The organism is Limnohabitans sp. MORI2 (genome assembly GCF_027925025.1).
Taxonomy (GTDB): domain Bacteria; phylum Pseudomonadota; class Gammaproteobacteria; order Burkholderiales; family Burkholderiaceae_C; genus Limnohabitans.
The window spans coordinates 2552774-2609775 of sequence record NZ_AP027058.1 but is presented as its reverse complement, the minus strand read 5'-3'; the positions used below and the strand labels follow the sequence as shown (position 1 = coordinate 2609775).

At 56.6% G+C, this 57002-nt stretch carries 52 protein-coding genes (2 of these 52 running past the window's edge); 27 read left to right on the top strand and 25 right to left on the bottom strand.

Features of this window, described 5'->3' with window-relative positions; all coding sequences use genetic code 11:
- The 3 genes from QMG27_RS12500 to QMG27_RS12490 form a co-directional block, all read right to left on the bottom strand.
- Positions 1–1186 carry the 5' portion of a TonB-dependent siderophore receptor gene (locus QMG27_RS12500; RefSeq protein ID WP_281811808.1) on the bottom strand. It extends 1181 nt beyond the left edge of the window, so only the first 1186 of its 2367 coding nucleotides appear in the window; the start codon lies at positions 1184–1186; its stop codon lies off the left edge, out of view.
- A 129-nt stretch (positions 1187–1315) separates the two neighbouring features.
- On the bottom strand, positions 1316–2371 hold the full coding sequence (locus QMG27_RS12495; RefSeq protein WP_281811806.1) for an extracellular solute-binding protein: 1056 nt from the start codon (positions 2369–2371) through the stop codon (positions 1316–1318).
- 113 nt (positions 2372–2484) lie between these two features.
- Positions 2485–4104, bottom strand: coding sequence for an iron ABC transporter permease (locus QMG27_RS12490; protein ID WP_281811804.1), 1620 nt, complete (start codon positions 4102–4104; stop codon positions 2485–2487).
- Between the two features lie 74 nt (positions 4105–4178).
- On the opposite strand from QMG27_RS12490, the gene QMG27_RS12485 reads away from it, so the two are divergent.
- Complete coding sequence (locus QMG27_RS12485) at positions 4179–5339, top strand: ABC transporter ATP-binding protein (RefSeq protein WP_281814672.1); 1161 nt, start codon at positions 4179–4181, stop codon at positions 5337–5339.
- A 6-nt stretch (positions 5340–5345) separates the two neighbouring features.
- On the opposite strand, the gene fur is transcribed toward QMG27_RS12485, so the two are convergent.
- The 4 genes from fur to QMG27_RS12465 are packed head-to-tail and all read right to left on the bottom strand — an operon-like array spanning position 5346 to position 8511.
- Complete coding sequence (fur, locus tag QMG27_RS12480) at positions 5346–5783, bottom strand: ferric iron uptake transcriptional regulator (RefSeq protein ID WP_281811802.1); 438 nt, start codon at positions 5781–5783, stop codon at positions 5346–5348.
- A 49-nt stretch (positions 5784–5832) separates the two neighbouring features.
- Positions 5833–7275, bottom strand: coding sequence for a sensor histidine kinase (locus QMG27_RS12475; RefSeq protein ID WP_281811800.1), 1443 nt, complete (start codon positions 7273–7275; stop codon positions 5833–5835).
- A gap of 18 nt (positions 7276–7293) precedes the next feature.
- Positions 7294–7968 (bottom strand): response regulator transcription factor, encoded by a 675-nt coding sequence (locus QMG27_RS12470; RefSeq protein ID WP_281811797.1) that lies wholly within the window; start codon positions 7966–7968, stop codon positions 7294–7296.
- A gap of 33 nt (positions 7969–8001) precedes the next feature.
- On the bottom strand, positions 8002–8511 hold the full coding sequence (locus QMG27_RS12465; RefSeq protein ID WP_281811795.1) for a MarR family winged helix-turn-helix transcriptional regulator: 510 nt from the start codon (positions 8509–8511) through the stop codon (positions 8002–8004).
- 129 nt (positions 8512–8640) lie between these two features.
- Here QMG27_RS12465 and recA point away from each other — a divergent pair, with 129 nt between their 5' ends.
- Both recA and recX read left to right on the top strand, forming a co-directional pair.
- On the top strand, positions 8641–9765 hold the full coding sequence (gene recA / locus QMG27_RS12460) for a recombinase RecA (RefSeq protein WP_281811793.1): 1125 nt from the start codon (positions 8641–8643) through the stop codon (positions 9763–9765).
- Between the two features lie 47 nt (positions 9766–9812).
- A complete protein-coding gene (gene recX / locus QMG27_RS12455; RefSeq protein ID WP_281814670.1) occupies positions 9813–10292 on the top strand; it encodes a recombination regulator RecX in 480 nt (159 codons plus the stop codon).
- A gap of 19 nt (positions 10293–10311) precedes the next feature.
- Here recX and argC read toward each other — a convergent pair whose 3' ends face one another.
- Positions 10312–11229 (bottom strand): N-acetyl-gamma-glutamyl-phosphate reductase, encoded by a 918-nt coding sequence (gene argC, locus QMG27_RS12450; RefSeq protein WP_281811791.1) that lies wholly within the window; start codon positions 11227–11229, stop codon positions 10312–10314.
- A gap of 171 nt (positions 11230–11400) precedes the next feature.
- Here argC and sucC point away from each other — a divergent pair, with 171 nt between their 5' ends.
- The 4 genes from sucC (at position 11401) to QMG27_RS12430 (ending at position 15880) form a co-directional block, all read left to right on the top strand.
- Complete coding sequence (sucC, locus tag QMG27_RS12445; RefSeq protein ID WP_281811789.1) at positions 11401–12561, top strand: ADP-forming succinate--CoA ligase subunit beta; 1161 nt, start codon at positions 11401–11403, stop codon at positions 12559–12561.
- A gap of 9 nt (positions 12562–12570) precedes the next feature.
- Positions 12571–13467, top strand: coding sequence for a succinate--CoA ligase subunit alpha (gene sucD / locus QMG27_RS12440; RefSeq protein ID WP_281811787.1), 897 nt, complete (start codon positions 12571–12573; stop codon positions 13465–13467).
- 129 nt (positions 13468–13596) lie between these two features.
- The gene (locus QMG27_RS12435; protein ID WP_281811785.1) at positions 13597–14109 is read left to right on the top strand and encodes a pilin; all 513 of its coding nucleotides are present in this window, start codon (positions 13597–13599) and stop codon (positions 14107–14109) included.
- An 85-nt stretch (positions 14110–14194) separates the two neighbouring features.
- Positions 14195–15880, top strand: a complete 1686-nt coding sequence (locus tag QMG27_RS12430) for an O-antigen ligase family protein (RefSeq protein ID WP_281811783.1) — start codon at positions 14195–14197, stop codon at positions 15878–15880.
- Between the two features lie 12 nt (positions 15881–15892).
- On the opposite strand, the gene QMG27_RS12425 is transcribed toward QMG27_RS12430, so the two are convergent.
- Positions 15893–16648, bottom strand: a complete 756-nt coding sequence (locus tag QMG27_RS12425; RefSeq protein ID WP_281811781.1) for a glycosyltransferase family 2 protein — start codon at positions 16646–16648, stop codon at positions 15893–15895.
- A gap of 36 nt (positions 16649–16684) precedes the next feature.
- Positions 16685–17161, bottom strand: coding sequence for a cyclic pyranopterin monophosphate synthase MoaC (gene moaC / locus QMG27_RS12420; protein WP_281811779.1), 477 nt, complete (start codon positions 17159–17161; stop codon positions 16685–16687).
- Between the two features lie 67 nt (positions 17162–17228).
- On the opposite strand from moaC, the gene QMG27_RS12415 reads away from it, so the two are divergent.
- Positions 17229–18803 (top strand): M48 family metalloprotease, encoded by a 1575-nt coding sequence (locus QMG27_RS12415; RefSeq protein ID WP_281811777.1) that lies wholly within the window; start codon positions 17229–17231, stop codon positions 18801–18803.
- On the opposite strand, the gene QMG27_RS12410 is transcribed toward QMG27_RS12415, so the two are convergent.
- Positions 18765–19124: a phage holin family protein gene (locus tag QMG27_RS12410; RefSeq protein ID WP_281811775.1), complete on the bottom strand. Its 360-nt coding sequence runs from the start codon at positions 19122–19124 to the stop codon at positions 18765–18767. The two genes, QMG27_RS12415 and QMG27_RS12410, sit on opposite strands and share 39 nt — an antisense overlap.
- 79 nt (positions 19125–19203) lie before the next feature.
- Here QMG27_RS12410 and QMG27_RS12405 point away from each other — a divergent pair, with 79 nt between their 5' ends.
- A complete protein-coding gene (locus tag QMG27_RS12405) occupies positions 19204–19683 on the top strand; it encodes a DUF3717 domain-containing protein (protein ID WP_281811773.1) in 480 nt (159 codons plus the stop codon).
- Between the two features lie 28 nt (positions 19684–19711).
- Here QMG27_RS12405 and QMG27_RS12400 read toward each other — a convergent pair whose 3' ends face one another.
- A complete protein-coding gene (locus tag QMG27_RS12400) occupies positions 19712–20272 on the bottom strand; it encodes a YaeQ family protein (protein WP_281811771.1) in 561 nt (186 codons plus the stop codon).
- A 14-nt stretch (positions 20273–20286) separates the two neighbouring features.
- Complete coding sequence (gene purB / locus QMG27_RS12395; protein ID WP_281811769.1) at positions 20287–21693, bottom strand: adenylosuccinate lyase; 1407 nt, start codon at positions 21691–21693, stop codon at positions 20287–20289.
- Between the two features lie 83 nt (positions 21694–21776).
- On the opposite strand from purB, the gene QMG27_RS12390 reads away from it, so the two are divergent.
- Positions 21777–22391: a glutathione S-transferase N-terminal domain-containing protein gene (locus QMG27_RS12390; protein ID WP_281811767.1), complete on the top strand. Its 615-nt coding sequence runs from the start codon at positions 21777–21779 to the stop codon at positions 22389–22391.
- A 45-nt stretch (positions 22392–22436) separates the two neighbouring features.
- Here QMG27_RS12390 and QMG27_RS12385 read toward each other — a convergent pair whose 3' ends face one another.
- From QMG27_RS12385 to QMG27_RS12360, 6 genes are read right to left on the bottom strand one after another with little or no spacing between them, the layout of a single operon-like run.
- The gene (locus QMG27_RS12385; RefSeq protein ID WP_281814668.1) at positions 22437–22895 is read right to left on the bottom strand and encodes a nuclear transport factor 2 family protein; all 459 of its coding nucleotides are present in this window, start codon (positions 22893–22895) and stop codon (positions 22437–22439) included.
- 12 nt (positions 22896–22907) lie between these two features.
- A complete protein-coding gene (locus tag QMG27_RS12380; RefSeq protein ID WP_281811766.1) occupies positions 22908–23693 on the bottom strand; it encodes an SDR family NAD(P)-dependent oxidoreductase in 786 nt (261 codons plus the stop codon).
- Between the two features lie 18 nt (positions 23694–23711).
- Positions 23712–24947, bottom strand: coding sequence for a cyclopropane-fatty-acyl-phospholipid synthase family protein (locus QMG27_RS12375; protein WP_281811764.1), 1236 nt, complete (start codon positions 24945–24947; stop codon positions 23712–23714).
- A 17-nt stretch (positions 24948–24964) separates the two neighbouring features.
- Positions 24965–25744, bottom strand: a complete 780-nt coding sequence (locus QMG27_RS12370; protein WP_281811761.1) for a DUF1365 domain-containing protein — start codon at positions 25742–25744, stop codon at positions 24965–24967.
- Positions 25741–27033 carry an FAD-dependent oxidoreductase gene (locus QMG27_RS12365; protein ID WP_281811760.1) on the bottom strand — a complete coding sequence of 431 codons (1293 nt, stop codon included), beginning with the start codon at positions 27031–27033 and terminating at the stop codon, positions 25741–25743. The genes QMG27_RS12370 and QMG27_RS12365 overlap by 4 nt, the downstream gene beginning before the upstream one ends.
- Positions 27033–27617: a glutathione peroxidase gene (locus QMG27_RS12360; protein ID WP_281811758.1), complete on the bottom strand. Its 585-nt coding sequence runs from the start codon at positions 27615–27617 to the stop codon at positions 27033–27035. Before QMG27_RS12360 ends, QMG27_RS12365 begins: the two co-directional genes overlap by 1 nt.
- Positions 27618–27716: 99 nt before the next feature.
- On the opposite strand from QMG27_RS12360, the gene QMG27_RS12355 reads away from it, so the two are divergent.
- Both QMG27_RS12355 and rfaE2 read left to right on the top strand, forming a co-directional pair.
- Positions 27717–28688, top strand: coding sequence for a cobalamin-dependent protein (locus tag QMG27_RS12355; protein WP_281811756.1), 972 nt, complete (start codon positions 27717–27719; stop codon positions 28686–28688).
- Positions 28689–28729: 41 nt separating this feature from the next.
- Positions 28730–29233 carry a D-glycero-beta-D-manno-heptose 1-phosphate adenylyltransferase gene (rfaE2, locus tag QMG27_RS12350; RefSeq protein WP_281811754.1) on the top strand — a complete coding sequence of 168 codons (504 nt, stop codon included), beginning with the start codon at positions 28730–28732 and terminating at the stop codon, positions 29231–29233.
- Here the strand turns inward: rfaE2 and glnE are convergent, their stop codons facing one another.
- Positions 29234–31951 (bottom strand): bifunctional [glutamate--ammonia ligase]-adenylyl-L-tyrosine phosphorylase/[glutamate--ammonia-ligase] adenylyltransferase, encoded by a 2718-nt coding sequence (gene glnE / locus QMG27_RS12345; RefSeq protein ID WP_281811752.1) that lies wholly within the window; start codon positions 31949–31951, stop codon positions 29234–29236.
- Positions 31952–31963: 12 nt separating this feature from the next.
- Between glnE and QMG27_RS12340 the strand changes: the two genes are divergently transcribed.
- The 8 genes from QMG27_RS12340 to secF all read left to right on the top strand — a co-directional run bounded on the left by QMG27_RS12340 (position 31964) and on the right by secF (position 46767).
- Positions 31964–36016, top strand: a complete 4053-nt coding sequence (locus tag QMG27_RS12340) for a YhdP family protein (protein WP_281811750.1) — start codon at positions 31964–31966, stop codon at positions 36014–36016.
- A complete protein-coding gene (locus QMG27_RS12335; RefSeq protein WP_281811748.1) occupies positions 36016–38004 on the top strand; it encodes a PAS domain S-box protein in 1989 nt (662 codons plus the stop codon). Before QMG27_RS12340 ends, QMG27_RS12335 begins: the two co-directional genes overlap by 1 nt.
- A gap of 15 nt (positions 38005–38019) precedes the next feature.
- Positions 38020–38655, top strand: coding sequence for a response regulator (locus tag QMG27_RS12330; RefSeq protein ID WP_281811745.1), 636 nt, complete (start codon positions 38020–38022; stop codon positions 38653–38655).
- Positions 38656–38663: 8 nt separating this feature from the next.
- Positions 38664–39845, top strand: a complete 1182-nt coding sequence (locus tag QMG27_RS12325; protein WP_281811743.1) for an MltA domain-containing protein — start codon at positions 38664–38666, stop codon at positions 39843–39845.
- Positions 39846–39960: 115 nt separating this feature from the next.
- Positions 39961–43500 (top strand): indolepyruvate ferredoxin oxidoreductase family protein, encoded by a 3540-nt coding sequence (locus QMG27_RS12320; RefSeq protein ID WP_281811741.1) that lies wholly within the window; start codon positions 39961–39963, stop codon positions 43498–43500.
- A gap of 86 nt (positions 43501–43586) precedes the next feature.
- Positions 43587–43916 (top strand): preprotein translocase subunit YajC, encoded by a 330-nt coding sequence (yajC, locus tag QMG27_RS12315; protein WP_281811739.1) that lies wholly within the window; start codon positions 43587–43589, stop codon positions 43914–43916.
- A 28-nt stretch (positions 43917–43944) separates the two neighbouring features.
- Positions 43945–45798, top strand: coding sequence for a protein translocase subunit SecD (secD, locus tag QMG27_RS12310; protein ID WP_281811736.1), 1854 nt, complete (start codon positions 43945–43947; stop codon positions 45796–45798).
- 12 nt (positions 45799–45810) lie between these two features.
- Entirely contained in the window at positions 45811–46767 is a 957-nt protein-coding gene (secF, locus tag QMG27_RS12305) for a protein translocase subunit SecF (protein ID WP_281811734.1), read from the top strand.
- Between the two features lie 71 nt (positions 46768–46838).
- Here secF and QMG27_RS12300 read toward each other — a convergent pair whose 3' ends face one another.
- Entirely contained in the window at positions 46839–47321 is a 483-nt protein-coding gene (locus QMG27_RS12300; RefSeq protein ID WP_281814666.1) for a DUF494 domain-containing protein, read from the bottom strand.
- A 60-nt stretch (positions 47322–47381) separates the two neighbouring features.
- Positions 47382–48524, bottom strand: coding sequence for a DNA-processing protein DprA (dprA, locus tag QMG27_RS12295; RefSeq protein WP_281811732.1), 1143 nt, complete (start codon positions 48522–48524; stop codon positions 47382–47384).
- 127 nt (positions 48525–48651) lie between these two features.
- Between dprA and QMG27_RS12290 the strand changes: the two genes are divergently transcribed.
- The 5 genes from QMG27_RS12290 to QMG27_RS12270 all read left to right on the top strand — a co-directional run bounded on the left by QMG27_RS12290 (position 48652) and on the right by QMG27_RS12270 (position 53690).
- Complete coding sequence (locus QMG27_RS12290) at positions 48652–51060, top strand: penicillin acylase family protein (protein ID WP_281811730.1); 2409 nt, start codon at positions 48652–48654, stop codon at positions 51058–51060.
- 76 nt (positions 51061–51136) lie between these two features.
- Positions 51137–51643, top strand: a complete 507-nt coding sequence (def, locus tag QMG27_RS12285; protein ID WP_281811728.1) for a peptide deformylase — start codon at positions 51137–51139, stop codon at positions 51641–51643.
- On the top strand, positions 51644–52612 hold the full coding sequence (gene fmt, locus QMG27_RS12280; protein WP_281811725.1) for a methionyl-tRNA formyltransferase: 969 nt from the start codon (positions 51644–51646) through the stop codon (positions 52610–52612).
- Positions 52612–53343, top strand: coding sequence for an AzlC family ABC transporter permease (locus QMG27_RS12275; protein ID WP_281811723.1), 732 nt, complete (start codon positions 52612–52614; stop codon positions 53341–53343). Before fmt ends, QMG27_RS12275 begins: the two co-directional genes overlap by 1 nt.
- Positions 53340–53690 (top strand): AzlD domain-containing protein, encoded by a 351-nt coding sequence (locus QMG27_RS12270; RefSeq protein WP_281811721.1) that lies wholly within the window; start codon positions 53340–53342, stop codon positions 53688–53690. The genes QMG27_RS12275 and QMG27_RS12270 overlap by 4 nt, the downstream gene beginning before the upstream one ends.
- On the opposite strand, the gene QMG27_RS12265 is transcribed toward QMG27_RS12270, so the two are convergent.
- Positions 53691–54077, bottom strand: coding sequence for a hypothetical protein (locus QMG27_RS12265; RefSeq protein WP_281811719.1), 387 nt, complete (start codon positions 54075–54077; stop codon positions 53691–53693).
- Positions 54078–54190: 113 nt separating this feature from the next.
- Between QMG27_RS12265 and QMG27_RS12260 the strand changes: the two genes are divergently transcribed.
- The gene (locus QMG27_RS12260; protein WP_281811717.1) at positions 54191–54940 is read left to right on the top strand and encodes an SDR family oxidoreductase; all 750 of its coding nucleotides are present in this window, start codon (positions 54191–54193) and stop codon (positions 54938–54940) included.
- Between the two features lie 91 nt (positions 54941–55031).
- A complete protein-coding gene (locus QMG27_RS12255; protein WP_281811715.1) occupies positions 55032–56225 on the top strand; it encodes a phosphoglycerate kinase in 1194 nt (397 codons plus the stop codon).
- Here the strand turns inward: QMG27_RS12255 and QMG27_RS12250 are convergent, their stop codons facing one another.
- Together QMG27_RS12250 and QMG27_RS12245 are read right to left on the bottom strand one after the other, a co-directional pair.
- Positions 56226–56597, bottom strand: a complete 372-nt coding sequence (locus tag QMG27_RS12250) for a surface-adhesin E family protein (RefSeq protein ID WP_281811713.1) — start codon at positions 56595–56597, stop codon at positions 56226–56228.
- A 71-nt stretch (positions 56598–56668) separates the two neighbouring features.
- A protein-coding gene (locus QMG27_RS12245) for a fatty acid desaturase (RefSeq protein WP_281811711.1) crosses the window boundary here: on the bottom strand, positions 56669–57002 show its final stretch. The gene runs 752 nt beyond the window's last position; only the last 334 of its 1086 coding nucleotides appear in the window; the start codon falls outside the window, past its right edge — the gene reads right to left on this strand; its stop codon occupies positions 56669–56671.

Here is a 57002-nt window from a genome sequence, read left to right as displayed (position 1 = left end):
TGATGCCTCGACGCGCTTTGGATGTGCGTGTGAGCACGGTGTTGTCTGTGATTTGTGAGGCGCTGGTGATGGTGCCTTGTCCTGCGCATGCTGCGCGTTGAGCCCAGCCTGCGGCGGCATTGTTACCCGTGGTGGACGCGTTGCTGTTGCAAAAACCAATGGCATGCGTCCACAGGTCACGTTCATAGTGACCCTGACGAATCGTGGTCTTGAGTTCACTCTCGGCGTCAAAGCGATGCTTGTGCGTGAAGCTGCCGTAGGAGCTTTGGGTACGTAAATAGTCGCTGGCCAAACCGTAGTAATTTTTGGCAGACAACACAGGAATGATGGTGCCTTTGTTGCCGTTGCTCAACACCCAGGGGTGGTTGTACAACGGTCGACCATCGGTCTCAAGGTGATACAGACCGGCTGTGTACTCGTCACGCTCGCCAATGCCCCAGCGGTACGCACCGGCAACCCCTTTTTTGTCAACTTTGGCGCCCCAGTTGTCGGCTTGGTGCGTCATGGCGTTGAGGCGAAACGCAGCGGATTCGCCTGTTTGTTTGTTCATGTCCAATGTCACGCGGCGCATCTCGCCGCTGCCCAAGGTGACGTTCGCCTCGTTTTGATCCATCAAAAACGGTTGCTTGTTCACTTGGTTCACCACGCCACCGGTAGAGCCTTTGCCGAACAGCATCGACGCCGATCCTTTGAGCACTTCGACGCGGTCGGTGTTGAAGGTGTCGCGCTCAATCAGCGGTGCATCGCGCAGACCGTCCACATAAATGTCACCCGCTTGGCCAAGCGAAAAGCCTCGCATGCGCACGTCTTCTTCGCCCGTTTCGCCTGCTTGAAACGTGACGCCTGCGGTGGTTTTGAGTACTTCACGAAAGTCATCCAAATTCCGGTCTGCCATGAGCTTTTCGGTCATCACCGTCACGGTTTGCGGGATGTCCTTGATCTGCTGGTTGCCTTTGGCAATGCCCGTTTGCTTGATCAGCAGGCTTTCTTTGCTGAGGTTGGGATCTTGCGTGTCAGTGACGGTGACGGTCTTGAGCGTCTTTTCTTCGCTTTGTGCTTGAGCAGGTTGAGAAATTCCCATCGAACCTGCCAGCATCATGGCGGCCAAGGGCAACAGCTTGGGTGTTTCGGTGTTGAGAGGACGAGCGGCGCTTGGACGCAGCGCAGCGCACTTAAGAAGTTTCATTTGAAAATCCAACAATAAAAGGGGCAGGCAAAGCTGCCCGGTCAATCGCTGGCTATCAACAACCCGTAGGCGTGAGTGGCTGGCTGTTTGTGAACGCGTTCAGGGCGAGCGCGTTGTGTGTGGCGTGACTTACTTGAAGCCCACGCGGTCCAACATTTGTTGCACCTTGATTTGGTTCATGCCCACAGCGCTGATGGGCACCAACTCGCTTTTGAAGTTGCCACCGGTCATGGCTTTCAAAGCAGGGTTGTCCAACTTCAAACCTTTGACCACGGGCCACTCGTTGTTGCCGTTGGCGAAGTGGTTTTGCGCTTCGGGGCTGACGAGGTATTCCAAGAACTTCACGGCGTTGGCAGGGTTCTTCGAGTAACGCGCCACCGCACCACCGGCCACGTTTACGTGTGTGCCCCAGCTTTGTTGGTTGGGAAACACCACGCCCACACGCTCGGCCACGGCTTTGTCGGCGGGGTTGGTCGAGCGCATCAAGCGTGCGAGGTAATACGTGTTGGTCACCGCAATGCCGCACTCACCGCTGGCCACCGCTTTGATTTGATCGGTGTCGCCGCCTTTGGGGGAGCGAGCCATGTTGTCGACCATGCCTTTGAGCCAGGCCTCTGTCGCTGCGGGGCCAAGGTGTTCAGTCATCGCGCCAAACAAGCTCAGGTTGTAGGGGTGCGAGCCTGAGCGGATGCACAGCTTGCCTTTGTTTTTGGGGTCGGCCAGTTCTTCGTAGGTGTCCACGTCTTCACGTTTGACCTTGAGCTTGTCATACACCACCACGCGAGCGCGGGTGGACAAACCAAACCAAGCCGTGCCATCGTCGGTGGCTTTAGATCGCAGCTGTGCGGGTATAGCGGTTTCAAGCGTTTTGGACTTGACGGGCAAGAACATGCCATCGACTTCACCTTTCCACAAACGCGCGGCGTCTACCAGCAAGATCACATCGGCAGGAGAAGCGGAGCCCTCTGCTTTGAGGCGGGCGATGATGCCCGCGTCGTCTGAGTCAACGCGGTTGATCTTGATACCCGTGGCTTTGGTGAAATCGTTGTACAACGCCTCGTCGGTAGGGTAGTGACGGGCTGAATACAGGTTGATGACTTGCTCATCAGCCCAAACGGACGAGCTGAACAAAGCAGCGGAGATGGCTGAAGCAGCGATAGATAAAACGGTCAGTGTGCGACGCATGAGTAGCGACTCCAAGTAGAAAGCTTGGAAGAAGTGTACATCAAATGCGAATCATTATCATTTGATTTAAGTCAAATGTCCCTGCTGCGCGTGCAGGCTTTTGCTATCCAGAGTTAGCTGCGGCGCAGGGTGCGGCTGAGCAAGATGACAGGCAGCAAGCCCACCAGCACCAGGGCCAGCGAGGGCAAAGCGGCTTCGCCCAAACGCTCATCACGCGCCAGTTGATACGCCATGACGGCCAAGGTGTCGGTGTTGAAGGGGCGCAGCACCAAGGTGGCGGGCAGCTCTTTCATCACATCCACCAGCACCAGCAGTGTGGCCGCAGCCAGCGGTTTTTTCAGCAAGGGCCAATGCACACGGCGCACCAGCGACAAGCCAGATGTGCCCAACATGCGCGCGCTGTCGTCTAGTGAAGCGGGCACACGCGCGTAGCCGCTTTGCACCGATTGCAAAGCCACGGCCACAAAGCGCACCAAGTAAGCCCACACCAAACCCAGCACGGTGGCTGTTAGCCAAAAGCCCACGCCCGATTGCGGCCACGTGGCTTGTACCCAGCCCACAGGCAGCAGCAAGCCCACCACAATCACCGCGCCAGGTACTGCATAGCCCAAGCTCACGACGCCCATGGCTTGGCGCGTGAGCCAGTTGGGGTGCAGGCGGGCTTGTGCGGCCAACAGCAGCGCAGCCCCGACAGCCAACAACGCCGTCATGCCGCCCAGTGACAGACTGGTGAGTGACCATTGCATGAAACGGTCCCAAGGCAAGTCCACTGCAGCGTCCCCTTGCAACAAGGCGCGGAACATGAATAGCACAGGCAGCACAAAACCACACAAAACGGGTAGCACGCACAAGGTCCAGACGACAGCAGCAGACACACCACGCAATTTCATGGGTTGTGATTCGTTGCCGTGGCGGTCTACCCGAGCGCTAGAAAAGCGCAAACGTGATTGCGCACGTTGCTCTGTTGCCAACAACGCCACCACCACGATGAGCAATACGGTGGCCAGTTGTGCTGCAGCAATGCGGTTGTCCATCACCAACCACGCTTTATAAATGCCCGCTGTGAACGTTTGAATGCCAAAGTAGCTTGACACACCAAAGTCAGCCAAGGTTTCCATCAAGGCCAACGCTGTGCCAGCGGCAATTGCTGGGCGAGCCAGGGGCAACGCGACTTGGAAAATGCGACGTGACAGAGGAGCTCCTAGTAGCCGAGCGGCTTCCATCAAATGGTTAGCGCGTTCAGATAAGGCGGTACGCGCCAACAAATACACATACGGGTACAAAGCTAGCGTGAACACGCATGCCGCCCCCCACACGTTGCGCACCTCTGGAAACACGCGGCCTTCCAGCCCAAACGCCACACGAATGTTGGTTTGCAGCGGACCGCTGAATTGCAAATAGTCGGTGTAGGCATACGCCACCACATAGGCGGGCATGGCCAATGGCAAGAGCAGCGCCCATTCCAAACTGCGTCGCATCGGAAAGTCAAACAGCGTCACAGCTGCCGCAGACACCGTACCCATGCTGATGACGCCCAAGCTCACCAAGGCGCATAACAACAAGGATGTGCCCACGTAGTCTGGCAACACAGTGCTGGCCATTTCCGCCAAGATGCTGGCTGATACCGAGTTCCACTGCCCCCACGAAAACAGCACAGTCAATACTGGCAGCGCCAACCACAAAGCCAGCACGACCAACACACAGCGTAAAAACAAGCGAGCGCTAAAAACCATGCGGCATTGTAGGGAGGCCGCACAAGGCATGGCGTGAAGACGTGGTGTTCATGCGCTCTCTCTACAATGGGCCTATGTTTTTAGATGTCGTCCAGCTCTCGGTCAATTACCCAGAACGCGCCCGTCCTTCGGTGGATCGCGTCACTTTAGGGTTGCGCGCGGGCGAAATGGGCGTGCTCATTGGTCCCTCGGGCTGCGGTAAAACCACTTTGTTACGTGCCGTCGCAGGGCTAGAGCGTGTCAGTGCGGGTGAAATCCGCTTGGCTCAATCGGTGGTCAGCAGTGCTACGGCGCATGTGGCGCCAGAAGCGCGTCGCATCGGTATGGTCTTTCAAGACTACGCCCTTTTTCCTCACCTGAGCGTGCAAGACAACATCAGCTTTGGCCTGCACAAGCAGCCACGCGCCGAGCGCGAGGCGCGTGTGCGTGAGGTGCTGGCGCTGGTGGGCTTGTCTAGCAGTGCGCAGCGTTACCCGCATGAGTTGTCGGGCGGCCAGCAGCAGCGCGTGGCCTTGGCCCGTGCGTTAGCGCCTAGGCCCCAGCTGTTGTTGCTCGATGAGCCTTTTTCCAACCTCGACGTTGAGTTGCGCGAGCGCTTGGCCTTAGAGGTGCGCGGCATTTTGAAAGAAGCACAAACCACCGCTTTATTTGTGACGCACGACCAAATGGAAGCCTTTGCCATTGGTGATGTGATTGGCGTCATGTCTGAAGGTCGTTTGCACCAGTGGGACGACGCCTACACGCTCTATCACCGACCCGCCACACGCTTTGTGGCCGAGTTCATTGGTCACGGCGTGTTTACGCCTGCCACTTTGCGAGAGGTGAACAACCAAGTCGTGGTCAGTACCCCGATGGGTGATTTGGTGGATGTGGCTGAGTGTCCACTGCCTTGTACTTTTGCGGCGGGCGAGTGCGATGTATTGCTGCGTGCCGATGACATCGTGCACGACGACGATGCGCCCGTGAAAGCGGAAATCATTCGCAAATCATTTCGCGGTTCAGAGTTTTTGTACACCCTACGCCTGAAAACAGGTGAGACGGTCATGGCGCATGTGCCTAGTCACCATGACCATGTGGTGGGTGAGTGGATAGGCATTCGCGCTGAGGTTGACCATGTGGTTACCTTTAACCGTGCGTGCCCTGTGAATGGCCACGACTTGTGCAATATGCCGTGCGCAGATCACGAAGCACCGCACGAACAGCCCGTGCACTTTCACGTCAAAGCGGCGGCTTAATTTCTGTCACGGTGCTGATTCAGCACATTCTGGTTTGGAACACAGCCCGTACAGAGACATGGAGTGGTTGATCAATTTGAAGCCGTGTTTTTTGGCGATTTTTTCTTGCTTGGATTCGATGTCTTCATCGTGAAATTCGACCACGGATCCGCAGCTCAGACAGACCAAGTGATCGTGATGCCCGCCTTCGTTCAGCTCGAAGGTGGTTTTGCCAGTTTCAAAATTGGTCGCGACCAAAATGCCTGCATCTGCAAATTGAGTTAACACGCGATAAACCGTGGCGATACCGATGTCGCTTTCGTGTTGCAACACTTTTTTGTAAACATCTTCGGCCGAGAGGTGCCTTGCATCGCTTTGGTGAAAAATATCCAAAACGGTGATGCGCTGGCTGGTGACCTTGAGCCCCTTGCTTTTTAATTGCGAAGAATACTTATCTGTATCCATGGTGTTCTTTCATCGAATACACGAACGATAACAGCTCGGCTCAAACGGATTAAGCCTGCGTGTTAGAAAACCGCACGGTGAATCGGGCGCCTGGCATGGGCTTGCCTGGGAAAGCATCTTCCAGTGTCACCACGGCGGCGTGTTGGTGCGCAATTTCAATCACGATGGGCAAGCCCAAACCAGACCCGTCCGCCTCTGTGCCCAAGGCACGGTAGAAGGGTTGGAACACCAGATCGCGCTCGGCTTCGGGTATGCCGGGGCCTGAATCTTCCACTTGCAACACGACGACTTTGCCAAACTTGTCGGCCAGCAAACGCACCGTGATGACACCCGGCGCATCTTCGCTAGAGGGCGTGTAGTTGATGGCGTTGTCCACCAAATTGCGCACCATTTCTTTGAGCAGCGTGGGGTTGCCCATCACGCGTACGCCGGTGCTGCCCATCTCCGCACCTTCGTAGCCGAGGTCAATGTATTTGTCCATCGCGCGTGGCAGTGAGTCTTGAATCACATCGCTCACCAATTCAACCAAGTCGCATGGGCTGCGCGCGATATTGCTGGTGCTGCTTTCAGCACGAGCGAGCGACAGCAGTTGGTTCACCGTGTGTGTGGCACGAATGCTGGCGCGACCAATGAGCTTGAGCGATTGTTTCAATTCGTCTGCGCTCGAGTCTTCGCGCTGTGCCAAGTCGGCTTGCATGCGCAAGCCCGCAAGTGGTGTTTTGAGCTGATGCGCGGCATCGGCCAAGAAGCGTTTTTGTGTGGCGATGGATTCTTTGAGCCGTGTGAGCAAATCGTTGATGGAGGCCACCAGTGGTGCCACTTCTTGTGGCACGGCTGATTCGTCGAGGGGGCTCAGGTCATCGGGCTTGCGCAGGCGAATGCGCTCTTCCAGTTTGCTCAATGGGCGAATGCCGCGTGCCAACGCCAACCACACCAACAACACGGCCAACGGCAAGATGACGAATTGCGGCAGCATGACGCCTTTGATAATTTCTGTGGCGAGCACCGAGCGCTTTTCGAGCGTCTCGCCCACTTGCACCAACACAGGCTTTGTGCCGGGGATGTCGACGCGAACCCAGGTGTAGGCCACGCGCACATCAGCGCCGCGCATTTCGTCGTCGCGAATGCGGACTTCGCCTGCGAGAGGTTGCTCTTCATCGGGCGGCAGAGGGAAGTCGCGTTCACCACTCACGAACTCACCGCGTGTTCCCAACACTTGGTAGTAAATCAAGTCGGCTTCATCGGCACGCAAAATTTCGCGGGCAGGCAAAGGCAAGTTGAAATACATGTGCGTCTGGTCGCTCTTGACGAGCTGAGCCAGCGCTTGAACGTTGTATTCCAAACCTCGGTCAAACGGGCGTCCTGCAATGTTTTGCGCGACTAGCCAAGTCAGCGCCAAGCTCACGGGCCACAGCAGCAAGAGCGGCGTGAGCATCCAATCCAAAATCTCGCCGAACAGCGAGTGTTGCTCGCGCCTAAACAGCTTGGCCATGCGCGTGCGTGTGGTGGATTAACCCGGAATCTTTTCGAGGCAGTAACCCAAGCCGCGCACAGTGGCGATGCGGATGGGGCCTTTTTCAATCTTCTTGCGCAGGCGGTGGATGTACACCTCGATGGCGTTGTTGCTCACCTCTTCGCCCCACTCGCACAGGCGCTCCACCAACTGGTCCTTGCTCACCAATCGGCCGCTGCGTTGCAACAGCACTTCGAGCAAGCCGAGTTCACGCGCAGAGAGCTCCACCATCTTGCCGTCGATGGTGGCCACGCGGCCGGTTTGGTCGTACACCAGAGGGCCATGTTTGATGGATGACGATGTACCGCCCATGCCTCGACGTGTGAGGGCGCGCACGCGAGCTTCGAGTTCTTGCAAGCTGAAGGGCTTGGCCATGTAGTCGTCAGCGCCGTAGTCCAAACCTTTGACGCGTTCTTCCACGCTGTCGGCAGCGGTGAGGATGAGCACGGGGATGGACGAGCCGCGTGAACGCAAACGTTTGAGCACTTCAAGGCCATGCATTTTGGGAAGACCCAAATCCAAGATGAGCAAGTCAAACTCATCGGTGGTCATCAAAGCCGCATCGGCTTCGGTGCCGCTAGCGACGTGGTCAGCGGCAGCGCCAGAGGCGCGCAAAGTACGCAACAGGCCATCGGCCAAGACCAGGTCGTCTTCTGCAATCAGGATGCGCATGTGTTGTCTCCAGCTTCTTCGCGTGTTTTCGGGTCAAGGGCTAGATTCTAGGCTGGAGTAACCGCCCGCATAGGCCTCTAGACCTAGGCTAACCACGGTGGCCACGTCAGCGCCGACCTCTTGTTTGAACTCAGCCTCGGCTTGCGCCACCGCTTGCTCGAACGCTCGTAGCCAAGCCAAGCCCGTGTCGGTGAACACGATGCGCCGTGCACGCGCATCGCTGGGGTCGGGCGTGCGCTCCACCAAACCCCACGCTTCGCACTGGGTGACCAAATCGCCCATGGCTTGTTTGGTCATGCCGGCACTCTCGGCCAGCTCGCTCAGGCGCGAGCCCTCAAGGCTCAGGTGGCGTGTGATGTGGATGTGCGCGGCGCTCACTTGGGCGCGGGCCGCGAGGTTAGACAAGGCCAGCGGCACCTCGACGTTGTGCGCCATCAGGTGCAGCACGCGGGCATCGAAGCGGCGCATGGCGTGGCCGAGCAAGCGGCCGAGGTGGATTTGTCGCCAGTCTTGATGGGGGGCATTTGTGGGGTTTGTGGCCATGTCTAAATGGTAAGGCAAACTGACCAAAAAAAGTGTTTACAAGTTTTGACTTTGCGGTAAAGTACTGGTCAAGCATCCAGCTGTTGATTCAATCAGTGGTTGGAAATCAAACCCAAACCGGAGAACACCATGAGCACCAAACCCGCCGTCGATAGTGAAAAAGCCAAAGCCCTGCAAGCCGCGCTGGCCCAAATTGAAAAGCAATTTGGCAAAGGCACCATCATGCGTTTGGGCGAGGGTGAGGTGGTGGACGACATCCAAGTCGTGTCCACTGGCTCCTTGGGTCTGGACATCGCCTTGGGCGTTGGCGGCCTGCCCCGTGGCCGCGTGATCGAAATTTACGGCCCTGAATCGTCAGGCAAAACCACCCTCACCTTGCAAGTGATTGCCGAGATGCAAAAGCAAGGCGGCACTTGCGCGTTTGTGGACGCTGAGCATGCACTGGATTCGCAATACGCTCAAAAGCTCGGTGTGAACTTGCAAGACTTGCTCATCAGCCAGCCCGACACCGGCGAACAAGCGCTTGAAGTGGTGGACAGCCTCGTGCGCTCTGGCGCGGTGGACTTGGTGGTGGTCGACTCCGTGGCCGCCCTCACCCCTAAGGCCGAACTCGAAGGCGACATGGGCGATTCATTGCCCGGCCTGCAAGCCCGCTTGATGAGCCAAGCGCTACGGAAATTGACGGCCTCCATCAAGAAGACCAATTGCACGGTGATCTTCATCAACCAAATCCGCATGAAGATTGGCGTGATGTTTGGCTCGCCCGAAACTACAACGGGTGGTAACGCGCTCAAGTTCTATGCCTCGGTGCGTTTGGACATTCGCCGCACCGGCACCATCAAACGTGGCGACGAAGCCGTGGGTAACGAGACCAAAGTCAAGGTGGTGAAGAACAAAGTGTCGCCCCCCTTCAAGACGGCTGAGTTCGACATCTTGTTTGGTGAAGGTATCAGCCGCCAAGGCGAAATCATTGACATGGGTGTGAACGCCAAAGTCATTGAAAAGTCGGGCGCTTGGTATGCCTACAACGGCGAAAAAATTGGCCAAGGTCGGGACAATGCCCGTGAGTTCTTGCGCGAAAACGAAGCGCTCGCGTTTGAGATTGAAAACAAAGTGCGCGAATCTTTGGGCATTCCTTTGTTGGCCGGTGGCCCCGAAGTCCCCGCTGCCAAAGAAGAAAAAGCACCCAAGGCCAGCAAGGCTGCGAAAGAAGCGAAAGCCGCCGAAGTTGACGCTGACGGCGTGGTGCTCTAAGAGGTTTTGCGAGACACGACGTGACATCCAACGCGCACGATCCATCGATGGCGGAGGGCGAACCCAAGGCGAAAAGGGCCAAAGGGTTTCAGCCTTCGCTCAAAGGGCGCGCGCTGAGGTTGTTGTCGCTGCGCGAGCATTCGCGTCAAGAACTCGAACGCAAGCTCAAACCGTTTGAAGAAACGCCGGGCGAGCTGGCCGAGGCCTTGGATTTTTTGCAGGCCAAAGACTTCATCAACGAGCAGCGCGTGGTGGAGTCGGTGGTCAACAGTCGCTCTCGCAAGCTCGGTGCATCCCGGGTGCGTCAAGAATTGCAAGCCAAAGGATTGCCCGCCGAGGCCATCGCCGAGGCCGTGCAAACGATGCGCAGCACCGAGCTAGAGCGAGCCCGCGAAGTCTGGCGAAAGAAGTTCGGAGAGCCGCCCGCCGACCAAGCGGCCCGCGTCAAGCAAGTGCGTTTTTTAGTGAGCCGTGGTTTTGCGCCGGAAGTCGTCAAGCGCGTGGTGGCTGGCTCAGAAGACTTCTAACCTGCATCACTGACGAGCTTTAAACGCCCAGCATCAGTTGCAAGTTCTGCACCGCAGCGCCGCTGGCGCCTTTGCCCAAGTTGTCCAAACGTGCGATGAGCACGGCATGGCGATGGGCTTCGTTCGCGAAGACGCGAATTTCTAATTTGTTGGTGTCGTTCAGCGCGGCGGCGTCGAGCTTGCCGTTGTCGGTGGCGGGGTGCACGCTCACCCAGCCGTCAGGGCTTTGGGCGTAGTGCTTGGCCAAGGCGTCATGCAAGTCAGCGGCTTTGGGTTGACCGGGCAGTTCGTCCAAATGCAAAGGCAGTTGCACCAACATGCCTTGGCGGAAGTTGCCAACCGACGGCACAAACAATGGGCGGCGTTTCAGGCCGGTGTAGGCCATGATTTCGGGGATGTGCTTGTGCTCAAGGCCCAAGGCATAGGCTTCAAACAGCGGGGCCTTGCCCGCTTCGTAGTCTTCGATCATGGTGCGACCGCCACCCGAGTAGCCGCTGACCGAAGGCAGCGCCACAGGGAAATCGGCAGGCACCAAGCCTGCATCCACCAAGGGGCGCAGCAACGCAATGGCACCCGTGGCGTAGCAGCCGGGGTTGGCCACACGTTCGGCCTTGATCACGGCCTCGCGCTGACCAGCGGCCAATTCGGGAAAGCCATAAACCCAACCTGGAGTTACACGGTGCGCGGTGGAGGCGTCGATGATTTTGGGCTTTTTGCCGCTCAGGCTGTCGATCATGGCGACTGACTCGCGGGCGTGGTCGTCGTGCAGGCACAGAATGACCATGTCCACGCCAGCCATGAGCTCGCGTTTGGCTTGTGGGTCTTTGCGTTTGGCGGGGTCGATGCTGACCACTTGCACGGCTGGCATGGTGGCCAAACGTTCGCGAATTTGTAGACCTGTGGTGCCGGCTTCGCCGTCGATGAAGACTTTAGACATGGATGTCGCCAAAAAGTACAAAAAAGTTGGGCGTCTCTGAGCTCTTGTAAGCCAATTAAAAGTTTGACGCGATGCAGCATGATACAGTCATAAGGCTTTGCGCTACGCGGCTTTTCAGAGTTTGCGCTGGCACAAAACGTTACAAATCCACCGATTACTAAGAGAGATCTCATGAAGATTCACGAGTACCAAGGCAAGGAAATCTTGCGTCAATTTGGTGTGCCAGTGCCCCGCGGTATCCCCGCGTTCACGGTGCAAGAAGCGGTGGAAGCCGCGCAAAAGTTGGGCGGCCCAGTGTGGGTTGTGAAAGCCCAAATTCACGCGGGTGGCCGCGGCAAAGGCGGCGGCGTGAAGGTGGCTAAGTCCATCGACGACGTCAAGCGCTTGGCTGGCGACATCTTGGGCATGCAGCTCAAGACTCACCAAACTGGTCCAGAAGGCCAAAAAGTCCGTCGCCTCTACATCGAAGACGGCGCTGACATCAACAAAGAATATTACGTGTCCATCGTGACCGACCGCGCTACACAAAAAGTGGCTGTGATCGCGTCTAGCGAAGGCGGTATGGACATCGAAGAAGTGGCGCACTCCACGCCCGAGAAAATCATCACTGATTTGGTCGATCCATTGACTGGTTTGGGCCAAGCCCAAGCTTTGAAGATCGCTAACGCAGTTGGCTTGAGTGGCGGCTCTGCTGACCAAGCTGCTGACGTGCTGCAAAAGCTCTACAAGTGCTACATGGACACTGACGCATCTTTGGTGGAAATCAACCCACTGAACTGCGACAGCAAAGGCAACATCATGGCTTTGGACGCGAAGTTCAACTTCGACTCCAACGCCTTGTTCCGTCACCCAGAAATCGTGGCTTACCGCGATTTGGACGAAGAAGATCCAGCTGAAGTGGAAGCTTCTAAGTTCGACTTGGCCTATATCTCCTTGGACGGCAACATTGGTTGCTTGGTCAACGGCGCTGGTTTGGCCATGGCGACCATGGACACCATCAAGTTGTTCGGCGGCGAGCCTGCCAACTTCTTGGACGTGGGCGGTGGCGCAACAGCCGAGAAAGTGACAGAAGCTTTCAAGATCATGTTGAAGAACCCACATGTCAAAGGCATTTTGGTCAACATCTTCGGCGGCATCATGAAGTGCGACACCATCGCCAACGGCGTGGTCACTGCTTGTAAAGCTGTGAACTTGTCAGTGCCATTGGTGGTGCGCATGAAGGGCACCAACGAAGAGCTGGGCAAGAAAATCTTGGCCGAATCTGGTCTGCCCATCATCGCTGCTGACACCATGGCTGAAGCCGCTACCAAAATCGTGGCTGCTGTTAAGTAAGGAACCGACATGTCCATCTATATCAATAAAGACACCAAAGTCATCACCCAGGGCATCACTGGTAAAACTGGTCAGTTCCACACTGAAAAGTGCATCGAGTACGCAAACGGCAAAAACTGTTTCGTCGCTGGTGTGAACCCCAAGAAAGCCGGCGAAAAAATCTTCGACGTACCAATCTACGCCAGCGTCAAAGAAGCCGCTCAGCAAACAGGCGCTACTGTGTCTGTGATCTACGTGCCTCCAGCAGGTGCAGCAGCTGCCATCTTGGAAGCTGTGGAAGCTGACCTCGACTTGGCCATCTGTATCACCGAAGGCATTCCAGTTCGCGACATGCTCGAAGTGCGTAACAAGATGAAGGAAAAAGAAGCCAAAGGCGGCAAGAAAACCTTGTTGCTCGGCCCTAACTGCCCTGGCTTGATCACCCCTGACGAAATCAAGATCGGCATCATGCCCGGTCACATCCACCGCAAAGGCCGTATCGGCGTTGTGTCTCGTTCAGGCACATTGACTTACGAAGCTGTGGCGATGTTGACCGAAGTGGGCTTGGGCCAATCCAGCGCCGTCGGTATCGGTGGTGACCCCATCAACGGTTTGAAGCACATCGACGTGATGAAAGCTTTCAACGACGATCCCGACACAGACGCCGTCATCATGATCGGTGAAATCGGTGGTCCAGACGAAGCTGAAGCTGCACAGTGGTGCAAGGCCAACATGAAGAAGCCGATCGTTGGCTTCATCGCTGGTGTGACTGCCCCTCCCGGCAAGCGCATGGGCCATGCAGGCGCGTTGATCTCTGGCGGCGCTGACACAGCCGACGCTAAGCTTGCGATCATGGAAGAGTGTGGTTTCACCATCACACGCAACCCATCTGAATTGGGCAAGTTGCTCAAGGCTCAGTTGAAGTAATCTTCTTCGGAAATTACCAAACCAAAAGCGAGCGGTGTTTCACCGCTCGCTTTTTTTTGAACTCATGCATGGGCTTGTGGTCTGAAACCGCTGCCTAGAATTTGTGCCCAACTCTCAAAGGACCTGGCGATGAAACACACTTTGCAACGCGGCTTTACGCTGATTGAACTCATGATCGTGGTGGCCATCATTGGCGTGCTGGCTTCGGTGGCTTTGCCAGCCTACCAAGACTACATGGTGCGCGCCCGCGTGAGTGAAGGCTTAGGCCTCGCTGCTGCTGCCAAAACCAATGTGCTGGATGTGGCCAACAGCGGCAATGTGGCGACGGCCGCCAATGGTTACAAAACAGGCTACGTTTTTGGTGGTGCGACCAAGAACATCAGCAGCATTGACATTGCGGCCAGCACGGGTGTGATCACCATCACGACCACGGCGGCCGCGGGTGGCGGCAGTTTGCTGTTGGTTCCATTCACGAAGAGTGGCACAACCGATTCAGCGCTGCCAGCGCCAACAGCCACCAGCGTGACGATTGAAGGCACGGTGCAGTGGAAGTGCATGGCCAAAGGCGCAGATACTTTTGTAGGCGTCTCGGTGCCCACTGATGCGCTCGACAAAAAGTATGTGCCGAGTGACTGCAAATAAGTCTCCCGATTCATCTAACAAGGCGCCTTCTGGCGCCTTTGTTTTTGTTCGTCGATCTGGAACGTGAGTGGTGGAAAATCTGGCCATGAATTCTTCCGCTAGCCAAAGCATCTTCATGCGCAATCTCATACTGCTTTTGTGCGTGGCCTTGCCCTGGCTCAATCCGTTTGCCAGCAGTCCATCGACCTCGGTCATCCCGCTGTTGGTGAGTTGGATGATGGCTGCCTGTGCCTTGCTGGCGGTCGTGGAGCTGCCGTTGGCCCAGCCGCGCTGGACACGCTTAGATGTGGCCGTGTGCAGCGTCATGGTGGTTTGCTTGGCTGCATCTTTGGTGTTTGTGCCGCAAGTAGTGGATCACGGTTTGACCATGGGCTTGATGGCTTCGCTGCTGTGTGTGTGGCTCATGGTTGCGGTAGGGCGACGTGCCGCCGCAGATGAGGGCTTGTTGCGTTGGTTGGTCGCCGGTTTATTGGTGGCGGCGGTCATCAGTGCCGTGTTGGGGGCGTTGCAGTATTTGGGCTTGGCGCGTGAGATGTCACCTTGGGTGAACCAGCCGCTCAAGGGCGATGCTTTTGCCAACTTGCGACAGCGTAACCAATTTGCATCGCTCACCAGTTTAGGTCTTGTGGCTGTGCTGGGCTGGATTGCGGCACGTGCAAAAGTCAATGCGATGACGCAGGTTTGCTGGGGTTTGGCCTTGGTGCTGCTCAATGTGCTCGCCGCTGGCGTGGCCTGCTCGGTATCACGCACGGGGGCTGTGCAATGGGCGCTTGTGGGCGCGCTGATGGCGCTGTGGGCTTGGCGCAGCCTCAAGAATGAAGCGGCACAGCTCAAGGGCGTGGTATGGCTGGCTTTGGCCGCGCCTGTGTTGGTGGCTGTTTGGTCAGTCATCATGCCTTGGCTGGCTTTGCAAACCACAGGTGAATGGGGTGCCAGCATGATCTTGCGCGTCACAGGTCAAGCACAAGACTACGCAGCCTGTGGCGGTCGTCGTGTGTTGTGGAGCAATGTGCTCGCGCTGATTGCGCAGCATCCGTGGTTGGGTTGGGGCTGGGGTGAAACCGACTATGCGCACTTCATGACTGCGTACAGCAGCATGCGTTTTTGCGACATGTTGGACAACGCACATGACTTTCCTTTGCATTTGGCGCTGGAGTTTGGTGTGCCGTTTGCATTGGCTGTGATGGCGATCATCGGTGTATGGATTTTGCGTCGCACACCGTGGCGCGAACAGCATCCATGGCGTGTGATGGCGTGGTGCTTGGTGGTGGTGCTCGGTTTGCACAGCCTGCTGGAGTACCCGCTTTGGTACGGCCCGTTCCAAATGACATTGGGGTTAGCCATTGGCTTGTTGTGGGCCCAACACAATGCCCCTACGGTGCAAGCTCGGCAAGAGGGCCCGATGCTGGTGGCCGCCGTCTTATTCATCGGATGTTTGTATGCCGCATGGGATTTCAACCGCGTCGGTCAAATCTATCGACAAGCTGCTTCGCGTGATGCGGCATACAAAGACAACCCTTTGCACCATGCCAAGCAATCGTGGCTCTTTAAAAACCAAGCCGACTTTGCTGAGCTGACCACGCAAACCGTGAATGAAGACAACGCAGCCAGTGTGTATTCGCAAGCGCAACGGTTAATGCATTACTCGCCTGAAGCAAGGGTTGTACAACGGGCTATTGACAGTGGCCAGTTGCTAGGACACGAGACACAAACGCAGCTGTTAGCGCAGCGCTTAGAAGACGCGAAACAGGCGCAGCAATCGATCAAGTAAGAGCGATTGAGCTCAAACCTGATCGCGTTGTTCTTGCAAAGCCAGCAATTTCAGATATTTGTAATACGTGCTTTCGGCGTTGTAGACCGCCAAAATAAAACCGTACCGCCCATCTAAAAAGCCAGCCCGAAACACATAGGTGCGCAAAAATGCCCAGATGCCATGGGTAATGGCTTTGCTGAAAGAGCCTTTAACGCCTTTGTTGTGCAGGTCCTTGGCGTTGCCTGAGGCGTAGCGGTTGAGCTTCTCTAAAACATCGTCTAAGTCACGATAGCTGTAGTGAATCAAGCTTTCTTTGAGGTCAGCCTTTGTCCCATCAACTGTCATGTGCGCATGCAAGAAGTGATGGGTGAACCCGGCTTTTTCGCGCTTGACGAGGCGCAAGGTGTAATCAGGTCGCCAGCCACCATGGTGAATGAATGTGCCGCACAAGCTAGACAGACGGGGCAAGCGATAACCATCGGCACGGTTGCTTTGGATGGCCTCCAGCACTTCTGCTTTTAACGCTGGGCTGATGCGCTCATCAGCGTCCAACGACAAAACCCAATCTGAAGTGGCAAGCCCGATGCCACGCGATTGCTGTGGACCATAACCAGGCCAGTCAGTGGAAACAACTTTCGCGCCGGCTGCTTCGGCCAATTGCGCTGTGCCGTCGGTGCTGCCTGAATCCAAAACAATGACTTCGTCAGCGAACGACGCTGATTGAACGCAGTCAGAAATATTGCGTGCTTCGTTCTTAGCGGCAATGATGATGCTGAGAGTGGCCATGATGTGCTGAGGGTGTGGGTGAGTAGAAGGAAAAATTTATGCCGCGACGTAGCTGCCCGATTTGCCGCCATGCTTTTCCAACAAATGCACATCGGTCATCGTCATGCCACGGTCCACCGCTTTGCACATGTCATAGATCGTGAGCAGCGCTACCTGCACAGCGGTAAGCGCCTCCATCTCGACGCCAGTTTGGCCCACCGTTTCTACCGTGGCGGTGCACTGCACGCTGTGTGTGGCTTCTTCAATTGCAAACTCGACGGCCACGCGCGTCAGCGCAAGTGGGTGGCACAGCGGGATCAAATCGCTGGTTTTTTTGGCCGCTTGAATGCCCGCAATGCGTGCAATGCCCAATACATCGCCTTTCTTGGCTGTGCCGCTTTGAATCAACGCTAAGGTGGCGGGCAACATGACAATGCGGCCCGTGGCCACGCCCACGCGTTTGGTGTGGGCCTTGTCGGCCACATCCACCATGTGGGCTTGGCCTTGTGCGTCAAAGTGGGTCAGTGTGGACATGCGCTTATTTACAACGGGTTAACATCAAAGCCGCATCATACGGCGCATGGCTCATATGTTTTCTTCAATGCTTCTGTCCCATTGGCAGCGCCGTTTAGGCGTGTTGGCAATTTGCTTTGCCATGGTGCTACCTGTAGCGCCATTGCAGGCGCAGTCTCAAGGTAATCGCTTGCCCAATTTGGGGGACGGCGCAGAAGTCCCCTTGGGCGTGGAGCGACGTTTGGGTGAAAGCATTGCGCGCGAAATTTACCGTGATCCTGATTACTTAGACGATCCGGTTTTGGGCGACTACTTGCAATCTATTTGGCAACCGCTACTCGCGTCGGCGCGTCAGCGAGGGGAATTAACGCCAGAGCTAGAGCAGCAATTTGCATGGGATGTGGCTTTGATTCGGGATCGCAGCATCAACGCGTTTGCGCTGCCCGGGGGCTATTTGGGTGTGCATTTGGGGCTGATTTCAGCGGTCAGTAACGGCGATGAGTTGGCCTCGGTGTTGGCGCACGAATTGAGCCACGTCACACAACGCCACATAGCACGCATGATTGCGCAGCAGGGGCGTCAAGGCCCGATGGTGATGGGCGCGATGATTTTGGGCATGCTGGCGGCTAGCCGTACACCCAGTGCCAGTGGCATGAGCGCCGCGAATGCGGTGATGGTGGGTGGACAGGCCGCTGCAATTCAAAGCCAGTTGAATTTTTCACGCGACATGGAGCGTGAGGCGGACCGTGTGGGTTATGGCGTGATGACCGAGGCAGGCTACGAGCCACAAGGCTTTGTCGGTATGTTTGAAAAACTTCAGCAAGCGGCCCGTTTGAATGACAACGGCTCATTCCCCTATTTGCGTAGCCACCCCATGACGACGGAGCGCATTTCTGATGCGCAAGCCCGCCAACAGCTCATGCCCAAGCGTGGGCTCATACCCACAACATCGCTGCATGCCATGATGGCCGCGCGGGCGCAGGTGTTGGTCAAGCCGGGCGTGGATGTTTTGCGTACCCTAGCCGCACAGGCGCATGCCAGTGGCTTGGCAATAAGTCCTAAGGCCAAACAAGCCGGTGTTTTGTATGGTGCGGCTTTGGCCGAGTTGACCCAGCGCAATTTTGGTGAAGCCCGCCAACACCTCGTCCGTTTGCAAGCCTTGACCGGATTAGATGCCAGCGCACAACGCGTCATTCGCTTGTTGTCTGCAGAGATGGCATTGACCAGTGGAGACGCCAACCAAGCCGTAGCTCTTTTAGAAGTCAAGGCAACGGCTCTTGCAAACAACGACCGAGCCACGCGTATTCAGCTGGCGCAAAGTCGGGTTGCCACACATAAACCAGCGCAGGGCAAATTAGCCGCGAGTGATATGTCTTTGTGGCTGAGCCAGCACCCAAGAGATGCCACTGCTTGGTTGGTACAAGCCTCGGCTTTTGAGCTGCAAGGCGATGGTTTACGTGCCATTCGCGCACAAGCAGAGGCACGCGCGATGGAGTTGGACTATGCCGCTGCGGTGGATCGATTCAAGGCGGCACAGTTGCTGGCGCATCAAATGGCCAGCGAAAAACAGTTGGATGCGGCGGGCCACATGGAGGCCTCCATCATTGACGCCCGTTTACGCGAGTTAGAGAAGCTCCGTCGGGAACAAGCGCTCGAGCGCTGAGTCAATCACCACGCCAAAGGCTGAATAAATCAGCGAGCCCAACAAGGCTGAGCCAAAGCTGCGCACCCAAAAACCTTCTAGCAATCCAGCGGCGGCCCAAAACATGACGGCGTTGATGACAAACAAGAACAGACCCAGTGTGAAGAATGTCACAGGCAAGGTCAGCACCACCAAAGCTGGCCGCACAATCAGGTTGAAGATGCCAATGACCAAGGCTGCCGTCATGGCCGATCCAAAGCTCGTGACTTCAACGCCACTGTAAAAATGTGCCAAAGCCATCAAGGCGGTGGCATGCAGTACCCAAGTTAAAAGTAGTTTCATTGCGCGATCAGCATAGCATTGCCGCTATCATCCACACCCCGACTTTCACCTGCATTTTTAGGTAACAGACTCTAACGCGATGGCTGGCATTCACATCACCGACATAGAAGCGGCCATCAACTATTGGCGCGAACAAAAGCCCTCGCCTGATGGCGTGACGCTTGCGCCCGAAATTCGCGCGTTGGCGGAGGTGTATGCCTTGATGATTTACTACCACCACGAAGAGGCGGCGGAAAAGGGCTTTCCTGCAAAAGCGTATGACGCGTGGTTGGCTTGGTATCGCACCACGCCCGATGCACCCTGTATTGCCATTTGTTCAACCAGCCAAGGTGATGAAGAATGCAAAGGCTGTGGCCGTACATTTGAAGAGGTGCAGTATTGGCCGGAGATGTCGCCCGCTGAAAAACGCAGTACTTGGCGGCGTATCACCATGATCGGCACGTCTTGGCGTTTTAATAAATACGCTGAGCGTGCCTTGGCCTGTGCGTCTGTCGATGTTGGCGCGCCTGATCCAGAGAGCGACGTGAAAGCAGACGGGGAAGAAAAAAGCGCACCTTAAGTGCGCTTTGTCTGTGTGTGCGATTGGTTTATTTCCAGCGCTCGCACTCAATCGTGACGGTGTGTGAGCCATTGCTGAGCATCAATGCACCTTCTTGAATCGTGGCTTGCAGTTGCATGCTGCGCTCGGCGAGTTGCGCCAACTCTTGCGAGGCACTGCTTGGAATACGCCAAATTTCTAGAGCCGTGGGCTTGATGAGTTTGTTTTGCATGGTCTTCCACCACACCTCGCCTGAGCTGGCAAACACATACAACACCACTTGGTCGGCCTTGCTGCACGCTTTGAGCAGGGGCTTTTCTTCGGGCTGGCCCACCTCAATCCACAAACGTTTGCGACCGGTGAAGTCGGTCAACATCACATCGGGTTCGTCGGGGTCAGACAAGCCCGCGCCAAAGCTCAGGGTGGCATCGCCACCGCAGAGGTCTTGCAGCTGGTGTGCTTGCAGCGAGAGCGCGACCAAGCGCACCATCATGCGCTCGTCGGTCTCGCTGGGGTGGCGCGCAAGCGTGAGCGCGTGGTCGGCGTAGTAGCCGTGGTCAATGTCGGCGATCTGAACGTTCGCTTTGAAGATGGTGGATTTGAGTGCCATGAGCCAGCCGCCGCTTAGACGCGACGGGCCAGCTCGGCCGCTTTGCCCACGTAGCTCGCAGGCGTCATGGCCAGCAAGCGGTCTTTTTCCGATTGAGGAATGGCCAAACCCTCGATGACCTTGTGCATGTCTTCGGGGCGCACCACTTTGCCACGTGTGGCTTCTTTCAAATGCTCGTACGCGCCTTGCACCGCGTAGCGACGCATGACGGTTTGGATGGGCTCGGCCAACACTTCCCATGCGGCGTCGAGGTCTGCGGCCAAGGCTTCTTCGTTGAGTTCGAGTTTGTTCAGGCCGACCATCATCGATTGGTATGCCAACGCGGCGTAGCCCAGCGCTACGCCGATGTTGCGCAACACGGTGGAGTCGGTCAGGTCACGTTGCCAGCGGCTGATGGGCAGCTTCTCGCTCAGGTGCTTGAGCATTGCATTGGACAAGCCCAGATTGCCTTCGGCATTTTCAAAGTCAATGGGGTTGACTTTGTGCGGCATGGTGGACGAGCCAATCTCACCGTCTTTGAGCTTTTGCTTGAAGTAACCCAGCGACACATAGCCCCACACGTCACGTGCCCAGTCAATCAGAATGGTGTTGGTGCGTGCCACAGCGTCAAACAACTCGGCCATGTAGTCGTGGTGTTCAATTTGAATGCTGTAGGGCTGGAAGGTCAGACCCAAGCCCAAAGGCGCGGGCGTTTCCACCACTTTGCGGCTGAAGGCTTCCCAGTCGAAGTCAGGCCAAGCCGACATGTGTGCGTTGTAGTTGCCCACTGCGCCGTTCATCTTGGCCATGATCTTGACGTTGGCAATGCGCTCGCGTGCTTGGCGCAAACGCATGACGATGTTGGCAATTTCCTTGCCCACGGTGGTGGGGCTGGCGGTTTGGCCGTGGGTGCGGCTGAGCATGGGCACCTCGGCATAGGCGTGGGCCATGTCGCGCAGTTTGGCGATCATCCCGTCGATGGCGGGCAAGATCACTTGGTCACGGCCGGCTTGAATTTGCAAGGCGTGGCTGGTGTTGTTGATGTCTTCGCTGGTGCAAGCAAAGTGCACAAACTCGGCGGCGGCTTCAAGCTCGGCGTGGCCTTTGAATTTTTTCTTAATCCAATACTCCACGGCCTTCACGTCGTGGTTCGTGACCTTCTCTTCGTCCTTGATGGCCAAGGCGTCTTCGGTGCTGAAGTTGGTCACCAAGCTGATCAGATACTCGCGCGAGGCGGCGCTCAAAGGTTTGAACTCGGCAAAGCCGGCATCACTCAAGGCGATGAACCATGCGATTTCAACTTGCACGCGGCGGTGCATATAGCCTTGCTCGCTCATGAGGGGGCGCAAGGCAGAGACTTTGCTGGCGTAGCGACCATCTAAAGGCGATAAGGCGGTCACTTGGGAAACGTTGGGGTGGAGGGGGCTGTGGGTATTGCTCATACTTTGATTTTAGGTGGTCGCCTCCAGTGACATGTATACGCCTAGCCAGATAAAATGAGGCCTTAGAAAACAAGCGAAACCATATGAAACTGATTGGTTCTACCACTAGCCCCTATGTGCGCAAAGTGCGCATCGTCATGGCCGAAAAAAAACTGGATTACCAGTTTGTGAATGAGGACGTGTGGTCGGCTGACACCAACATTTCTGCCTCTAACCCATTGGGCAAAGTGCCGTGCCTCATCATGGAAGGCGGCGAGGCTTTGTTTGATTCACGTGTCATCGTTGAATACGTGGACACGCTCTCGCCAGTGGGCAAGCTCATTCCTGGCGCTGGCCGCGAACGTGCCGAAGTGAAAACTTGGGAAGCTTTGTCAGATGGGTTGTTGGATGCCGCTATCTTGGCTCGCCTAGAGGCTACTTGGCCAGGCCGCAAAGAAGGTGAACGCAGCCAGGCATGGATTGATCGTCAACTGAAAAAAATCGATGACAGTTTGATTGCTATGGACCGAGCATTGGCCGAGCGAAGCAATTGTGTCGGCATTCATTTGAGCTTGGCAGATATTGCCGTAGGCGTTGCAGTTGGCTACTTGGATTTCCGTTTCCCGCAAATTGATTGGCGTGGGCAGCATCCAAATTTGGCTGCGTTGTATGAGCGCTTGTCACAACGTCAAAGCTTCAAAGACACAGTGCCAAGTTAATACAAAAAGCCCTTCACTGAAGGGCTTTTTTGTGAGGTCATGAAGTTAACGGTTGACCCGTTTTTTGAGCCAGCGCATCAGGCTGCCTAAAACAGGCAGCTTTTCGTACAGCTCTTCAGCGGCATCCCAGTAATCGCGGTGCACAGCCACGCGCCACATGCCGTGCTCTTCTCGCAGGACTAAGTGGGTAGCGCCACGTATGGTTTGGGTGGCGCCTTGGTTCATGCGTGGTATCGCAAACAAAAAGTCCCATGTCACGAAGCATTGCGTGTCTTGCTGCACGCATTGCGTGATCACAAAACGAGGTGCGTCAAGTGCATCGAACATGTGGGCGAAGATCTGGTTGATTGCCGCAATTCCTTGCACGTCGTTAAAGGGATCTTTGAAACACGCATCAGCGGTATAAATTGTCTCAAGGCGAGTGAGATCGGAGGGTTGCAAGTTCTCAAAAAATACCACCACACGTTGTGCGGCCGCTTCAACTGTGTCGGGCGTTGCGTGCATGTCCATGGGTTTTTACATGCCCGTACCTTGGCGAACCAAGGCAAAGTATGCGCGGTAGGGCAAGACTCGTAACAGCAACAACAAGCGCGTGAAGCGCTTGGGGAAATGGATGTGGAATTCGCCTTTTCGCCACCCTTTTAGGATTTCTTGGGCTGCTATTTCTGGGGTGATGAGTGCGGGCATGGGAAAGTCATTGCCAGCAACCAGGGGTGTTGCAACAAACCCTGGGTCGATCAAGCTGACGCCGATGCCGTGAACGGACAAGTCGTAATACAAGGCTTCAGCAAGGTTAATGAGTGCGGCCTTGGTGGGGCCGTAGGCCAAGCTCTTGGGCAAGCCGCGAAAACCGGCCACGCTAGAAATGAAACTGATGTGCCCACGCTGTTGCGGCAGCAGTTCGGGAATGACCGCGTCTAGGACGCGTAGGGCGCCGGTGTAGTTGATCTCTTGATGCTTCAGCATCTCGGGCAGTGAATAGGTGGACGCACGTACCGCTTGGTAATAGCCGGCGCAGTACATGACCACATCCAAACCTTGTTGACTTCTAACGTACCGGGCTGCCGCAGTGATGGCCTCTTTGTCGGTGACGTCCAGTACAACCGCTTGTGCACCAGGATGCGCATCCACAAATTGCTGCAACGCTGCGGCGTTACGCGCGGATACCACCACGCGTGCGCCTGCTGCATGCAGCGCTTTGGCTGTCGCTAAGCCGATGCCGCTGGAGGCGCCGATCAGCCACACACTTCTACCTCGCCAATCTTGGATCGGTGGATTCATGGGCTTGAAAAAGAGGGACATCGGCAAGCAGTAGACGGTTTAAGGTTTGATCAAGGTGAATTGAACCACATCGGTGTTGTGTTGTTCAAATGCGGCTTCGCAATACGCCAGATAAAACTCCCAAATGCGAATGAATCGTTCGTCAAATCCAAGCTGTAACACGTGTGCTTTATCGGCCATGAATTGGTGACGCCACCGGCGTAGGGTCTCGGCGTAGTCCAGTCCAAATGCCAACTCGTCGATCACCTTCAGGCCTGCACGTTCGGCTTGCTTGCGGAACTCGCGCGGGCAAGGCAAGCAGCCGCCGGGGAAGATGTATTGCTGGATGAAGTCGGTGCTTTTGACGTAGCGATCAAACAGGGTGTCATCGATCACGATGGTTTGGATGCACGCTTTACCGCCAGATTTCAACAAACGCGCTACGGTGTCGAAATACGTGGGCCAATATTCTTGACCCACGGCCTCTAACATTTCAATTGAGCAAATGGCGTCGTAGGGGCCATCATGGATGTCACGGTAATCTTGCAAACGCAAATCGGTGGTGTTGGATAAGCCCAACCTTTGCATGCGCGCGTTGGCGAAAGCGAGTTGTTCGTGGCTCAAGGTGACGCCGCTCATGCGCGCACCAAATTCTTGACCGCCAAGTTCGGCAAGAGCGCCCCAGCCGCAACCGATTTCCAAAATGCGATCGCCTGCTTTGGCGTCGACCATACGTAAGGCGCGGCGCACTTTGGCGGTTTGTGCTTGAGCCATAGGCTGCGTGCGGTCGTTGTCAAACCATGCAGATGAATAATTCATCGTGGGGTCAAGCCACAGCTCATAAAACGCATTGCCGAGGTCGTAGTGGGCATGGATGTTTTTCTTGCTGTTGCTGCGTGTGTTGCGGTGGAGCAAATGACGCACGCGATAAAACAAGCGGCCCAGCCAGTGTCCGTAAATCAAAGCCTCCATGTCGCGACGGTTGGCTACTAGGAGCTGCAACAAGTCAGCTAAATTGTTCGTGGTCCATTCACCCGCAATGTAGCTTTCGGCAAAACCAATGTCGCCAGATTTCAAGGCTTGAGTCAGTGGTGCCCAGCTGTGCAAATGCAAGGTGGCATTCAGGCCTTTGCCGTCAGGGGACGCGTCACCAAATTGCTCGACACGCCCATCGGGCCACTGCACATGCAGTGTGCCGTGTTTCAAGCGTTGCAGCAGGGCTATGACGCGCTGTACGCTGCGAGGTGGTGTGTGCGTTGTGCTCGAAAGCAAGGCATGGCTGGTGGTGGTGTTCATGGCAGAAGCTCTTTCAATCAACGGGTCACAAAATCTTGGGGAGGGGAGGGTTTGGTGAAAAAAGGCACACGCTTGAGCCACAACTTCAAGGCCTGCCAGTGAATGCGCGCCACCACCATCAGTGTCATCAGGGGGTAGCCCCAAAGGGCATGCCGTAGCTGGGCCGCTGTGATGGGTTCAAGCTGTCCGCTGACGCTGGTTTGAATCAGGGGGCCACGCGCATCGTCGTGGTCAACACAAGCGATGGTGCGATTTTTTGTGCGCATGAATCGGAATCGATAGTCGCCTTCTACTTGGCAAAACGGAGACACATGAAACACTTTGCTGGCGCGCTGTTCATGGCCGTAGCGAGGGGCATCCAACAAGTAGCAATGACGCTCGCCAAAGGTGTTGTTGACTTCGACAACGATCGCACGCAAGCGGTCATCGGCCGTGTGGCAATGCCAAAAGCTCACGGGTTTGAAGGTGTAGCCCAGCACGCGCGGGTAGCAGTGCAACCACGCCTCACCCGTGGCGTCATGAATGCCTTGGCTGTGCAGCAAATCATCGAGCCATGCAAGAGCACCGCCCGCTTGCAGAGGGCGGCCATCGCCGTGATCCACGTCATGGAAACTGATGGCACCTGCACGGTTGATAGGCAGGTGCTCATGCCCCTGTGCGCACAAGGTTCGCATGGGGAGCATCAAAAAAAAGGTCTTATAGGCGAAAGCATGTCGTTTGGGGCGCAAGCGCGTGTGACGCACTTGGCCAAAGCCGATCAAGGCCTGTGGTGATGGCGCGGGTGCTTGGCGGTTCATGCGGCAAGTCGTGCCAGTAGGTCTTGCGCCGCTGCGCGGCCAGCTTTGAATCCGTCCTCATGGAACCCGTAGCCCATCCACGCGCCGGCATACCATGTGTGGTGTTGGCCTTGCAGTTCAGCCATGCGGGTTTGTGCCTCGATGGCAGGCAGATCAAACACGGGGTGTGCGTACTCATACTCACCAAGTACATGGGCTGGATCGATGTCACGCACTGGGTTGAGTGAGACGATCACGTTTTGTGTGAACGGTAACGGTTGCAACAGATTGAGCCAGTAGTGCAAACACACCCGGGTGGACTCTGTGCTGTCTTGTGCTGCTCGCTCGTAGTTCCAGGCCGCCCAGGCCAATTTTTTCTGCGGCATCACCGACGTGTCGGTATGTAGCACCGCACGATTGGGGTGGTAACGAATGGCACTCAGCGTGGCGAGCTCTTGCGCTGTGGGTTCGGCGAGCATGGCTAAAGACTGATCCGCATGGCTGGCCAAAATCACTTGGTCAAATCGCTCTGCCCCGGCGTGGGTTTGCAGCGTCACGCTGTGGGCATCGCGCACGATGCGTTGCACGGGTGTGTTGAGTCGCTTGTTGGTGATTTGGCTGACGATTTTTTCCACGTAGTGGCGGGCCCCGCCTGCAACGGTGTACCACTGTGGTCGGTTGTTTACTTGGATCAAGCCGTGGTTGTGACAAAACCGAATCATGGTGGCCACGGGGAACTTGAGCATTTGATCAGTGGGGCAACTCCAAATGCACCCCAACATGGGCAACAAATACCAGTCGCGAAACGCATCGCTGAATTTGTGCGAAAACAAAAAACCGCTCAGGGGTTGCGCCAACTCATGGTCTTGGTTGCGTTCGGCCAGCTCGGTGGCCAAGGTGTTGAAACGAATCACATCTTGCAGCATGCGCAAAAAGCGAGGTTTGAGCAAATTGCTGCGCTGTGCAAACACGGTGTTGAGATTGGCCCCATTCCACTCTAATGCGCCCTTGCCGTTGGCGTGTGGCACTTGCACTGAAAACGACATGTCTGAGGGCGCGGTTTCAACGCCTAGGGTCTCAAACAAGCCAATCAAACCGGGGTAGGTGCGTTCGTTGTAGACCAAAAATCCGGTATCCACCCCGTGGGTTTGCATGCCCGTAGATGTGGGCAAGGTCACATCGACTGTGTGCGTGTGGCCACCGAAGTAGTCGCCGGCTTCAAACAGGGTCAGTTCGACGTGGCCCTGCAAATGGTGCGCAGCTGACAGACCCGATATGCCTGAGCCTACAATGGCTATACGAGGTTTCATCAAGACGTACCTTTCGCGGCGAGCTGCTTTTCAATTTCTTGAACAAAGCTTTTGTCCTGTGGGCCTGTCATGCTGTTGTAGCTTTTGATGTCTTTGCCGTCTCGGCTGATGATGTATTTGTAAAAGTTCCACTTAGGTGTTGTGCCAGTTTGTTCGGCGAGTTGCTGGTAGAGCGGTAATGCATCTTTGCCCCGTACCGTGGTTTTGACAAACATAGGGAACTTCACCCCAAAGGTGTTTTCGCAAAAGTCGGCAATCTTGGCGTTGCTCTCAGGCTCTTGTGAGAAATCGTTGCTGGGAAAGCCCAACACCACCAAGCCACGGTCTTTGTATTTGGCGTGCAAGGCCTCGAGTCCTTTGTACTGTGAGGTGAACCCGCAAAAACTGGCGGTGTTCACGACAACCACCACGCGCCCGGCGTACTGACACAGGTTCTGAGGCTTTTCGTCTTGCAAACGCGCAACCGTGTGTTGCAACACCCGTGGACAGGCGTCAATCCCAGTTGTGGCGCCATCCGAGGCAGCCTTTGCCCCGCTGAGGCTTGTCAACAAAGAAAAAAAGATCAAAACAAAACGATATTTCATGCCAAGCCCTTCCCGAATAGAGGACAATCATGGCGTAGTATTCCATTTTTGTCTAGGACAGAATTATTCTCCATTTTCACCAACGGGAGATTCCATGTCATGAACTCACGTGATGACCATTCAAATTTGACGTTGTCGATTGCTGCTGTTGAGCGTGATACGGGCATTGGCAAAGACACCTTGCGCGTCTGGGAGCGTCGCTATGGCTTTCCCATGCCAGGTCGTGATGCGAACGATGAGCGTACGTATCCCATGGCGCAGGTTGAGAAGTTACGGGTGATCAAGCGGTTGATGGACCAGGGCCACCGTCCTGGGCGCATCGTGGCGTTGTCGATGGATGTCTTACAACACTTGAGTCGTGGCGAGGCGCATTTGAAAGAAGGTCAGACTAGAGGCACTGGGCAGGTGCGTGAAGATTTGATGCGCTACATTGAGATGCTCAAAACCCAAGACCATGAAGGCCTACGCCGAGAGTTGTTAAAAACTCTCTCGCAGCATGGCCTGCAAAATTTTGTGATCGATGTGGTGGCTCCGCTCACCACACTGGTGGGGGATGGCTGGGCGCGTGGTGATTTGGCGGTGCATGAAGAGCATCTGTACACCGAGTGTGCGGGTAGTTTGATGCGACAAGCGATCGTCGCGATTCCACAAGCGGCCAGCGGTGGGGAGCCCACGGTGCTGCTCACCACATTTCCGCAAGAAGCGCATGGCTTGGGTCTGCTGATGGTCGAGAGTTTGCTCACATTGCAAGGTTGCCGCTGCGTGTCATTGGGAACCCAAACACCTGTGCGTGACATTGCACAAGCAGCCAGAGCGCACGGCGCAGATGTGGTGGCTTTGAGCTTTAGCGTCAATATGAATCCCAACCATGTGGTGGATGGTTTGATGGAGCTCAATTCCTTGTTGCCAGATTCTGTGGAGGTGTGGGCTGGTGGTGCAGCCCCCGCGTTGCGCCGTCGACAAATTGATCGCGTGTGTGTCATGCACGACCTGGCTGCCATCAACGAGGCCGTGAAACAATGGCGTCAACACAAAAGCAAAGCAGAGCGCCAAGCGAACAGTTGGTCATGATCGGCTGAGTCGCGGTGTGGCCCACCTAGAATGGCACCACCATGAGCGACTCTACTTTTTCACCTCCTGCTTTTCTGTCCAAACTGGCTTCGCGTCAAGAGGCGGTGCAACGCATGGCAGCATTGCGAGCCAATGGCCCAGTGGTGTTTACCAATGGCGTATTTGATGTACTCCACCGCGGTCACGCCTCGTACTTGGCACAAGCCCGCAGCTTAGGGGGCAGCTTGGTGGTGGCCCTCAACAGCGATGCTTCCGCGCGCCGTTTGGGCAAAGGCCCAGATCGCCCTTTGAACAATGAGCTTGACCGCGCCGCATTGATGGCGGCTTTGGAGTCGGTCAGCTTGGTCACATGGTTTGACGAAGACACACCCCTGGAACTCATCACCGAGCTGCGGCCCGATGTGTTGGTCAAGGGCGGCGACTACGACATGCACAAACTCGCCGAAACCCAAGTGGTCGAAAGCTATGGCGGGCGTGCCCAAGCGATCCCATTTGTCGATGGCTACTCCACCACGGCGTTGGTGAAGAAAATTCGTCAAGGCTGATCAGCCAAACACCGCATGCCACAGCGCCTGAATGGCGCTTGCTTCTTTCGTTAGATTCACCGCTGGGACTTGTGTAGGTTGCTCGTCCAAGCGTGCGCGGTGTTGAATTCTTCGTAACTCACGGTACGCACTGCCTGCAGCTTCACCTACTCCCGCAGGTAGCAAGCCCGCTTTTTCGGCGCTGAGCAACAAAGCGATATTGCCCACGTTGGCCAACAAACTGGGGTGTTGTTGGGCGTGTGCCAACACCAAGTATTGCACCGCAAACTCCACATCGACCATGCCGCCTGCGCTGTGTTTGACGTCAAACAACTCGGGCTTGACGCTGTGGGCAGCGCGGAGTTTGTCGCGCATAGCCACAATCTCTTGACGCAGAGCCGTTTGGTCGCGCCTGGCGTTGATGACATTTGCACGCACTGCATCAAAGTGGACTTGCAACTCGGCGGAGCCCAAGCAAAAACGGGCGCGTGTCATGGCTTGGTGTTCCCACGTCCACGCGGTGTTCTCGCCACGCTGACATTGGTAGTCAGCATAAGCGTCAAACGTCGACACCAAGAGGCCCGAGTTGCCGTTGGGTCGTAAGGCGGTGTCGATTTCGTACAAATCGCCATCACCGGTTTTCACCGTCAACCAGTTGATGAGTTTGCGCACATAGGCTGCATAAATTTCGCCTGCGCGTTCATGCGAGTCTTCGTAAACAAACACAATGTCCAAGTCGCTGCCGTAGCCCAGCTCTTTGCCGCCTAATTTGCCGTAGGCGAGGATGGCAAACAAGGGCTCATCACGGTGGCGTTGTTTGAAGTTTTGCCACACCCAGCGGCTGGTGACTTTGAGCACGCTGTCAGCCAAGGCGCTCAAGTCATCCGCTACTTGTTCGACGCTGATGCGACCTTCCACGTCTCGCGCCAGGGTACGGAACACTTCGGCGTGGTGTGCACGGCGTAGCAGATTGAGCAACGTTTCTTCATCGGCTTGTCCAGTGGATTGCAGGGATGCCAAACGACGCTCTAGCTCTTCTTCAAACTCCGCTGGCACAAAGCGCTCGGCCAGCAAGGCTTCGCCTGCGAGTTCATCAATCACGCCAGGGTGCTGCTGTAAATATTTAGCGGGCCAGCGTGCCAGCCCAAGCAAACGCATGAGTTGTTCGTGCACACGAGGCCGCTCTATCAGCAAAGCCAAATAGCTTTCGCGGCGAAGCAATGGCTCCATCCAGTCACTCCAACGCACTGCGGCTTCCTCGCTCACGCGGCCGTCATCAATCCACGCATTGGTGCGTTGCAACAACTTGAGCAAGCGTTGCACACCGTCATCACGCAAGGCCCGAATGCGCGGCTGCTCCGACCAATGCGCCACGCGCTCGCGCAAGCGCTCGTTCAAATCAGGCAGCAAGGAAGCCAAATCCACATAGTCGTTCTTGGGTGTGCAGCCTTTGCATTCGCCGTTGGCTTTGGCCTCTGTTTTCTCGCCCAGTCCCAGCAAACGGTCAAACTCTTGTGCCACCAATTCACGATGGGCGTCGAGTTGTGCCAAAAAGTCGCTGGTGTCGCCAAAACCTAGCGTGAGTGCCATCCAATTCAAGTCATCGTCGTTGGTGGGGAGCACATGGGTTTGTTGGTCGTCCAAGTACTGAATGCGGTGTTCGACTTGTCGCAAAAACACATAAGCTTTTGTCAGCGCCTCGGCGGTGGCAGCTGGCATCAAGTTGGCTTGGCTCACCCGTTGCAAAGCGCCTAAGGTAGGGCGCGTGCGCAACTCAGGGAAATGACCACCGCGCACCACTTGCAGCAGTTGCACTGTGAATTCAATCTCACGAATGCCGCCACGCGAGAGCTTCACATCGTTCGCGCGTTCAGGGCGTCCAGCGCTTTGCTTGGCTGAGTGGTTACGAATTTGTTGGTGCAGACCCCGCAGCGACTCAAAGACGCTGTAGTCCAAGTAGCGGCGGAACACAAACGGCAACACCGTGTCACGCAACTCATGCGCATTGGCTTGTGCGCTGAAGGGGGCGACCACACGGCTTTTGAGCCAAGCAAAGCGCTCCCATTCGCGACCTTGTACCAAGAAATATTCTTCCAAGGCTTGCCGTGACACCACGCTTGGGCCTGAATTGCCATTGGGACGCAAGGCTAAGTCCATACGAAACACAAAACCGTGCTCCGTGGTGTCGCCAATCAAGGCATAAATCAGTTTGACGGCGCGAGCAAAGTAATCGTGGTTGCTGATGCGGCCTCGGCCATCTGGCAAACCTGTGGTTTCGCCGTCTTCGTCATACACATAAATCAGGTCGATGTCGCTCGATACATTCAGCTCACGCGCGCCAAATTTGCCCATGCCAATGATCCACAGGGTGGCACGTTCGCCGTTGGGCGTGGTGGGCATGCCATAGCTCGCGTCTAGCTGGGCTTGGGCATCTTTGAAGGCTGCGTCCAGTGTGAACTCACCCAGCTCAGTCACGGCGCGGGTAATGACATCTAAGTCCGTGCGATGGTTGCAGTCCAGCACCACCAAGCGTTCCATCACCAACTGGCGCAAGATGCGCAAGGCGTTGCTGCAGTTGTGGGTTTGACGCAAAGCCTCAAAACAAGCCTGCATCGTGGCCAAAACGGGTGCTCCCTCCGCTAGCAGATGCAGCTCATTCGCGTAGCGGCGACGCAAACGTTGCACGAAGCGCGAATGGGCACTCAAATCTTGCATGGGGGAGGGGATAATTCCAGTCATATTGCTAGCGCTGTGAAACATTTGTCTGATTCAGTGAACCCAAGCTCCTACGACCCATTGCTTGACTTGGCCCACAAGTCGGGTTGGCGACGTGCGCTCGAATGGATGCTGGGCTTGCTGGTCGTGGCATGGTTTGTGGTGCTCATGGCTTGGAGTGCCCTGCACGTTTTCATTGTGCCGCGAATTGGGGACTACCGCGAGACGTTGCAGCAGCAAGCCACACGTGCTCTGGGTTTAAAGGTTGAGCTGGGTGCCGTCAACGTCCAAGGGGGTTGGTGGGTGCCGTGGCTCGAGCTGCAGGACATTCGCTTGTTTGACAAAGAGGGGCGTGAAGCTTTGCGCTTGCCTCGCGTGATGGCTGCGGTATCGCCCTTGTCCGTGTTGCGTGGACGATTTGAGCAATTGGCGGTTGACCAGCCAGAGTTGGAAATTCGTCGCGATGCCAATGGCCATGTGTGGGTGGCGGGCTTAGACACGCAAGTGGGTGGCGAAGGTGGTGGCGCCGACTGGTTCTTCTCTCAGCCGCAATGGGTGGTGCGCGGCGGCGTCTTGCATTGGCGCGATGAGCATCGCAGTGCGGTCATGCAAGCGACTGCAACAGAGTTAACGCTGCAAGGGGTAGATGTCTCGATTCAAAACGAATGGTTCAGGCATGAGTTGCGTGCCGACGTCACGCCTCCCATCGCATTGGGTCAGCGTGTGTCGGTGCAAGGCAAATTTTTTCAACTCCCTTGGCAGGCTGCAGGAGACTTGAGCAAGTGGTCAGGCGAAATGTTTGTCCATCTGCCCTACGTGAGCCTTGCCAGCTTGCGCCAATGGGTGGCGATGGACAAGGGTCTGTCATTGCAAGAAGGTCGGGGTGCTGTGCGCCTGTGGGCGGATGTGCAAAAAGGCGAGTTCAATGGGTTGACGGCTGATGTAGCGCTCGATGCCGTGGATGCACGTCTAGGTGCCAATTTGCAGCCTCTGAGCTTGCGACATGTGCACGGACGCGTTGCCATGCAGTCGGCGGGTGGTGAGATCGAGCTCAGTAGCCACGATTTGGTATTTGATACCCAAGAAGGCGAGCACTGGCCTGGTGGCGTGGTGCGCGTGAGTTGGGCGGCGGACACCTTGGCATCTGGCACCTTTCACGCTGACCGCTTGGACTTAGATGCATTGAATCAAATCAGCCAGCGCTTGCCTTTGCCCGAAGATTGGCGAGCGCTTTTGGTCCGCATGCAACCGCAGGGTCAAGTCAACCAGCTCAAAGCGACTTGGAAAAAAATGGACAACCAGCCCTTGCATTTCACAGCCAAGGGGCAAGTGCGCGGCCTCAGTCTTGAGCGCGATACATCGACAGAAGGTTGGCTGGCGCAGATGCCGGGTGTGCAGTCGGCGCAAGTCGAATTTGATGTGACCCAAAAAGGCGGCAAAGCACATGTGAATATCCACCAAGGCAGTTTGACATTGCCATGGGGCTTGGATGAGCCTCGCATTGCCCTGCATGAGGCTTCTGCGCAATTGGCTTGGCAAACCAAGGGCGACGATGTGGCGGTTCAGTTCAACCAAGGTCGCGTGGTGAATGACGATGTGAGCGGCGAATTCAACGGCAGTTGGAAAACGGGCGAAGGGTCTGCGCGTTTACCCGGCGTGTTGGACTTGACTGCGTCATTGGGACGCGCCAAGTTGGCGCATGTGCATCGCTACCTGCCCAACACATTGCCTGCAGATGTGCGTTTGTATGTACAGCAAGCCGTGAAAGCAGGCGAAGCAAGTCAAGCCAGCTTGCGCTTGCGAGGCCGTTTAGAGGACATGCCGTTTGACAACGCCAAACAAGGAGATTTCCGCGTGGTGGCGCAAGTGGTGGATGGGCACTATGCCTATGTCCCCAGCGAACCCGCTAAAACCAAGACGGCATCTGTTTGGCCAGCACTGACCAAGGTCAATGGTGAGCTGGTGTTTGATCGCCGTTCGATGCATTTCAAGGGCCGCACCCAACTGGTCGGTGCCCCCGATGTGGTTTGGCAAAAAGTGCAAGCGCACATCCCTGATTTGACGCAAACCGTGGTGAGCGTCACAGGCGAAGCACGCGGGCCTTTGCAACAAGTGCTCGACACGGTGACCAAAACTGCCTTGAACGAGTTGACAGGCGCCGTGTTGAACAAAAGCCAAGCCAGCGGAGATGCTGCCTACAAGCTCGCCTTGACATTGCCGATCCAACAATTGAACCAAACACAAGTGCAAGGCTCGGTGGATTTTTCAGACAACGCGTTGCAAGTGATACCCGGCACGCCCGTACTCAATCGCACGCGGGGCACGTTGCAGTTCAGCGAAACAGGGTTCACGCTCAAAGGTGTGCAGGCGCAGTTATTGGGTGGAGAAAGCACCTTGGACGGGGGCTTGTCTTTTGTGGCGCAAGAAGGCCAAACCGCGCTGCAACTCAAAATCAATGGCACGCTCACCGCTGAGGGTTTGCGCCAAGCCCGTGAACTGGGCTTTGCATCGCGCTTGGCACAACGTGCCTCGGGTAAAACTAACTACAACGCGACCTTGGGGTTGCGCCAGGGCCATCCAGAGTTGGTCATCACCAGTGAGCTCAATGGCATGGCACTTGGCTTGCCCGCCCCTTTGAACAAGGCGGCAGCCGCCAAAATGCCGTTACGCATTGCTTCGCAACTGACCAAAGAGTCGTTGGCGCCTAAGTCAAAGGTGTTGCACGATCAAATCACGGTGACGTTGGATCGTTTGCTGTCTGTGATCTATGTCCGCGATCTCAGCGGGGCACGCCCTCGCGTGGTGCGGGGCGGCATTGCGGTGGGGCAGTCCGTCATTGATGCGGTGCCTATGCGCGATAACGCGGTGACGTTGAATTTGCAATTGCCAACAGTGGACATGGACGCATGGAACACGGCATTGACCCAACTCACCGGAACATCACCCATCAAGCGCAAAACCAACGCCAGCCCCTTGGTGGGCGTGCAAGCGCTCGACGACGACGCGCAAGACTACATGCCCACCTTCGCTGCCTTGCAAGCCGGCCAAATCAAAGTGTCAGACCGTTGGATTCACAAAGTGGTGGTCGGGGGCACCCGCCAGGGTGACTTGTGGCGATTGAACATCGGGGCCGATGAACTCAACGGCTCAGCCGAAGTGCGTCCACCCAATGGCAATGTGCCTGCGCAGCTTTTTGTGCGGTTGGCGTACCTCAATATTCCGCCAAGCTCGGTGCCTGATGTGGAGCGCATGCTGAGCGATCAACCCAGCAGCATTCCCACCTTGGATATTGTGGTGACGGATCTGACTTTGCGCGGCAAAAAACTCGGTCGCTTGGAAATTGAAGCGGTCAATCGTGGGGGTAACAACGCCACGCGCGAGTGGCGTTTGAACAAACTCAACCTTCAAATGCCAGAGGCCAATTTCACAGCCAATGGCAGTTGGGTGGCGGATGGCCCTCGCGCACGTCGCACGCAGTTGAGCTTTGTTTTGGCCATTCGTGACAGCGGTGATTTGTTGACTCGTTTGGGAACGCCTGGTGCTATTCGTGATGGCGAAGGGCGCTTAGAAGGCGAAGTGGCGTGGCAAGGTTCGCCCATCACGCTGGATTACGCGAGCATGAGCGGCAAGATGAGCCTGGCCATCGACAAGGGGCAATTTCTTAAAACCGAGCCAGGGGCTGCGCGTCTACTGGGTGTGTTGAATTTGCAGGCGTTGCCACGCCGATTGACACTCGATTTCAGCGACCTGTTCAGCGATGGGTTTGCGTTTGATTTCGTGCGTGGCGATCTGCGCATCGAGCGAGGCATTGCCTCCACCAACAACTTGCAAATGAAAGGTGTTGTGGCGGGAGCCTTGATTGAGGGTCGAGCAGATTTGGTGCGTGAGACCCAAGACCTTAAGGTGGTGGTGGTTCCCGAAATCAATGCCGGCACGGCTTCGCTTTACGTGGCCACGATCAACCCGTTGATCGGTTTGACCAGTTATTTGGCACAAATGGTGTTGAGCAAGCCGTTGATTCGCGCTGGGACCAGTGAGTTCCACGTCGATGGCACTTGGTCAGATCCTCGCGTCACAAAGGTCGACTGATGTGGTTCGCCCCTGCTCCGCAAATTCGCCGTTGGGTCTTGTGGGGCTTGTTGATGGCATTGGTCCTCACCATGCTCAGTACGTTGGTGTGGTTGGCGGGACGCTATGAGGTTGGGCAAGAGCAGAGCCGTTTAGAGCGCGATGCGGCAGACGCTGTCAGCGACATTCGCACAGCCCTCACGCGCAACGTACAAAGTTTGCAGGCCTTGCAATACGCAGACCGCAGTGCCTCGCCGTGGGAGCATGAAGCCCCCACCATGATGCGTGAGCACCGCGAGTGGTTACGCCTAGAGTTGCGCGACATCAATTTACGCGTCATCAAAAGCATCGACACGCCTTTTCGTGCGCCCGTGTTCAGCCGGTATGGACGTGAGGCCAATCAGCCCGAAGTCGTGCAGGCGTGCGGCGTCGCACGGCGACACAGTGGCCCTGGTTATGGCACCAGCACCTACGTGCCTCAGTCCAATGGCTTGGGTTTGGAAATCATGGATTTGTGTTTGCCAGTGATCACCGATGGGGTGCTGACGGGCTACACCATCGCCACGTATTCGTTGAGTGAAATATTGGTCAACATGGTGGGGCCTCAACTCACGCGCAGCCAAGAGGTGTCTTTCACGGAGTCTGATGGCACGCGCTTGGCGATGCATGGCACCGCGCGTCGTGGTTCACGCATGTTCGTGGCCAAGCAGTTGTTGGACTTGCCTGGTCACACCATGGTTCTTCGAATGGACAGCTGGCGGGGTGCGCCCGATTTGTTCCCGAACGTCCTCACGGCCTTGGTGACCGCCATGGCCATTGCCTTGGTGACGGTGTTGCTGATGCTGGCGCGCGACATGCGTCGACGCCAACGTGTCGAATTGGACCTGGCCGATGCCTTGGCTTTTCGCAAGGCCATGGAAGATTCGTTGGTCACAGGATTGCGCGCGCGCGACAAGCAAGGTCGCATCACCTATGTGAACCCCGCGTTTTGTGAGATGGTAGGGTTTGAGGCGAGAGAACTGATTGGCCAAAGCATTCCAGCGCCGTATTGGCCGCCCGAAATGGTGGATGAGTACGGTCAACGCCAAGCGCTTCGTTTGGCTGGCAACGCCCCGCCACGCGAAGGTGCCGAGTCGGTGTTCATGCGCAAAAACGGTGAACGTTTTCCGGTGTTGATTTTCGAGGCGCCACTCATCAATGCCTTGGGTGAGCAAACGGGTTGGATGGGTGCTGTGCTGGACATCAGCGAGCAGCGTCGTGTCGAAGAAGTCTCGCGTGCCAGCCAAGAGCGTTTGCAAGCCACCGCTCGTTTGGCCACCGTTGGCGAAATGGCTTCGTTGCTGAGTCATGAATTGAACCAGCCGCTTGCCGCGATCTCAAGTTACGCCACAGGGAGCATGAATTTGCTCGAGGATGCGGCCAACAAAGACCCGCAGCTCGCAGAAACCTTGGGCACGGCGATTCAACGCATCGCGCAGCAAGCAGAACGCGCAGGCAAAGTCATTAAAAGTGTGCATGACTTTGTGCGCCGCCGAGACCAAGCGCGTGAGGCCGTAACACCGCGTGCACTACTAGACGACGTGATGCCTTTGGTGAGTTTGCAAGCACGCAAACTGGGCGTGCGCGTGGTGGTGAATTGCCCGGCCGATTTGCCACCCGTTTTGTGTGACCGCACCATGGTTGAACAAGTGTTGCTTAATCTGGCGCGCAATGGCATGCAGGCCATGGCGGATGACACCCCCCATAAGGTACTCACCCTCGCGGTGCGCCGTGCCGCGTCCAACGCCAGCAGCCGATGGATTGAGTTTTTGGTGGCCGATTTGGGCCATGGCATCCCAGAGGGTGTGGCCGAAAAACTCTTCACCCCCTTTTTCACCACCAAGCAAGAGGGTATGGGTTTAGGGTTGAGTTTGTGTCGCACGGTGGTCGAACAACACGGCGGCTTTTTAAGCCACCAACCCAATATTCCGCGAGGCACCGTGTTTGGTTTTACCCTGCCACAATCGTGATCAAAGGCTGGACTTATGCAACCTACAGAAGACGCACTGGTATTTATTGTTGATGACGACGCGGGCGTGCGCGAAGCGCTTGCTTGGCTGCTTCGTTCACGTCGCTTGCCCAGTCAATCGTTTGTCAGTGCTGATGCGTTTGCAGACTTCCTTAGCCAAGGTTCAATGCCGTGGCAGCCTATGCAACCTGGGTGTTTGTTGTTGGATGTGCGCATGCCAGGCATGAGTGGTTTGGCTTTGTTTGAACAACTCATCGAGCGTCGCTTGTTGGATGTGTTGCCAGTGATTTTCTTAACTGGACATGCGGATGTCCCCACGGCGGTCGATGCCGTCAAACGCGGCGCGTTTGATTTTTGCGAAAAACCATTTTCAGACAATGCACTGGTCGATCGCATTGAGCAAGCCTTGGTGCGGTCAGCGCAAACATTGAAAAGCATGCGCAGCAAACAAAGCTTGCAACAAAATTTGGCGGACCTCACGGACCGTGAACGCGATGTGATGCATTTGGTGATCGAGGGGTTGCCCAACAAACTCATTGCCGATCAGCTAGACATCAGCGTGCGCACAGTGGAAGTGCATCGGGCCCGTGTGTTTGACAAGATGAATGTCAAATCAGCGGTGGAGCTTGCAAACCTCTTGCGTGGCGAATGAGGCACATCATGGTTCGTTTGTGGTGGGTCTTGATGGTCACGACTTTGGTGGCCTGCAGCACACCACGCCAAGCGCCTGTGGTGGACTACGGACGCCCCAATTCCGCCTCCCGTACCCCCGCAGATGCACCGCGCGCTACGGGTGGCCTGGCGGGTACACCTGGCACGCCTAATCCGCAGCAAAGCTATCGCAGCCGATGGGTGGCGACGTCGTGGAACGAGGTGCCTGGCTGGCAAAACGACAATTTACAAGATGCGTGGAATGCTTGGTTGCAAAACTGCGAACGCCCCGGACCCTTGTTTGCACCGCTGTGCAAAGACGTGCGACAACTCATGCTCGGTAGCGACGACGACCGTCGCTTGTGGATGATGAGTCGCTTGCAACCTTATCGCGTAGAGGCGCTCGACGGTGCAGTCGATGGCTTGCTCACCAGCTACTACGAACCGATGTTTGATGCTTCTGCGCAAATGCGCCCCGGCTTTGAGGTGCCGTTGTACGCCCCTCCTGATGGCTTGGCTGAGTTGCGCCGCGCAGGGCGTGCGTGGTTCAGTCGCCAAGAGATTGACACCCAGTCACAAGCACGCGATGCCTTACGTGGCCGCGAAGTGGCATGGTTGGCGGATCCGATTGATGCGTTGGTGCTGCACATCCAAGGCTCTGGTCGTGTGCGCATGGTCAACCCAGATGGCAGCGTCCGTGTGGTGCGTTTGGCATTTGCTGGCTCGAACGAACAGCCTTACCAGAGCGTGGGCCGTTGGTTGTTGGATCGTGGGTTGATCAAAGATGCCTCATGGCAGGGCATCAAAGCCTGGATTGTCAGCACCCAACAAAGCAACCCGCGTTTGGTGCAAGAGATGTTTTGGAGCAATCCGCGCTATGTGTTTTTCCGCGAAGAAGTGCGTAGCGCTGCCGACGCTGATCTGGGGCCTCGCGGCGCACAAGGTGTGCCCCTCACGGCAGGCCGCTCGATCGCTGTCGACAAAGATTCGATTCCCTACGGCACACCTGTGTGGTTGGCGAGCACCGGACCTAACGGCAATTTGCAACGCATGGTGTTTGCGCAAGATACGGGCAGCGCCATTGTGGGTGCGGTGCGTGCAGATTACTTTGCTGGCACAGGGGCAGAAGCTGGCGAGTATGCCGGTCGTATGAAGCAAAGCTTGCGTTTGTGGGTGTTGTGGCCTAAATAATTCATGCAAAGGGTGTGCCTTGGGATGACTCAGGGTTTTCATGTCACGCAAGTTCCTGCGCGTGCCGTCATTGCGGCCTAAACTCAAAACGCAAACGCTGAATCAGGAGCCAGCCATGAACGCCCCATTGCCCGAGCATATTCGTCGCGCACTCGACACCGTAACGCTGGACGACAAATACAGCCTCGATGTGGGCCGCGCCTTTATGAGCGGTGTGCAGGCTTTGGTCAAGCTGCCCATGCTGCAGCGCCAACGCGATGCCTTGCAAGGTAAAAACACGGCGGGCTTCATCAGCGGTTATCGCGGTTCTCCGCTTGGCACCTATGACCAATCGTTGTGGAAAGCCAAGCCGTATTTAGAAGCGCAAAACATCGTCTTTCAACCAGGCGTCAATGAAGAGCTGGCTGCCACCGCACTGTGGGGCACGCAGCAACTGGGCTTTGCACCTGCGGGCAGCAACAAGTTTGATGGTGTGTTTGGCATTTGGTATGGCAAGGGCCCTGGCGTGGACCGTTGCTCGGATGTGTTCAAGCACGCCAACATGGCGGGCACCACGCCTTGGGGCGGGGTGTTGGCTGTCGCGGGCGACGACCATGTGGCCAAAAGCTCAACCGCAGCCCATCAAAGCGACCACATCTTCAAAGCCTGTGGCACGCCCGTGTTCTTCCCCAGCAACGTGCAAGAAATTTTGGACTTGGGTTTGCACGCCATCGCCATGAGCCGCTTCAGCGGCGTGTGGTCGGGCATGAAGACGATTCAAGAGATTGTGGAATCGAGCTCGACGGCGGTGATTGATCCACACCGCGTGAACATCGTCATTCCAGAGTTTGAAATGCCTTCAGGCGGCTTGCACATCCGCTGGCCCGATACGGCGCTCGAGCAAGAGGCGCGTTTGTTTGACTACAAGTGGTACGCCGCACTCGCCTATGTGCGTGCCAACCGTTTGAACCACAACGTCATCGAAGGGCCGAATGATCGGCTGGGTTTGATGGCCAGTGGCAAGGCCTATAACGACACACGCCAAGCTTTGTTGGATTTGGGGCTGGACGATGCGACCTGTCAACGCCTTGGCATTCGCCTGCACAAGGTCGCGGTGGTGTGGCCGTTGGATGCGCAACTCACGCGCGAATTCGCCACGGGCCTGCAAGAGATTTTGGTGATTGAGGAAAAGCGCCAAGTCATTGAGTACCAACTCAAGGAAGAGCTGTACAACTGGCGCGCCGATGTGCGGCCCAATGTGTTGGGCAAGTTCAACGAGATCGGTGATGATCACAGTGGCGGCGAATGGTCCATGCCCAACCCAAGCGCCAATACTCTGTTGCGTGCCAACGCCGACCTGAACCCTGCGCTCATTGCCAAAGCCATTGCGCAACGTGTGTTGAAGCTCGGCGTGGATGCCGACACCACCGCACGCATCAACGCACAACTGGCCATCATCAGTGCCAAAGAAACGCAGATGCAAACCATCACGCTCAAGGCCGATCGCATGCCTTGGTTTTGCTCGGGTTGCCCGCACAACACCTCCACCAAAGTGCCAGAAGGCTCGCGTGCGATGGCCGGCATTGGTTGCCACTTCATGGTGTTGTGGATGGACCGTGACACGAACGGCTTCACGCAAATGGGCGGCGAGGGCGTGCCATGGGTGGGCCAACAACCGTTTGTGAACGACCAACACATCTTCGCCAACTTGGGCGATGGCACTTACTTTCACAGCGGCATTTTGGCCATTCGCCAAAGCATTGCGGCGGGCGTGAACATCACCTATAAGCTGCTGTACAACGATGCGGTGGCGATGACGGGTGGGCAGCGTGTGGGTGAGCGTCCCGAGGGGCACAGCGTTTTACAAATCGCCCAAAGCATGAAGGCCGAAGGCGCACAACGCATCACGGTGGTGACCGACGAGCCTGAGAAATACGAAGGCGCAGGCTTGGTCGACGGCGTGGCCGTGTTCCACCGCGATGAACTGGACCGCATTCAGCGCGAGATGCGCGAGATCAAAGGTTGCACGGTCATCATCTACGACCAAACCTGTGCCACCGAAAAACGTCGCCGTCGCAAACGCGGCACGATGGCCGATCCTGCCACGCGCGTGTTCATCAATGAACTGGTGTGCGAAGGCTGTGGCGACTGTGGCGTGCAAAGCAACTGCATGAGCGTGGAGCCACTCGAAACCGAGTTTGGCCGCAAGCGCACCATCAACCAAAGTACGTGCAACAAAGACATCAGCTGCGTCAAAGGCTTTTGCCCGAGCTTCGTCACGGTGGAAGGTGGCAGCTTGAAGAAGAAAGCCAAGGGTGTGTCGCGCATTGAATTGCCAGCGCTGGCATTGCCACAGCCCACCTTGCCCGACGCCACGCATGCGTGGGGCATGGTGGTGGCGGGTGTGGGTGGCACAGGTGTCATCACCATTGGCCAGCTGTTGGGCATGGCCGCGCACATTGAAGGCAAAGGCGTTGTCACGCAAGACGCGGCAGGCCTTGCGCAAAAAGGCGGCGCTACATGGAGCCATGTGCTCATTGCCAACCACCAAGACGACATTCGCACCACGCGTGTGGGCACAGCGGCAGCAGACCTTGTCATCGGCTGCGATCCCATCGTGGTGGCGGGCAAAGAAACCTTGCAACGCATGCGCGAAGGTCGCACGCATGTGGCGCTCAATGCACACAGCGCACCCACCGCTGCCTTTGTGCGCAATGGCAATTGGCAAAACCCGGGTGAGGCTTGTGTGGCCACCATCGCACAGGCTGTGGGCGTGGCAGGTGTGAGTGCCTTTGATGCGGATCGCGTTGCCACCCAAGTGTTGGGCGACAGCATCTACGTGAACCCGATGGTCTTGGGCTTTGCGTGGCAAAAAGGCTGGGTACCTCTGGGGCTAGAAGCTTTGATGCGTGCGATGGAACTCAACGACATGGCGGTGGCGCAAAACAAAATCGCTTTTGAATGGGGTCGCCACTGCGCTGTGCATTGGGACGCCGTGCAGGCTTTGCTGGCCCCTGCACAAGTGGTGCAGTTCCACAAGCCCGAAGGCTTGGATGCCGTCATCGCCAAACGTGTGGAATTTCTCACCAGTTACCAAAACGCAGCCTATGCCAAGCGTTACCGTTCAGTGGTCGAGCGCGTGCGCGAGGCAGAGGCGGGGCTGAATAAAACCACGCTCACCGAAGCCGTGGCACGTAACCTCTTCAAGCTCATGGCCTACAAGGATGAGTACGAGGTGGCTCGTCTGCACACCGACGCAGCCTTCTTGAAAAAAATCAATGGCATGTTTGAGGGCGACTACTCACTCAACTACCACTTGGCCCCACCGCTCATGGCCAAGACCAATGCCAAAGGCGAGTTGCAAAAGCAAAAATTTGGGCCGCTCATGCTGACGGGCTTTAAAGTGCTCAAACACTTCAAGTGGTTGCGCGGCACTGCTTTGGATGTGTTTGGTTACAGCGAAGAGCGTCGCACCGAGCGCGCCTTGATCGCGCAGTACAAAAGTAGCGTCGACACCATGCTGGGCCAGCTCAACGCGAGCAACCACGCGTTGGCTGTAGAGATGGCGCGAATACCTGAACAAATCAAAGGCTTTGGCCATGTGAAGGCGCGCAACTTGGCGGCGGCGCGTGAGAAGTGGAACAGCTTGAAAGCGCAGTGGTCGACCCCCAACTGAGTCACTGAGCCAGCCGCATACAATCCGCGGTTGGTCTGCTGGGGCGTTTTTGCACCAGCAGCAGTCCCTCAAATTGGAGTTTGACCGTGTTGATTTCTTCTGCTTTTGCCCAAACCGCACCTGCCGCAGCCGCAGGCGGTGACTTGATGACTTCATTGCAAGGCATGTTGCCTTTGGTGTTGATGTTTGTGGTTTTGTATTTTGTGATGATTCGCCCACAAATGAAGCGTCAAAAAGAACACAAAGCCATGATCGATGCACTCGCTAAGGGCGACGAAATCGCAACCGCAGGTGGCTTGCTCGGCAAAGTGACCAAGTTGGCTGACGCCACTGTGTCGATCGAAATCGCCGCTGGCGTGGAAGTGCAATTGCAGCGCCAAGCCGTGGTGCAAGTGCTCCCTAAAGGCACTCTGTAAATATTAGCGACGAGACGACGAAGCGATCATGAACCGTTACCCCCTTTGGAAGTACGCGATCATCGTGATCGCTTTGTTGGTTGGCAGCCTCTACACGCTGCCTAACTTTTTTGGCGAAGCGCCTGCGGTGCAGGTGTCTGCCGCTAAGTCATCCGTCAAAGTTGACGTTGCTGTGCAAGAGCGCGTGCAAGCTGCTTTGACCGAGGCCAACCTGAAGCCCGATGCCGTCACGTTAGACAACAGCTCGCTCAAGGTGCGCTTTGACAACACCGACCAACAGCTCAAAGCCAAGGACGCTATCCAGCAAGCCTTGGTGCCTGACGCCAACGATGCGTCGTATGTGGTCGCCCTCAATTTGTTGGCCCGCTCACCCGCGTGGCTGACCTCGCTCAACGCCGCGCCCATGTATTTGGGTTTGGACTTGCGCGGTGGCGTGCACTTCATGTTGCAAGTCGACATGCCTGCAGCACTCAGCAAAAAAGCTGAATCATTGGCCGGTGATATTCGCAGCGGTCTGCGCGAAAAGAATGTGCGCCACAGCGGCATCAGCCGCAACAACCAAACCATCGAGATTCGTTTTCGTGACATGGAAACCCTCGAAGCCGCGCAACGCGTGATTCAAGACCAGTTCTTGGATTTGCAAATCACCAGTGCAGCGGACGGCGCTGACTTCAAGCTCACGGCGGTGATCAACCCCGTGGCTGCCAAGCGCGTGCAAGAGCAAGCCATCAAACAAAACATCACCACACTGCACAACCGTATCAACGAGTTGGGCGTGGCTGAGCCTGTGATTCAACAGCAAGGTACCGACCGCATCGTGGTGCAACTGCCAGGCGTGCAAGACACGGCCAAGGCCAAAGACATTTTGGGCCGCACCGCCACGCTGGAAATTCGCATGGTGGACGACAGCGCCGAAGCCCGCAGTGCCGAGTTTGGCAACGGTCCCGTGCCGTTTGGCACAGAGCGTTTCATGGACCGCAACGGCCAAGCTGTGATCGTGAAAAAGCAAGTCATCTTGACCGGCGAAAACCTCACCGACGCGCAACCCGGCTTTGACACCCAAAACCAAGAAGCCGCCGTTCACTTGACGCTCGACGCCAAAGGCGCACGCATTTTCAAAGATGTGACGCGTGAGAGCGTGGGCAAACGCATGGCCATCTTGTTGTTCGAAAAAGGCAAGGGCGAAGTCGTCACCGCGCCTGTGATTCGCAGCGAAATTGGCGGTGGTCGTGTGCAAATTTCGGGTCGCATGAGCACCGTGGAAGCCAACGATACCGCGTTGTTGTTGCGCGCTGGCTCGCTCGCTGCACCGATGGAAATCATCGAAGAACGCACCATTGGCCCAAGCCTCGGTGCTGAAAACATTGCCAAAGGTTTTGACTCTGTCACTTGGGGCTTTGTGGCCGTGACCGCCTTCATGTGTATTTATTACATGTTGTTTGGCGTGTTCTCCAGCGTGGCCTTGGCCGTGAACTTGTTGCTCTTGGTGGCCGTGCTCTCCATGCTGCAAGCCACGTTGACATTGCCCGGCATGGCCGCGATGGCCTTGGTGTTGGGTATGGCGATTGACGCCAACGTGCTCATCAACGAGCGCGTGCGTGAAGAGTTGCGCAATGGCGCATCGCCCCAGTCTGCTATCCATGCCGGCTATGACCGTGCGTGGGCCACCATTCTCGACTCCAACGTCACCACCTTGATTGCGGGCTTGGCTTTGTTGGCTTTTGGTTCTGGCCCTGTGCGCGGCTTTGCCGTGGTGCACTGCCTCGGCATTTTGACCAGCATGTTCTCTGCGGTGTTCTTCTCGCGTGGCTTGGTCAACGCTTGGTATGGCCGCAAGAAGAAATTGCAAAGCGTGTCGATCGGCACTGTGTGGCGCGGGTAAGAGGAGATTGAGATGGAGTTTTTCAAGATTCGTAAAGACATCCCGTTCATGAAGCACGCGGTGGCGTTCAACGCCATCTCGTTCATCACATTTGTGGCGGCGGTGTTCTTCTTGTTCAGCCGTGGTTTGCATCTGTCGGTCGAGTTCACGGGCGGCACGCTGATGGAAGTCAGCTACAGCCAGCCCGCCGACCTCAACGCCGTGCGCGATCAAATCGCCAAGCTCGGCCTGACCGATGTGCAAGTGCAAAACTTTGGCACCGCGCGTGATGTGATGATTCGCATGCCCGCGGTCAAAGGTCAAAGCTCTGCGCAACAAAGCGAACAAGTGCTGAGCGCACTCAAAGCCAGCGACGCCAATGTGCAGTTGCGTCGCACCGAGTTTGTCGGCCCGCAAGTGGGTGACGAGTTGGCGGCTGACGGCCTCAAGGCCTTGGCCTTTGTGGTGGTGGGCATCATGATTTATTTGGCCATGCGCTTCGAGTGGAAGTTTGCCGTGGCCGCCATCATTGCGAACTTGCATGACGTGGTCATCATCTTGGGCTTCTTCGCGTTCTTCCAGTGGGAGTTCTCGCTGCCTGTGTTGGCTGCTGTGCTTGCGGTGTTGGGTTACTCCGTCAACGAATCGGTGGTGATCTTTGACCGTATCCGTGAAAACTTCCGTCGCTACCGCAAGATGAGCACGGTCGAGATCATCGACAACGCCATCACCTCCACCATCAGCCGTACCATCATCACCCACGGTTGTACGCAGCTCATGGTGTTGTCCATGTTGCTGTTTGGTGGTGCAACGCTGCACTACTTTGCGTTGGCATTGACCATTGGCATTTGCTTTGGCATTTACTCATCCGTGTTCGTGGCCGCTGCGATTGCCATGTGGTTGGGCATTCGTCGTGAAGACCTGATCAAGCACCATGGCAACAAAGCTGCGCATGATCCAGAGGATGAAAACTCAGGCGCGGTGGTTTAAGCCGCTGCAACCAAAAAGAAAAGCCGGTTTGTGAACCGGCTTTTTTGTGTCTGTGTGTTTTGAACCTGAGCTCAGTGCGCCACCCGATCCGCGTCATCGCACAACTCATCCAGTACCAGTGCGTCGGGCTCTAGGCCAATACTCCAGTACACCATCAACACGATGATTTTGAGGTCGTCTAAGTGGATGGGGTTGCCAGGAATGGCCATCGCACGGTCCAGCACGATTTCGCGCATGTGAGGCGAGAGCACGTCGGCGGATTCGAGGAAGTTGATGAAGCCCAAGCACTCGGCACCCAAGTGGTCTTGCTCAGCCACCGAGTACACGCGCATGCTGTGGGCTGACTCGGTGTGATGTTCGCGCTCGGCTTGGCTGATGTCGATCAGCTCTGTTTTGTGCGATGCCAAATTCAGCTCGTCGAGCCACGACAGAGCTTGTTGGATGTCTTCTACGTTAAAACCAGCAGCGCTGAGTTTGCGGCCCAGTTGTTCTAGCTCTGGACACGCATCGCCTCGCCAATAGTTTTCATAGACGAATACGAGCACTTCAAACATGGGGCCAATATACATGTTTTTTATTTCGCAATTGCCGCGAAATATCGGTGTTGACCCTGATTAGCCAGCTGCCAATCGTTGAAACAAACCACCGGGCAAGCGGCCGATTGCACCATCGAGTTCTAGGGTGAGCAGTTGCGCTTGCAGTGCGGCGGTGTCTAGTCCACAACGTGCTTGCAAAGCATCTAAGCTCACGGGCGCGTAGCCCATGTGGGAGAGCAGTGGGTGTTCGCAGTCGTCACTTGGCATGGGGTCATCCGTTGCGAGTGCATCGGCAAACAAATTGACTTGCTGCTGCGGCGCAAGCTGCAATTCTTCCAATACGTCTTGCGCGTTTTCAACCAATTTAGCGCCTTGGCGAATGAGTGCGTGGCAACCGTGCGATTGCGTCGCGTAGATTGAGCCGGGGATGGCCAGCACTTCGCGATTCAACTCCAGCGCCATCTTGGCGGTGATCAGCGAGCCCGATTTCAAGGCGGCCTCCACCACCAAGGTGCCCAAACCTAAAGCCGCAATGATGCGATTGCGTTTCGGAAAATTGTGTGCGAGTGGTGCAGTGCCCAGGTGGTACTCGCTGATGAGCAAACCGTGTAAGGCAATCTGTTGAGCCAGTACCTTGTGTTTGCTCGGGTACACGCGGTCCAGCCCTGTGCCCACCACCGCCACGGTGTGCCAGTGCGCAGAGGTTTTCCCGCCTCGCAGCGCGCCGGTGTGTGCCGCACCATCGACGCCCAAAGCCAAGCCTGACACCACGCACAAACCAGCAGCGCACAAGGCCTCGCCAAACTGAGTGGCGATCTCTGCACCTTGCGGTGTGGGGTTGCGGCTACCCACGACGGCCACGGCGTTGCCCAAGGTGCGTTCGGTTTGTCCGGACACATAAATCATCAGTGGCGGGTCGGCCAGTTGCATCAACTCGGGCGGGTAGTGTGGGTCGCCCAGTGTCCACAAGGCATGACTGTGTCTGTCGGGTTGGTGGGCCAGCCACTGGTGGGTGCGCACGCATTGCACGGCGAGCTCGTTGGGCACGGTTAGCAGCGCTTGCGCTTGCTTGGGCGTGACCACTTGGCACAGAGCCGATTCGCTTTGTTCAAACACCGCTTGTGGGCTGCCGAAGCAGGCCAGCAGATTGCGCGCTGCCTCGTTGCCCACGCCCTCGGTCATGCTCAGGCGCAGCCAAGCACGTAACTCGTCTTTGTTCATGTGCCCTCCTGTGGAATTTGAAAACCCATTGTCAGAAGGCGTGTCACCTGCGTGCGCGGCCAAAGCTCGAAAACTTATAAAGTGCATGGATTAGTTAAAGTCCAACAGGCACACGCAAAGGACGTTTATGACGCGCTGGTTCAAACGAATTTTTAAAGCACTGCTGGGGCTGTGCATTTTGTCAGCCGCAGGCTTAGGGTTGTGGGTGTTTCATACACAGCCGATGTATGACGGGCAGCTCAGAAGCGAAGGCTTGAAAGAGCGAGTCAACATCAAGCGCGATGCCGCTGATGTGGTGCACATCTTTGCGCAGAGCGATCGTGATGCCGCGTTCGCCTTGGGCTTTGCGCATGCGCAAGATCGAAGCTGGCAACTCGAGTTCAACCGTCGCATCATGCAAGGCGAGTTGTCTGAAATCTTGGGCGAAACCACTTTGCCCACCGACAAGCTCATGCGTACCTTGGGGCTGATGCAAGCCGCACAAAAACAGCTCGAACAATTACCCATTGATGTGCGCGAACAGTTGCAAGCGTACAGCGATGGCATCAACGCTTTTCATGCCAACCGTCCACAAGGCTTGCCCCCAGAGTTTGCGCTGATGCGTACCCAGCCCGGCGGCAAAAAAGGCGTGGCGTGGCAGCCTGTCAATAGCGTGGCGTGGTCACTCGTGATGGCGTTGGATTTAGGGGGTAACTGGGGTAATGAGTTTGCCCGTTTGGCCGCTGCACGCAAGTTGAGCACAGCGCAGCTGTGGGATTTATACCCACCGTATCCCGGCGAAAAACCAGCTTCTGCTGTGGACCTCGCCAAGCTCTACCGAGACTTGGGCGTCTACAAAAATGATGAGGCGTTGAAAACATCTTTTTCTCTTCCCATCATTGGCGAGCCCGGGTTCAACGAAGGCCGTGGCAGCAACAACTGGGTGGTGGCAGGCTCGCACACCACCACGGGCAAACCGCTGCTGGCCAATGACCCGCACCTCGCTTTGAGCGCACCCGCCATTTGGTACTACACCCATTTAAAAACACCGAACACCGATGTGATGGGAGCCAGCTTGCCGGGCTTGCCTTTTGTCGTACTAGGTCGCAATGCGCAGGTGGCCTGGGGATTTACCAACACTGGCCCTGATGTGCAAGATTTGTATTTAGAACAAATCGATGCAACCAATCCCACACGCTACAAAACGCCTACGGGCTGGCAAACGTTTGACACTCGCACAGAGACCATCGCGGTCAAAGGCAAGCCGGATGTCACGCATGTGGTGCGCAGCACGCGCCATGGCCCCGTCATCAGTGATGCGCAAGCCGTTCATGCAGAAGTATTGGACATGTCGCGCTTTGTGTTGGCCTTGCGTTGGACCGCGCTAGACGCCGACAACCGCACCTTGGTCGGCGGCCTCAAAGCGCAGCAAGCGCAAAGCGTGGCCGACTTGTTGAAAGCCTATGGCGACAACCATTCGCCCACGCAAAACATCGTCATGGCCGACACGCAAGGGCACATTGCGTACAAGGCGGCGGGTCGTGTGCCCGTGCGCAGCGCAGCCAACGACATTCGTGGCGTGGCCCCCGCTCCCGGCTGGGATGCGCGCTACGACTGGACAGGCTGGATCGCGTATGCCGACATGCCTGCGGACGACGGCAAAAAAGGCTGGGTGTCCACGGCCAACCAACGCATCACGCCGCCTAATTACGCGCACTTTTTGGGTCAAGACTGGAACACACCGCACCGTTTTGATCGCATCGAGCAAGTGCTCAAAGCCAAGCCACAACACAGCTTCAAAGACATGCAGGCTTTGCAGAACGACACGTTGTCGTTGTCTACACTGACGCTCTTGCCCGTGCTCAAAGCCACACCATCGCAACACCCGCTGGCCGCCAAAGCGCTGCAAACTTTAGAAGGTTTTGATGGCCGCATGGATGCCGACAAAGCCGCGCCACTTTTGTTTGCCGTGTGGGCTGACGAACTCACGCGCGGTTTGGTCGAGCCTAAGCTAGGTGCCGATGTGTTCAAAGCGCAATACGGCAAACGCCATTTCAGATTGCTGCTAGAAAGCGTCATGCAGCAAACCAATAGCCCTTGGTGCGCACCCAAAACGTGTGCCGAGCAATCTAGCGCGGCGCTTGATCGTGCGCTTGATCGCATTGCTGCCATGCAAGGTAAAACGCCCGCGAGTTGGAAATGGGGCGAGGCGCATTCGGCGCTCAGCACCCACAAGCCCTTTGGTCAAGTGCCCGTACTGCGTGACTGGTTCAGCGTTCGCACGCCCTCGGATGGCGACTTGTTCACCGTCAACGTGGGCCAATATTGGGCGGGCGAAAAATACCTGCCTTTTGCCAACCGTCACGCCGCCTCGTTGCGTGTGGTGTACGACTTGTCAGATCTAGAGCAATCGCAGTTCATTTACCAAACGGGTCAAAGCGGTTTGGTGTGGTCCGACCAGTACAGCAACATGAAAACAGAATGGGCTGCAGGCAAATACCGACCCTTGCGCAGCAAGCCCGAGGCTTGGGCGCATGAACTGGTGCTGACGCCTTAAAGCTCAATTTCATCCCCTTCGCGGGGGCATTGCGGCGAGAGGCGAAGTTGCGATCAGAAGCAGAGACAATAGAGCCATGGCCAAGTTAGACATTCTTCGATACCCCGACCCCAAACTCACCACCGTCGCCAAGCCGGTGAAAGAGATTGACGCCCGCATCAAAACCCTCGTCGCCGACATGCTGGAAACCATGTATGACGCCAACGGCATTGGCCTGGCAGCGACGCAAATTGACGTGCACGAGCGCGTGGTGGTGATTGACACCTCAGAGGAGCGTGATCAACCGATGGTGCTCATCAACCCCGAGATCACGTGGATGAACGACGAGCGCGTCAAGGGCGACGAAGGCTGCTTGTCGGTGCCTGGCATCTATGACGGTGTAGAACGCGCCACCGAAGTGAAAGTGAAAGCGCTCGACCTTGATGGCAAAGAACGCACCATCGAAGCCGATGGTTTGTTGGCCGTGTGCCTGCAGCACGAGCTCGACCACTTGATGGGCAAGGTGTTTGTGGAGCACCTCTCACCGTTGAAACGCAACCGCATCAAAACCAAGTTGCTCAAAGCCCAGCGCGACGGCGAATAAATGAGTTCATCGCTTCGCGTTATCTTTGCCGGCACGCCCGAATTTGCGGCTGAGGCCTTGGCCAAAATTTTGGCCGCAGGCTATACCGTGCCATTGGTGTTGACCCAACCCGACCGCCCCGCAGGTCGCGGCATGAAGTTGCAAGCCTCGGCGGTGAAGCAATTGGCCGTGCAACACAACATCCCCGTGGCGCAACCCTTGAGCCTGCGTCTGGACGGCAAATACCCAGACGATGCAGCCGCTGCACAAGCCGCTATTGCCGAAGCGAAAGCGGATGTGATGGTGGTGGCCGCCTATGGCCTCATCCTGCCGCAGTGGACGCTCGATGCGCCACGCTTGGGCTGCCTCAACATTCACGCCTCGCTCTTGCCCCGCTGGCGCGGCGCTGCACCGATTCACCGCGCGATTGAAGCGGGCGACGCGCAAACGGGCGTGGTCATCATGCAAATGGATGCGGGTCTTGATACCGGCGACATGCTGCTGACCGATGTGCTCGACATCGCCGCAGATGACACCACTGCCACTTTGCACGACCGCTTGGCAGATATGGGCGGCGCCTTGATCGTGCGTGCTTTGGCCGATGCGCAGATGAGCAAGTTGCAACCCGTCAAACAACCCGAAGCGGGCATCACCTACGCCCACAAAATTGAAAAAGCCGAAGCGGCAGTGAAGTGGGCCGACTCGGCCCAAACCATTGGCCAGCGCGTGCGTGCGTTCAACCCTTTTCCTGCGGCATCCGCTCAGTTGGGTGATGACGTGATCAAGCTATGGCGCGCTTCTGTGGAAAACACCGCGCACAACAAGCCCGTAGGCACAGTGCTGAGCGCCGACGAGCACGGCGTGCGCGTGGCTTGCGGCGAGGGCGTGTTGTGCGTGACCGAGCTGCAGCGTGCAGGCGGCAAGCGCCTTAACGCCGCTGACTTTTTGCGTGGCTTCGTGCTCACAGCGGGCCAGCGGTTCAACGTCTGATGTTTTGGCAACGCCATCTGTATCAACACCCTGAGTTCAAACTCGGCATGCGCGACCTCGCGCCGCAAGCCTTTGGCCAAATTGCATGGGCACTCATGACCGGCGTGGCTTTGGTCAAGTCGGGCATGAGCGTGTTTGAGGCTGTGTTCATGACTTTGGTGGTGTATGCCGGTAGCTCTCAGTTGGCGGCAACGCCACTCATCGTGGCTGGCGCGCCTGCTTGGGTGGTGTTGGCTGCGGGATTTTGTGTGAACTTGCGCTTTGTGGTGTTTAGCTTGCACATGCGTGGCTACCTCATGCACTTGCCGCGTTGGCCGCGCATCGTGACGGGGTACTTCAACACCGATCCCACCTATGTGTTGTTCACTCGCCGTTTCGCACACCCTGCGAACACCGAGGAAGGACGCCTCACACAACAAGCCTATTTGGCGGGTTTGAGTTTTGCCAACTGGACCAGCTGGATTTCGTGCAGCTTGTTGGGCATTGCCTTGGCCAACGCCATTCCCACCTCATGGGGTTTGGGCTTTGCGGGCATCTTGTGTTTGTTGGGTATTCAATGCTCGTTGGCCAGCTCGCGTTTGCGTGTGTTGTCGGCCATCGTGGCCGGCATTGTGGCGGTGCTGGCGTACGCCTTGCCTTTGAAACTCAACATCGTGGTAGCCATTCTCATGGCGGTGTTCGCGTGTTTGATGGCAGAGCAGCTCAAGGCCGCGAAAGAGAGGCTTGCATGAGCAGCACCGACTTGAACGTGACCGACGCATGGACGCTGTGGGTCATCGTCGGCTTAGCCATCATCACCGTGGTCACGCGCTGCTTTTTCTTTTTAAGCAACACCGAATGGCACTTGCCCCATTGGGCGCAACGCGGCTTGCAATACGCACCCATCGCCGCGCTGTCAGCCGTGGTGGTGCCCGAGATTGTGATGACGCAAGGCGAGCTGATCGCCACTTGGCAAGACGCCCGCATTTTTGCGGCAGCAGTGGGCGTGGCGGTTTACTTTGCCAAGCGCAATGTGTTGCTCACGATCATCTTGGGCATGGGCGTTTATTTACCGCTGCACTTGGGGCTTGGTTGGTAATTAGCCGCGAACAAAGAGCGTGACGAGCTCGTCAGGCCCCACTTGGCGGCTCCAGTGCCCGTGCACCTTGGGGTCAAACGTGGCACCTGCAGGCAACACATCAGCCGAGTAAAAGTGCTCGCCCGGGCCAAAGATGCGCGACGTGCCGTCTTGCAAAAAAATTTCCATCTGACCTTCCAAAACAAACAACCACTGCGGGTTGTCGGTGCAATGAAAGTCGCTGCGAAACCCCACAGGGCTGCGGCGCAGCTGCATGCCGCCGCTGGCCATGAGGGGCGACAGACGCGCTTGTGGTTTGCCCTCGGTGAGTTCGACCGTTTCCTCGCGGAAACGCGCGAAGCCGTCGGTGTCGGTGAAGAGGATGACTTTGTTGAAAATTGGATTCATAGGGCACTACTTTACTTGGCTCTGGCGTGGGCAGACTTTCGCGCACGAGACAATCGTGGCTTGAACGTGCCGCCAGCTTGTTCACAATCAAGGCATTACACAGGAGCATCCCCATGAGCAAAATCGCACTCGTCACAGGCGCCAGTTCTGGTATTGGCAAAGCATGTGCCTTAGCCTTGTTGGCCGAAGGTTGGAAGGTGGTGTTGGTGGGGCGGCGCGCCGACGCGTTGCAAGCCACTGTGCAAGCAGCGGGCGGACACGCAGGCAATGCGCTGGCCGTGCCGTGTGACGTAAGTCATGAAGACGAAGTGGCCAAGCTGTTTGAACAGGTGCGCGCCAACTTTGGCCGTTTGGATTTGCTGTTCAACAACGCGGGTGTATTTTTGCCCGCCACCATGCCTGGCGATTTGTCGGGCGAAGACTGGCGTAAGTCAGTGGATGTGAATTTCAATGGCGCGTTTTATTGCCTCTCGCACGCGTTCAAGTTGATGAAAACGCAAAACCCACAAGGTGGTCGCATCATCAACAACGGTTCGATTTCGGCGCACGCGCCACGCCCCGGCTCCATCGCCTACACGGCCACCAAACACGCGATCACGGGCATGACCAAAGCGGCCGCACTCGATGGCCGTGCGTTTGACATTGCGGTGGGGCAGATTGACATTGGCAACGTGGCCAGCGACATGACCGAGAAGTTCGCCGCAGGCGCGCTGCAGGCCGATGGCAGCGTCAAGCCCGAGGCCCGCATGGACATGCAGGGCGTGGTCGACACCTTCATGGCCATGGCGCGTTTGCCGCTGTCGGCCAATGTGCTCTTCATGACCGTGATGGCCACCAAAATGCCGTTTGTGGGGCGTGGTTAAAGGGCCTGAAGCGCACAGCCTAGATTGCCAATTTCGCGCAAGGCTGAACTTTTAGAATAGCGGTAGTTTTTAACTTTTACCGCTTACTTCTATGAACGTCATTCGCTTCTCTGATTTGTGCGCCAACGGCTCGGCCAAAGGCAAACGTGTTTTCATCCGCGCCGACCTGAACGTGCCGCAAGACGATGATGGTCAGATCACCGAAGACACGCGTATCCGTGCCAGCGTGCCTGCCATTCGCATGGCGCTCGAAGTGGGTGCAGCGGTGATGGTCACATCGCACTTGGGCCGCCCCACCGAAGGCGAATTCAAGCCTAAAGATTCATTGGCCCCCGTGGCTGAGCGTTTGAGCGAGTTGCTCGGACGTCGCGTGCCGCTGGTGTCTAACTGGGTGGACGGTGTGGACGTTGAGCCCGGCCATGTGGTGCTGCTGGAAAACTGCCGCGTGAACAAGGGCGAAAAAAAGAACAACGACGAATTGGCCCGCAAGTTGGGCGCACTCTGCGACATCTTTGTGCACGACGCGTTTGGCACATCGCACCGCGCCGAAGGCACCACTTACGGTATCGCGCAATACGCGCCTATCGCTTGCGCAGGTCCTCTGCTCGCAGCAGAAATTGACGCCATCACCAAAGCCTTGGCCAACCCCAAACGCCCACTGGCTGCCATCGTGGCCGGCAGCAAGGTGTCGACCAAGCTGACCATCTTGAAGAGCTTGGCCAACAACGTAGACCAGCTCATTGTGGGCGGCGGCATTGCCAATACCTTCATGCTCGCCGCTGGCTTGAACATCGGCAAGAGCTTGGCTGAGCACGACTTGGTGGACGAAGCCAAGGCCGTGATCGAGTTGATGAAGTCTCGTGGTGCTGAAGTGCCAATTCCCACTGACGTTGTAACCGCGAAAACTTTTGCAGCCGATGCCCCAGCTACTGTGAAGAAAGCCACCGACGTGGCCGACGACGACATGATTTTGGACATTGGCCCAGAGACAGCAGCCAAGCTGGCCGAGCAGCTCAAAGCGGCCGGCACCATTGTGTGGAACGGCCCTGTGGGCGTGTTCGAGTTTGCTGCGTTTGAGAACGGCACGAAAACCATTGCACACGCGATTGCCGAATCCAGCGCTTTCAGCATCGCTGGCGGTGGCGATACCTTGGCAGCGATTGCCAAGTACGGCATCGACAAACAAGTGGGCTACATCTCTACCGGTGGTGGTGCTTTCTTGGAAGTGCTCGAAGGCAAGACCTTGCCCGCGTTTGAAATTTTGACCAAGCGCGCTGCGGGTTAATTACCAAGCACAAGCAAACGCAAACAGCTGTCGGCTCATGGCGTCTTGGCTTACAGGACGCCAGCCTTCTGGCACGGGCAGCGCTTTGATGGCGGGGCCGTTGCCCATTTTGTTGGGGTGGCTGCTGGCGCTGAGGGTTTTGTATTTGCCTTCGGTGCAGTCGTAGTCGATGTGTGATTTGACCGACTGTTGTCCTGTTTTGTCGGGGCTGGTCAGGTCATACACCACCCACACGCGACGGTTGTAGCCTAGCTTTTCAATCGACATAGAGTCGATGTAGACCGTGGCTATTTCGTTGCGCGTAACAGTCACCCACATGGCGTGTGCAGCAGCCGAGGCCAGCAAAAGCGAAAACAAGACAAAGCGTTTCATGGGTGTGAAGCGTACAAGAAAAAGCCCCGCAAATTCGTGTGAAGTTGCGGGGCTTGAGGTGGCTTGGCTGGTTAAGCAGCTTTCATAGCGCGGGGGCTAGTGACCTTGCCGTCGTAGGTCATCCAGCTGTCAGTCTTGAAATCGTACAGCTTGCAGTCGCGCGCGGTTTGCACATACCAGCTCCAAGAGAAGGGCTGAACGATGATGCGCTCTGGCAGCAACTCTTCGAGTTTGCTTTGTGCTTGTTTCAACTTGTACAGAGGGATGCTCATGTCCAAGTGGTGCGCAGTGTGTTCCATGATGTGGTGCATCAACGCGCCGATGTTGAAGGGGAAGGTCAAGTGCACGGTGGTTGACACAAAAGGCGACGCTTTAGACCAGCCTGTGCGCTCTTCGTGCCAAGAC

What these genes read in the sequence shown, in the direction of transcription:
- QMG27_RS12360 (WP_281811758.1), bottom strand. Translation starts at nt 27,617, where the DNA reads ATGAAATATCGTTTTGTTTTGATCTTTTTTTCTTTGTTGACAAGCCTC.
- QMG27_RS12320 (WP_281811741.1), top strand. Translation starts at nt 39,961, where the DNA reads ATGAACGCCCCATTGCCCGAGCATATTCGTCGCGCACTCGACACCGTA.
- fmt (WP_281811725.1), top strand. Translation starts at nt 51,644, where the DNA reads ATGAGTTCATCGCTTCGCGTTATCTTTGCCGGCACGCCCGAATTTGCG.
- dprA (WP_281811732.1), bottom strand. Translation starts at nt 48,524, where the DNA reads ATGAACAAAGACGAGTTACGTGCTTGGCTGCGCCTGAGCATGACCGAG.
- QMG27_RS12425 (WP_281811781.1), bottom strand. Translation starts at nt 16,648, where the DNA reads ATGGCCACTCTCAGCATCATCATTGCCGCTAAGAACGAAGCACGCAAT.
- sucC (WP_281811789.1), top strand. Translation starts at nt 11,401, where the DNA reads ATGAAGATTCACGAGTACCAAGGCAAGGAAATCTTGCGTCAATTTGGT.
- QMG27_RS12380 (WP_281811766.1), bottom strand. Translation starts at nt 23,693, where the DNA reads ATGTCCCTCTTTTTCAAGCCCATGAATCCACCGATCCAAGATTGGCGA.
- QMG27_RS12410 (WP_281811775.1), bottom strand. Translation starts at nt 19,124, where the DNA reads ATGAAACTACTTTTAACTTGGGTACTGCATGCCACCGCCTTGATGGCT.
- secD (WP_281811736.1), top strand. Translation starts at nt 43,945, where the DNA reads ATGAACCGTTACCCCCTTTGGAAGTACGCGATCATCGTGATCGCTTTG.
- QMG27_RS12400 (WP_281811771.1), bottom strand. Translation starts at nt 20,272, where the DNA reads ATGGCACTCAAATCCACCATCTTCAAAGCGAACGTTCAGATCGCCGAC.
- argC (WP_281811791.1), bottom strand. Translation starts at nt 11,229, where the DNA reads ATGTCTAAAGTCTTCATCGACGGCGAAGCCGGCACCACAGGTCTACAA.
- fur (WP_281811802.1), bottom strand. Translation starts at nt 5,783, where the DNA reads ATGGATACAGATAAGTATTCTTCGCAATTAAAAAGCAAGGGGCTCAAG.
- QMG27_RS12390 (WP_281811767.1), top strand. Translation starts at nt 21,777, where the DNA reads ATGAAACTGATTGGTTCTACCACTAGCCCCTATGTGCGCAAAGTGCGC.
- QMG27_RS12355 (WP_281811756.1), top strand. Translation starts at nt 27,717, where the DNA reads ATGAACTCACGTGATGACCATTCAAATTTGACGTTGTCGATTGCTGCT.
- QMG27_RS12405 (WP_281811773.1), top strand. Translation starts at nt 19,204, where the DNA reads ATGGCTGGCATTCACATCACCGACATAGAAGCGGCCATCAACTATTGG.
- secF (WP_281811734.1), top strand. Translation starts at nt 45,811, where the DNA reads ATGGAGTTTTTCAAGATTCGTAAAGACATCCCGTTCATGAAGCACGCG.
- QMG27_RS12290 (WP_281811730.1), top strand. Translation starts at nt 48,652, where the DNA reads ATGACGCGCTGGTTCAAACGAATTTTTAAAGCACTGCTGGGGCTGTGC.
- QMG27_RS12365 (WP_281811760.1), bottom strand. Translation starts at nt 27,033, where the DNA reads ATGAAACCTCGTATAGCCATTGTAGGCTCAGGCATATCGGGTCTGTCA.
- QMG27_RS12465 (WP_281811795.1), bottom strand. Translation starts at nt 8,511, where the DNA reads ATGGCCACAAACCCCACAAATGCCCCCCATCAAGACTGGCGACAAATC.
- purB (WP_281811769.1), bottom strand. Translation starts at nt 21,693, where the DNA reads ATGAGCAATACCCACAGCCCCCTCCACCCCAACGTTTCCCAAGTGACC.
- def (WP_281811728.1), top strand. Translation starts at nt 51,137, where the DNA reads ATGGCCAAGTTAGACATTCTTCGATACCCCGACCCCAAACTCACCACC.
- recA (WP_281811793.1), top strand. Translation starts at nt 8,641, where the DNA reads ATGAGCACCAAACCCGCCGTCGATAGTGAAAAAGCCAAAGCCCTGCAA.
- sucD (WP_281811787.1), top strand. Translation starts at nt 12,571, where the DNA reads ATGTCCATCTATATCAATAAAGACACCAAAGTCATCACCCAGGGCATC.
- QMG27_RS12385 (WP_281814668.1), bottom strand. Translation starts at nt 22,895, where the DNA reads ATGCACGCAACGCCCGACACAGTTGAAGCGGCCGCACAACGTGTGGTG.
- QMG27_RS12335 (WP_281811748.1), top strand. Translation starts at nt 36,016, where the DNA reads ATGTGGTTCGCCCCTGCTCCGCAAATTCGCCGTTGGGTCTTGTGGGGC.
- recX (WP_281814670.1), top strand. Translation starts at nt 9,813, where the DNA reads ATGGCGGAGGGCGAACCCAAGGCGAAAAGGGCCAAAGGGTTTCAGCCT.
- QMG27_RS12415 (WP_281811777.1), top strand. Translation starts at nt 17,229, where the DNA reads ATGCTTCTGTCCCATTGGCAGCGCCGTTTAGGCGTGTTGGCAATTTGC.
- QMG27_RS12260 (WP_281811717.1), top strand. Translation starts at nt 54,191, where the DNA reads ATGAGCAAAATCGCACTCGTCACAGGCGCCAGTTCTGGTATTGGCAAA.
- QMG27_RS12325 (WP_281811743.1), top strand. Translation starts at nt 38,664, where the DNA reads ATGGTTCGTTTGTGGTGGGTCTTGATGGTCACGACTTTGGTGGCCTGC.
- QMG27_RS12270 (WP_281811721.1), top strand. Translation starts at nt 53,340, where the DNA reads ATGAGCAGCACCGACTTGAACGTGACCGACGCATGGACGCTGTGGGTC.
- rfaE2 (WP_281811754.1), top strand. Translation starts at nt 28,730, where the DNA reads ATGAGCGACTCTACTTTTTCACCTCCTGCTTTTCTGTCCAAACTGGCT.
- QMG27_RS12435 (WP_281811785.1), top strand. Translation starts at nt 13,597, where the DNA reads ATGAAACACACTTTGCAACGCGGCTTTACGCTGATTGAACTCATGATC.
- QMG27_RS12430 (WP_281811783.1), top strand. Translation starts at nt 14,195, where the DNA reads ATGAATTCTTCCGCTAGCCAAAGCATCTTCATGCGCAATCTCATACTG.
- QMG27_RS12265 (WP_281811719.1), bottom strand. Translation starts at nt 54,077, where the DNA reads ATGAATCCAATTTTCAACAAAGTCATCCTCTTCACCGACACCGACGGC.
- QMG27_RS12375 (WP_281811764.1), bottom strand. Translation starts at nt 24,947, where the DNA reads ATGAACACCACCACCAGCCATGCCTTGCTTTCGAGCACAACGCACACA.
- QMG27_RS12250 (WP_281811713.1), bottom strand. Translation starts at nt 56,597, where the DNA reads ATGAAACGCTTTGTCTTGTTTTCGCTTTTGCTGGCCTCGGCTGCTGCA.
- QMG27_RS12370 (WP_281811761.1), bottom strand. Translation starts at nt 25,744, where the DNA reads ATGAACCGCCAAGCACCCGCGCCATCACCACAGGCCTTGATCGGCTTT.
- QMG27_RS12275 (WP_281811723.1), top strand. Translation starts at nt 52,612, where the DNA reads ATGTTTTGGCAACGCCATCTGTATCAACACCCTGAGTTCAAACTCGGC.
- QMG27_RS12485 (WP_281814672.1), top strand. Translation starts at nt 4,179, where the DNA reads ATGTTTTTAGATGTCGTCCAGCTCTCGGTCAATTACCCAGAACGCGCC.
- QMG27_RS12495 (WP_281811806.1), bottom strand. Translation starts at nt 2,371, where the DNA reads ATGCGTCGCACACTGACCGTTTTATCTATCGCTGCTTCAGCCATCTCC.
- QMG27_RS12330 (WP_281811745.1), top strand. Translation starts at nt 38,020, where the DNA reads ATGCAACCTACAGAAGACGCACTGGTATTTATTGTTGATGACGACGCG.
- QMG27_RS12490 (WP_281811804.1), bottom strand. Translation starts at nt 4,104, where the DNA reads ATGGTTTTTAGCGCTCGCTTGTTTTTACGCTGTGTGTTGGTCGTGCTG.
- QMG27_RS12300 (WP_281814666.1), bottom strand. Translation starts at nt 47,321, where the DNA reads ATGTTTGAAGTGCTCGTATTCGTCTATGAAAACTATTGGCGAGGCGAT.
- QMG27_RS12475 (WP_281811800.1), bottom strand. Translation starts at nt 7,275, where the DNA reads ATGGCCAAGCTGTTTAGGCGCGAGCAACACTCGCTGTTCGGCGAGATT.
- moaC (WP_281811779.1), bottom strand. Translation starts at nt 17,161, where the DNA reads ATGTCCACACTGACCCACTTTGACGCACAAGGCCAAGCCCACATGGTG.
- QMG27_RS12470 (WP_281811797.1), bottom strand. Translation starts at nt 7,968, where the DNA reads ATGCGCATCCTGATTGCAGAAGACGACCTGGTCTTGGCCGATGGCCTG.
- QMG27_RS12255 (WP_281811715.1), top strand. Translation starts at nt 55,032, where the DNA reads ATGAACGTCATTCGCTTCTCTGATTTGTGCGCCAACGGCTCGGCCAAA.
- glnE (WP_281811752.1), bottom strand. Translation starts at nt 31,951, where the DNA reads ATGACTGGAATTATCCCCTCCCCCATGCAAGATTTGAGTGCCCATTCG.